Here is a 55,711-nt window from a genome sequence, read left to right as displayed (position 1 = left end):
GACGGAAACCTGACCGTCGTCGACCCGACGCCCACCGGCGAGCCGGTCACCGACGAGGTGCTCGGCCGGATCGCCGCCGACACCCCGCACACCCCGGCCTCCTGGGTGCAGCGCCTGCGGCACGGCCTGCGCGACCGCATCCTCGGTGACCTGTGCGCCCAGGGCGTCGTGCAGGACGTCGACGAGACCGAGTTGGGCTTCATCCACGTGCACCGGTATCCGGTGGTGGACGCCTCCGTCGAGGCGGACACCCGCCAGCGGCTGACCGAGGCGCTGACCGGCGCGGCGGCCCCGGACGAGCGGACCGCCGCGCTGGCCACCCTGGTCGTGGTGCTGCGGATGGAGTCCGCGCTGGGGGTGAGCGGCGAGGAGGCCGCCACCGCCCGCCGGCGGTTGGAGGAGATCGCCACCGGTGCGGGCTTCTCCGGTCAGGTGAGCACCGACGATTCGGTGGTCCGCCCCTCGGTCGGCCTGGTCGTCGCTGCCCTGGCCACGGCTGTCGACGCGGCGCTCGGCAAGCGCGCCTGACCGCCGGGCCGGCCCGCCTCCGCTGTTCCCTTTGCTCTGCTTCAACCCAGGCAACACAAACGGCTGCCTGGTGTTGCCTCCGCTGAAGCAGAGCAAAGGGAACAGGACAGGGTGGTGGGGTCGGTCGCGGTCAGATGCCGAGGGCGGCGGCGATCTCGGCGCGCAACTGCGCGACCGCCGCGCCGGCCCGGGTCCGCGCGGCCGCGACGTCGCCGTCCGGCACCGGCTCCACCACCTCGAGGTACGCCTTGAGCTTCGGCTCGGTGCCGGAGGGGCGGATCACCACCCGGGCCTTCGCGGTACGCAGGATCACCACGTCCGACTCGGGCAGCAGGTCCCGGACGCTGTCCACCGGCTGCCCCAGCAGGGTGGCCGGGGTGGCCGCCCGGATCCGGGTCATCGCGTCGGCGATGATCCGCAGGTCGTCCACCCGGGCGGAGAGCTGGTCGGTGTGGTGTACGCCGAACTCGGCGGCCAGCTCGTCCAGCCGGTCGGTCAACGTACGACCCTGCGCCTTGAGGCCGGCGGCCAGCTCGGCCACGGTCAGCGCGGCGGTGATGCCGTCCTTGTCCCGGACGTGCTCCGGGGCGACGCAGTAGCCGAGGGCCTCCTCGTAGCCGAAGACCAGCGGCGCGCTTCCGCCGCCGGCCCGGACGATCCACTTGAACCCGGTCAGCGTCTCGTCGTAGGGCAGGCCCCGCGCCGCGCACATCGCCCGCAGCAGGGACGACGAGACGATTGTGGTGGCGTAGAGCCCGGTCACCCCGCGCCGCATCAGGTGGTCGGCGAGCAGCACGCCCACCTCGTCGCCGCGCAGCATCCGCCAGCCCCGCCCGTCCTCGCCTTCCCGGACGACCACCGCGCAGCGGTCCGCGTCCGGGTCGTTGGCGATGGCGAGGTCCGCGCCGGTGGCGTCGGCCAGCGCGATCAGCCGGTCCACCGCACCCGGCTCCTCTGGGTTGGGGAACGACACGGTGGGAAACTCCGGGTCGGGTTCGGCCTGGTCGGGCACCACACCGGGGATCGGGAAACCGGCCCGGACGAACGCCGCCGTGAGCACCGCCGCACCCACCCCGTGCAGCGGGGTGTACGCCACCGACAGGTCCCGCGGCCCGTCCGGGTCGATCACGGCGGTGGCCCGCTCGACGTACGCGGCGACGAGGTCGTCGCCGAGCACCTCACCGGGCCGGCCCAGCGGCACCTGGGTCAGCGGGCCGACCGCCCGGATCGCGGCCTCGATGCCGGCGTCGGCCGGCGGCACGATCTGCGCCCCGGCACCCAGCTCGCCGCCCAGCTCCGCGCCGAGGTAGACCTTGTAGCCGTTGTCCTGTGGCGGGTTGTGGCTGGCCGTGACCATGACACCGGCCACCGCGCCGAGCTGACGCACCGCGTACGCCAGCACCGGGGTGGGCAGCGGACGGGGCAGCAGCAGCGCCGGCCGGCCGGCGCCGGTGGCCACCTGGGCGGTGCGCTCGGCGAACTGGCGGGAGCCGTGCCGGGCGTCGTACCCGATCACCAGGGGGCCGGTGCCGCCCTGGGCGGCGAGCCAGCCGACGAGCCCGGCGGCGGCCTGGGTGACCACGGCGAGGTTCATGCCGTTCGGGCCGGCGCGCAGCGGGCCGCGCAGGCCGGCGGTGCCGAAGGTCAGGGGACCGGCGAACCGGTCGGCCAGCTCCGGCGCGCTCGCCGGCAGCCGGTCGAGCACCGCCGTCAGCTCGTCCCGGCTGGCGGGGTCTGGGTCGTCGGCAAGCCAACGTCGGGCTTGCTCGCGAATGTCGTCGATGTCAGTGGTGTCCGCCGCCATGCCCCTTGATAGCACGGCGGCGGATCACCGCTGTCGGTTCCCTCGGCTCAGCCGTCGCCGGTGAGCTGGAACGTGCGCACCATCTCGTCGAAGATCGGCTTGCTCTCGGCGAACTTGGCGTCGTTCGCGGTGAGGTAGAACGAGTACGCCTTGCCGTCCTGCGCCACGCCGCGCCAGATGCCGTGCCGCATGGTGTCGCCCGCGCCGCAGGTGTACTCGAATTCGGCGGCCGGCTTGTCGGCCAGCTTGGTCTCCGTCGAGGCGACCTGCGCGTACGGCTTCACACAGGAGGTGCTCCGGGTCTTGAGGCCGTTCTCGGCGGTCTCGGCCCACCGGGTGGAGCTGCTGGACCACTTCTCGGTGATGATGCGCACCTTGCGGCCGCTGTCGTCCGGGTCGATGTAGTCGGTGTACGAGCCGCCGGTGGCCTTCTTCCAGCCCTTGGGCACCATGACCTGGATGCCGCGGGCCGCGTGCTCCTGCATCTCGACGCCCGAGGAGGCGGGCGCGGACGCGGTGGGCTGCGCCTGCGGGGTGCTCGGGGCGGGATCGTCGCCACTGGAGAGCGCCACGATGCTGATCAGCAGCACCACGGCCAGGCCGCCCGCCGCGGCGAGCTGCACCTTGCGCGGCCAGCCCTTCACCGTGGTGACGAGCTGGCCCCCGGTGGCGCGGACCTTGTCCAGGGCGCCGCCGCCCGAAGCGGTGGACGGTGTCGTCCAGGGCTGGCCGGTGCCCGGCACCGACCACTGGTTGCCGCCGCCGTAGGTGCTGCCGCCGATGCGCTGGGTGGCGTCGGGCGCACCGTAGCCGACCTGCTGCGTGGCGTCGGGCCGGCTGCCGTAGGTGACCCGCTGGGTGGCGTCGGGGTGCGCGCCGGCGTCCACCCGCTGGGTGGCGTCCGCGTTGCCGCCGTAGGTGCGCCCGGCGGCGGGACGGCCCGGGGTGGGCATCGCGCCGGTCGGCGTGTGCAGCGGACCGGCGAGCGCGTCGGCGCTGGTCTCGTCGAGCGCGGCGGCAGCGGTGGCGGCCGCGGTGGCCGGCTGCGGGCGTTCGCCCCGGCGCAGCGCGGCCAGCCGGTCGGTCAGCGACTCGCCCGGGGCGAGCATGGCCCGGCCGCCGATCTGGTTGTCCGGCTTCGGCTCCGGCTGGGCCGGTTGGTGGACGGGCGCCGGGCGCTGCTGCACGGGCACCACGGCGTACGGGTCGGTGACCGAGTGCACTGCGGTGGCGGTGCTGCCCAGCGGGCCGGCGAGCAGCTCGCGCAGCATCCCCCGGGAGGTGTGCACGTCCAGTCGGCGGGCCGGGTCCTTCTCCAGCAGACCCATCAGCACCCGGGTCAGGGGGCCGCTGCGCTGCGGCGGGGCCGGCGGGTCCTCGACGACCGCGTGCATGGTCTCGATCGGGTCGCCCTTGTCGAACGGCGGACGCCCCTCGACGGCCGTGTAGAGGGTCACGCCCAGCGAGAAGAGGTCGCTCGGCGGACCGAACTCCTGGCCCATGGCCCGCTCGGGCGAGATGAAGTGCGGTGAGCCGAGCACCATGCCGGGGGTGGTGAGCTGCACGTCGGTGGGCATCCGGGCGACACCGAAGTCGGTGAGCACGCAGCGCCCGTCGGTGCAGATCAGCACGTTGGCCGGCTTGACGTCGCGGTGCAGCACGCCGATCGCGTGCGCGACCTCCAGCGCGCCGAGCAGCGCGATGCCGATCTTGGCGACCGCGCGGGGCGCGACCGGGCCGTCCTCGATGACCATGTCGGCGAGGCTGCGGGCGTCCAGCAGCTCCATCACGATCCACGGCCGACCGGCCTCGGTGACCACGTCGTACACCTGCACCACGGCGGGGTGCTGGATGGCCGCGGCGGCGCGGGCCTCGCGCAGCGTCCGCTCGTACATGGCGTCACGGTCGCTGGGCGCCAGGCCCGGGGGAAGGACGACCTCCTTCACCGCCACGTCGCGGCGGAGCAGGGTGTCTGTGGCACGCCACACCGTGCCCATACCGCCGTTGCCCACCGCGGACCGCAGCGAGTACCGGTCACCAATTGTGGTGCCGGGCGCTGCTCGTCCGCTGGCGGGACTTACCTGTCCGCCGCTCCACGTCGGGATCTGAGTCACAGAAAAGCCACCGGGGGAAATCGAGGGGGGCTGGGACACAACCCCCCTATCTTGCTGGTTCCGACGCCCGATGCGAAAGCCGACGCGGCGGACGTTTACCGAAGTCCACAGATCGTGCCCAACCGTTCACCTCCCGTCGAGGTGTCGGGACGCACTGTGCGGTATCCCTCACCCGACGATGAGCCGGCGCGTCCTACCATCCGGGGATGAGCGAACGGCGGTCAAGCGAGTCCGGTTTCCCGATCAAGGGCGTCTACACGGCGGCCGACCTTCCGGAGGACCTGGACTCCCGGCTGGGCGGCCCGGGCGAGTTCCCGTACACCCGGGGGGTGTACCCCACGATGTACACCTCCCGTCCGTGGACCATGCGCCAGTACGCCGGTTTCGGCACCGCCACCGAGTCCAACGCGCGTTACCACCAGTTGTTGCGGGCCGGCACCATGGGTCTCTCAGTCGCCTTCGACCTGCCGACCCAGATGGGGTACGACTCCGACGACCCGATCGCGCACGGCGAGGTCGGCAAGGTCGGCGTCGCGATCGACTCCATCGAGGACATGCGGCTGCTCTTCGCCGACATTCCACTGGACAAGGTGTCCACCTCGATGACGATCAACGCCCCCGGCTCGGTGCTGCTGCTGCTCTACCAACTCGTCGCCGAGGAGAACGGGGTGCCGGGCTCGGCGCTCAACGGCACCATCCAGAACGACATCCTCAAGGAGTACATCGCCCGCGGGACGTACATCTTCCCGCCGAAGCCGTCGCTGCGGCTGGTCGCTGACACCTTCGCGTACTGCCGCAAGGAGGTGCCGAAGTGGAACACGATCTCCATCTCCGGCTACCACATGGCCGAGGCCGGCGCGACGCCCGCGCAGGAGATCGCGTTCACCCTGGCCAACGGCGTCGAGTACGTCCGGGCCGCGCTGGCCGCCGGGCTCGCGGTGGACGACTTCGCGCCCCGGCTGTCGTTCTTCTTCGTGGCCCGTACGACGCTGCTGGAGGAGGTGGCGAAGTTCCGCGCCGCCCGTCGGATCTGGGCCCGGCTGATGCATGACGACTTCGGCGCCAAGGATCCGAAGTCGATGATGCTGCGCTTCCACACCCAGACCGCAGGTGTGCAGCTCACCGCCCAGCAGCCGGAGGTGAACCTGGTCCGCGTCGCGGTGCAGGGCCTGGCCGCGGTGCTCGGCGGCACCCAGTCGCTGCACACCAACAGCTTCGACGAGGCGATCGCGCTGCCCACCGAGAAGGCCGCCCGCCTCGCGCTGCGCACCCAGCAGGTGCTGGCGTACGAGACGGACCTGACCGCCACCGTCGACCCGTTCGCCGGCTCGTACGTGGTGGAGGCGATGACCGCCGAGATCGAGGCCGCCGCCGTGGAGTTGATGGAGCGGGTGGCCGACCACGGCTCGGCCGTCGACGCGATCGAGGCCGGGTTCCAGAAGCGGGAGATCGAACAGTCCGCGTACCGGATCGCCCAGGAGATCGACTCCAGCGAGCGGGTGGTGGTGGGGCTCAACCGGTTCACGATCGACGAGGAGGAGCCGTACGAGCCGCTGCGGGTCGACCCGGCGATCGAGGCCGCGCAGGCCGAGAAGCTGGCCCGGCTGCGCGCCGAGCGGGACGCCGACGCGGTGACGCGTGCCCTCGCCGAGCTGCGGGCCGCCGCCGAGGGCTCGGACAACGTGCTCTACCCGATGAAGGAGGCGCTGCGGGCCCGGGCCACGGTGGGCGAGGTCTGCGGGACGCTCCGCGAGGTATGGGGGCTGTACCGGCCCACCGACCGGTTCTGAGGGGAAACGCCCCGGGTGTGTCCGCCCGGGTTTGCGGGTACGCCGACGGGATGCGTGCCGTGTGACGCACACGGTGTGCGGTCGGGCTGGGCGGACCTATGTGAGCGTCCTTGTCCGGCCCGTTGCGGAGCGTGGTCGTCTTATTGTCGGAGTGTCAGTTCATCACCCCGACTAATGCGACAATTCGCGGAGTGGGCCCATGGGCCGCAATGCGATTCGTGGCCACCCGGTCTGGTTACGCGTTGTAGGAGGTGAAGGGGCAGATGACGGCGTTCGAACGCGATCTACCTGCGGTCCCGCACCTCGACGAGCGCCCTCAGCAGGGCATACGTGACGCTACGCGGTCCGATCATCACCGTAACGAGGTTGCGCAGCGTCACCGCCGGAGGTCTAGGCTGTCTGCTGTCCCCGATGATCCATCCATCTCTAGTGATCGAGAATTCGACGTGACGAGTGCGTTGACGCTGCCCACCGGTGGCCAGCTGGCGTCGTCCTGGCCGGAGACGCCACCCGGGTCCCAGCCCCTTCCTCGCGACCTGGACCACCTCCTCGCCCTCCGGGTACCGGGGCTCATCGCCACGCGCCGTCACCTCCACTCGCACCCCGAGTTGTCCGGTACGGAGTTCGAGACGGCGGCCCTGATCGCCCGGGAGCTCTCGCTGGCCGGGCTGCACCCTCGGCTGCTGCCCAAGGGCAACGGCGTGATCTGCGACATCGACGGCCGCCCCGACGGCCCGGTCGTCGCGCTGCGCGCCGACATCGACGCCCTGCCGCTGGACGACATCAAGGACGTGCCGTACCGCTCGACCGTGGAGGGCGTCTGCCACGCCTGCGGCCACGACGTGCACACAACGATCATGCTCGGCGTCGGCATGCTGCTGGCCCAGCTCGCCGACCTCGGCGAGCTGGACGGCCGGGTCCGGCTGATCTTCCAGCCGGCCGAGGAGATCCTGCCCTGCGGCTCGCTGGAGGTCATCGAGGCCGGCGGCCTGGACGACGTCGTGCAGATCTTCGCGCTGCACTGCGACCCGAACCTGCCCGTGGGTCAGGTCGGCCTGCGGGTCGGCCCGATCACGGCGGCCGCCGACAACGTCACAGTCCGGCTCTCCGGGCCGGGCGGGCACACCGCCCGCCCGCACCTGACAGTCGACCTGGTCGACGCCCTCGGCCGGCTGATCACCGAGGTGCCGGCCCTGGTCAGCCGCCGGGTGCCGGCCAACAGCGGGCTGCTGCTGGTGTTCGGCCACGCCTCGGCCGGCACCCGTTACAACGTGATCCCCTCCGAGGCGTCCGCCTCGGGCACGCTGCGCGTCATGGACCGCGACACCTGGGAGCAGGCTCCCAAGATCGTGGCTCAGGTCGTGCGGGACGTGATCGCCCCGACCGGCGCTACCGTCGACCTGGAGTACCTGCGCGGCCGGCCGCCGGTGAGCAACGACGCCCGGGCGATCCAGGTGCTGACCGCCGCCACCGGCGCCGCGCTCGGGCCGGAGGGGATCGCTGAGACACCCCAGAGCATGGGCGGCGAGGACTTCTCCTGGTATCTGGAGTACGTCCCCGGCGCACTCGCCCGCCTCGGCGTGGGCCGTTCCGGGCCCAACGTCGACCTGCACCGCGCGTCCTTCGACGTGGACGAGCGGGCCATCCCGGCCGGCGTACGCGTCATGGTGCAGACCGCGCTGCGGGCACTGGCGGCTGCGCGCTGACCGGAGCGACCAGGGCCGGCGTCTTCCGGCGCCGGCCCAGCACCACCAGCAGGATCGCCAGCGGTACGCCGAACGCCACCAGCCACGGCAGCAGCGCGCCCAGGACGGTGAGCAGGATCGTCATCGAGGTGACGAACGCCTTCCAGCCGCCCTTGAGCCCGACCAGGAAGCCGGTCTCGGCCTTCTCCTCGCTGGTCTTCGCCGCCGGTCCGGCCAGCGACACCGTGATCGTGGACAACGCGGTCAGGTCTGCCAGCCGACGCTTCTTGGCCTCCAGCGAGGCCAGGTCCGCCTCCCGGCGACCCAACTCGTTCTCCAACGACACCAGGTCGGTGATCGAGTTGGCACGGGCGAGCAGCCGTCGTGCGCTGTCCACGCGCGCCCGCTGACTGATGATCCGGGCCTCCAGGTCGACGGTCTCCTCGGTGACGTCCTGGGTGTTGATCTCCCGGCTCTCCTGCCGGCCGAGCTTCGCGACCTCCTCCACGACCCCGGAGAACTTCGCCGCCGGCACTCGCAGCTGCAACTCCGCCACGGCGTCGGCGTCGGCGCTGCGCCGCTGGTCGCCGCCGATGAAACCACCGGCGCGGGTGACCACGGCGCTCACCTCACTAGCGGCGGCGTCCACATTGGCAACCTGCACCCGCATCGATCCGGTGTAGATGATCGCCCGCTGGTCGACCCGCAGGTCCGGAGCGCCGGCCCCGGCCGCCCCCGCCGCGTCCGTGCCGCTGCCCCGGTCGGCCGCCCCGCCCGCCTCGGCCGGCGCCTTGGCCGCCGGAGCTGCCGAGTCCGCCGATCCGCTGTCGTCGGCACCGCACCCCGCCAGGGCCAGCGCCGCCGCAAGTGTGCCCGCCGCCAGTAGTGCGCCACGGCGTCGTCCTGTTCGTCCGTCCATCCCCGCTCCCATCGTCGTCAGCTTCGGTGCGATAGCTCGGACGCGACGCGCCCGCCGACTGGTTCCGGCAGACTGCGCTCAGGACATCACGATTCGATAGTGGAGGAGTCACGATGCGGCTCACCAAGTACGCCCACTCCTGCCTCCGGGTGGAACACGACGGGGGAGTGCTCGTCGTCGACCCCGGGATGTTCAGCGACCCCGCGACGGCGTTGGACGGTGCGGACGCGGTGCTGATCACCCACCAACACCCCGACCACCTCGACCTCGCCGCGGTACGCCTGCAACTGGACCGGCAGCCGTTTCCGATCCACGGGCCCGCCTCGCTCGCCGAGGCCCTGGGGGATGCGGCCGAGGCGTTGCGTCCGGTCAGCCCCGGTGAGTCGTTCACCGCCGCCGGGGTCGCCATCCGCGCGTACGGCGGGCAGCACGCCGTGATCCACCCCGACCTCCCGGTGATCGACAACCTCGGCTACCTGATCAACGACGTGGTCTACCACCCCGGCGACTCCCTCGTCGTACCGGACGAGACACCCGTCGACACGCTGTTCGCGCCGATCCACGCCCCCTGGTCGAAGTTCTCCGAGGTGCTCGACTTCATCCGGGCGGTCGCCCCGCGCCGCGCGTACGCCCTGCACGACGCCCTGCTCAACGACAACGGGCTGGGCGTGCTGAACCGCCAGTACGCGGCGATGTCCGGCACCGAGTACCAGCGCCTGGAGCCCGGTAGCCGGGTGGACGTCTGACGCGATGCCGGGCCCCTCCGCGGAGCTGGTGCAGCAGCTCTACCGCACTCCACCGGACCGTTTCGTGGCCGCCCGGGACGCCGCGGTGGCCGAGGCCCGCCGAGCCGGCGACCCGGCCACCGCCCGGGAGCTGGCCCGGCTGCGTCGTCCCACCGTCGCCGCCTGGCTGGTGAACCTGCTCGCCATCCGACGTCCCGAGCTGGTCGCCGACCTGGTCCAGCTCGCCGATGCCCTGCGGGCCGCCCAGCGGGAGCTGCGCGGGCCCCGACTGCGGGAGCTGTCCGCCCAACGCCGGGCGGTGGTCGGCGCCCTGGTCGCCGAGGTCCGCAAGCTCGCCGCCGCCGAGCCGGAGGCGCCGCCGGCCGGCCGACTGCCACTGGCCGAGGTGGAGGCGACCCTGAACGCGGCGCTCTCCGACGCCGAGGTCGCCGAGCAGGTCCGGAGCGGGCGCCTGCTCCGCTCGGCCACCTACGCCGGCTTCGGTGAGGTGCCCCGACCGCAGCTGCGGCTGGTCACCGGCGACGAGGAACAGGAGCCGGAGGCCAGGCGCCCGGTCCGCCGGCCGGGCGTTCAGCGCGAGGGCCGCGACGCCGCCCCCGACCGGGCCGGGGAGCGGGCCGCGCAGGCCGAGCGCGCGGCCCAGCGGGCGGCTCGGGCCGAGCGGGCCCGACGCCGCCGGGCACTGGACCGCGAGCTGGACCGCGCCCGGGCCGACCAGCAGCGGGCCGAGGACGAGTTGACCGAGGCGACCGGGCAGGAACGCGACGGCGTCGCCGTACTCGACGGGATCGAGACCGAGCTGGCCGAGCTGGAGCGACGGCGGGCGGTCGCCGAGCAGGACCTCAGCCGCGCCAAGCTGGCCCGGCGGGCGGCCGAGCGGGCGCTGACGGTGGCCCGGCGGCGCTCGGGCGAGGTCGAGGCCGCCGTCGAGGCACTGGCGGCCGAAGAGGGGGATGCGGACGCGGGCGGTGGCGCGGCAGACTGACCATCGATGGACGACGACGAGCGGGTGGGCCGTCCGGGGCCAGCCGTCCCCGACCGGAGCGCCGTCGCCGTGCCGCGACCCCCACGGGCGGCGCCTCGATGACGCCGGAGCAGATCGCCGCCGCCAGCAAACCCGTCATCCTCGACCTCGGCGACGGGTTCAGCAGGTGCCCGAGCACGCTGCGCCGGGCCCGGCAGCTCGGCATCTCCGGCTGGGCCTTCTACATCTCCGGCCGGGCCGGCGCACTCGGTGACGTACGGGCGGAGACGGCCGCGGCGGCGATCGGCTTCGTCGCACCCGACGCGGTCGCCGACGGCTGGGACGCCGCCGCCCGGGTCCTGCGGCCGGCCGAGGTGGCCGCCGCGAGCCTCGTCGAGTGCTGCCGATGGGGGACGCAGCAGCTGGCGGTGCAGCCGGGGGCCGAGCGCCTGGCCGGCCTCGTCGAGCGGGCGGTGGCCGCCGCGGACGCCAGCGGCATGCCGCTCTTCGCCGCATGGCGGGCCATGCCGCTGCCGGATCTCTCCCCGGGTGCCCGGAGCGCCGCCGGGCTGCGACTGCTGCGGGAACACTTCACCGGCGCCTATCTGCTGGCGGTGCGCGCGGCCGGGATGACCCCGCTGGAGGCGGTGCTGGCCGGGCCGGAGGGTGAGGCCGGCGCCGTGGCGTGCGGTTGGCCGCCTCCGTACCCGCCGGTGGGGCCCTTGGTGCGTCGGCGGCTCTGGGCGGAGGCGGTGACCAACCGGCTGGCCGCGCCAGCGTTCGCGGCGCTCGGCCCCGCCGACGGCGCCGAGCTGGTGGAGCTGCTGCACCGCACCCGCGCCGGCCTCGCCGGCTGAGCGGCCGCGGCGAAAATAGGCGGCGTCGTCGGCCAGCTGCTGCCAGGATCTTCTGCCGTGACCCCTCCCGCTGGCTGGACCACACGCCGCCCCACCCTCGACGACGTGCCGGCGATCCTCGCGGTGGTGCACGCGGCCGACACCTTCGCCATCGGCCATCCCGACTTCGACGCCGAGGACGTCGAGCAGTCGCTGACGGCCCCCTACTTCGACCCGGCCCGGGACTCCTGGCTGGCGCTCGACCCGGACGGCGCCGTGGTCGCCTGGGCGACGGTGGACAACCCGACCGGGGTCGGACGGGAGTTCGTGGAGATCTACGTCGATCCGGAGCGGGCCGCCACCCTCCGCGCGCCGCTGCTGGCCCGGCAGCTCGACCGGGTCGCCGAGCGCGCCGCCGAGCGGCGACTGCCGGCGCTCACCGTCCGGTGCGCGGTGTTCGCCCCGGAACGCGACTGGGCCCGGGACCTGCGCGCCGCCGGGTTCACCGTGGCCAAGCGGTACGTCCGGATGCGTCGGCCGTTGGCCGACCTGCCGACCGAGCCGTCACCGCCGCCCGGGGTCACGGTGCGGCCGGTCCGCCCGGACGACGAGGCCGAGCTGCGGGAGTTCCACCGGATCCACGACGTCGCGTTCGGCGACACCCCGGATCACGAGCCGCTGTCGTACGAGCGGTGGCGGGCCCGGATCGGTGACGTGACAGCCTGGGACGAGTGGTTCGTCGCCGAGGTCGACGGGGTGCTCGCCGGTGCCCTGCAGTCCTCCGACCAGGCGCTCGACCAGCAGCAGGGCTGGGTGAAGGGTCTGTCGGTGCTGCCCGCGTACCGCCGGCGGGGTGTCGGTGCGGCGCTGCTGCGCCGCGCGTTCGCCAGCTACGCGGCGAAGGGGCGGGAGTCGGCGGGTCTGGGCGTGGACCTCACCAACCCGACCACCCCGCTGTCGCTGTACGAGTCGGTGGGTCTGCGGGAGACCCTGTGGACCGACATGTACGAGCGGGTCGTCCCCGCCGCCGGTGTGTGATTGACGACCCCGGCCGGGCCCGGCGGGCAGTCGGGTCGGCGGCGGTTGCAGACTGGGGGCGTGGGATACGCGCTACGGGGACGCGGTGCCGGTGGGACGGGACCGCAGCTCGGTGACGTAGTCGTCCGGCGCACCCGCCTTCTCGGCGGCGTTCGCGATCTCGGACAGGTACCAGGAGGTCGGCAGGCCACCCTCGTACCCGTCGAACACGTAGATCCACGCGGTCACGTCGCCGTCGAGGGTCGAGACCCGGACGGTCAGCCGCCGGTACGTGCCGGCGGTCACGCCCTCGATCTCGTCGAGCTGGGCGGCGTCGTACGGGTGGATGTCGTAGATCGCCACGAACACCCGGTCGCCGGGGGACTCGACGACGGTGCTCACCGCGCCCTCCCAGCCGATGACGTCCTCCCCGGCGAAGGTCAGCCGCCACCCCTCCAGCCAGCCGGTGCCCACCATGGGCGAGTGCGGGCAGTAGGCCCGCATCCGGGCCGGGTCGAGGTTTGAGCCGTAGGCGGCGTGATGACGCACGGCGATGACGATAGCCCGGCGGGCCGGTGGGGGAGAATACGACTGTGCGTGTCGGACGCGTTCGGGAGAAGAAAGTCACTGTGAGCATCAACGAAGGGCGAACGTGGTGAGCGCGAGGAGTGCAGCGCAGCGGAGCCCCGCAGTCGCGAGCGAAAGGATGGCGCTGTGAGCCGGATCGTGATCATCGGCGGTGGGCCGGCCGGGTACGAGGCGGCGCTGGTCGCCGCCCAACTGGACGCCGATGTCACCGTGGTCGAGGCCGACGGCGCGGGCGGGGCCTGCGTGCTCTCCGACTGCGTACCGTCGAAGACGTTCATCGCCAGTTCCCAGGTGGTCACCGGTTACCGGGACACCGAGGAGTTCGGGGTGCACTCGGACGGCCTCGAGGCGGTCACCGTCGACGCGCAGGCCGTCCACGAGCGGGTCAAGCGCCTGGCGCTGGCGCAGTCGTCCGACATCCACGCCAAACTGCTCAAGGCCGGGGTCACCTTCGTGGCCGGCACCGCCCGGCTCGGCGAGGACGCCCTCGGGCACACCCACCGGGTCATCGTCACCCCCGCCGACGGCGGCGAGGAGTACTCGATCGCCGCGTCCACCGTGCTGGTGGCCACCGGCTCGACACCCCGCCAGTTGCCCACCGCCGTGCCGGACGGCGAGCGCATCCTGACCTGGCGCCAGGTGTACGACCTGCCGGAGCTGCCCGAGCACCTGATCGTGGTCGGCTCCGGCGTGACCGGCGCCGAGTTCGCCAGCGCGTACCTGGCGATGGGGGTCGAGGTCACCCTGGTCTCCAGCCGGGACCGGGTGATGCCGCACGAGGACGCCGACGCGGCGTCGGCGATCGAGCGGGTGTTCCGCAACCGCGGCATGAACATCCTCAACAACTCCCGCGCCGACGCGGTCCGGCGTACCGCCGACGGGGTCGAGGTGGAGCTGTCCGACGGCCGCAAGGTCGCCGGCTCGCACGCGCTGATCGCTGTCGGCTCGATCCCCAACACCGCGGACCTGGGCCTGGCCGAGTACGGCGTGGAGCTGGGCCGGGGCGGCTACGTCACTGTCGACCGGGTCTCCCGGACGAACGTGCCGGGCATCTACGCCGCCGGCGACTGCACTGGGGTGCTGCTGCTGGCGAGCGTGGCCGCCATGCAGGGCCGGATCGCGATGTGGCACGCCCTCGGCGAGGCCGTCCGACCGCTGCGGTTGCGGACCGTCGCGGCGAACGTCTTCACCGACCCGGAGCTGGCCACCGTGGGCGTCTCGCAGGACGAGGTGGACGCGGGCAAGGTGCCGGCCCGGCAGGTGATGCTGCCGCTGTCCGGCAACGCCCGGGCCAAGATGGACGACCTGTCGGACGGCTTCGTGAAACTGTTCTGTCGGCCGGCGAGCGGCCAGGTGGTGGGCGGCGTGGTGGTCGCCCCGAAGGCCAGCGAGCTGATCCTGCCGATCACCATGGCCGTGGAGAACAACCTGACGGTCAACGAGCTGGCGCAGACGATCACCATCTACCCGAGCCTGTCCGGCTCGATCACCGAGGCGGCCCGCCAGCTCATGCTCCACGAGCTGGAGTGATCGCCCCTCCTCGTCGATCATGAAGTTGTGGTGCGCGGTTTACACCACGATGCCCCTTTGGTGAGGCACCACAACTCCATGATGGACGGTCGCGCGGGTCTGGGTCAGCGCGACGATTGCCAGCACTGCCACCTCGCTGAGGATGAGCAGGCGTTCGGCCAGGCCGATCAGCACGCGGTCACCGGGGTAGGCGGACCAGATCATCGCCGCCGCCAGGGCCAGGCTCAGCAGGACGAGGGTGTGTAGCGCCCGGGCGGCCGACGCCAGCTCGGGCCGACGGGCGAGCAGCCAACCGGCCGTGGGCAATGCCAGAAAGGCGACCACCGACGCGTACCGGTGCACGTAGGCCGCGGTGGTCATGGCGGTGCCCGGCTCGTTCGTCGGCACCACGGCGGCCAGCAGCAGCCCGGCCACCCACGCCCCGAGCAGCACCTCCGCCGCTCGGCCGGGCGGCGGGCCGGTGCGGCGCAGCCCGTACATCACCGCCACTGTGGCGAGCGCCAACACCACCATTGCCACGTCGATGACGCCGCCCCGGTCGGAGACGGCGAAGTCGCTGATGGTCAGCGCCCACGGGTTGAGGTCGTCGTTGACTTCCAGGTGGCCGATCACGGTGAGCAGCGCCGCCACGGCGATCCCGCCGAGGGCGACCACACCGGTGTTCCGGGTTCCAGGCATGCCTCAGCCTGTCGCCGCGACCACCCCAGCCGGATCCGGGACGGTCACTGACCTCGCCCCCAAACTGCACCCCTAGAGGCTCTCCGCATCTCGCGCTGCCACTGGCGGGATCGCACCTAGGCGACGTTCAGTTGGATGTTCCCGATCCGGGCGACGACGTCGAGGTGGCCGCCCAGGCCAGTGACGTAGGCACGAAGGGTGTCCAGGCTGGTGTGCTCGCCATTCTCGATCTGGCTGATCCTGGCCTGGGTCAACCCTGCGGCCTCGGCCAGTTGAGCCTGGGTCATCCCCAGGTGCTTGCGGATCTCCGCCAGTTGCGCGCCGCTCACCAAGGCCAACATATGTTCACGCTGCTGAGCCCGGCGGGCGACCCGGTCCGGATGTTCCCAGGACGGATCACGTTCTCGAGCCCTGGCCCGCACGTCCCGCCAGTCCACTCCGTCGGTCATCTCTGTGTGTCCTTCAGCCTCGAGAGGTGCTCCTGGAATCGGTCGTCCGCCAATGGGACCGCCGCCTTGTACCAACTCTGCCACTGGCCTGACTTGTCGCCAGCGACCAGGAAGGCTGCTTCTCGAATCGGATCAAAAGCGAAGATCATGCGGATCTCGGTGGAACCGGCCGAGCCTGGCCTCAACTCCTTCATGTGGTGGAAGATGCTGCCTTTGAGGCGGTCGACCACGGGACGCCCAAGAGCCGGGCCGTGTTCGGCGAGGAGATCGATGGCCTCGCTGACGAGGTCGGCGCTGGCAGGTTCCGTCTCGCAGAGGTGGAGAAACCACTTCTCGACCTCGGGATGAAGTTTGACCTCCCACAGCGCGTCAATATAAGCCCAGCTTATACTCGGCCGGTCTCGCGACGCTCAGTCGATCGGGACTTCGGCGGCGGCGGCGGTGCGGGCGTGGCGGGCGCTGACCACTGTCATCGCCCATCCGGCCGCGGCGAAGCCGGCCGCCGCGGCGGTGGCGATGATGGCCAGCCGCCAGGCCGACTCGGTCAGCGCGGTGCCGCCCAGGTGCCCGACCAGCGCCCCGTAGGTGGCCCAGCCCAGCGCGGCGATCGTCTCGTAGAGCGCGAACAGCCGGTACGGATATCGGCTGCGGCCGGCCGAGAAGCAGGCCGCCATGCGCCCGCCGGGCACGAACCGGCAGAGCAGGATGACAAGTGGGCCGGGTTGGCGTAATCCCTGCGTGACCCGGCTCGCCATCCGGCGGGCGCGGCTGGGTTCGGCGTGCCGGGGCGCCCGCCGGTCCGGTGCGCCACGGCCGAGCAGGTAGCAGGCGAGGTCGCCGGCGAACACGCCGAGCGCGCCGACGGCGATGGTGACCGGCAGGCTGAGGCCGCCGTACACGGTCAGCGCGCCACTGGTGATCATGACGATCTGGGTGGGGATCACCGGTACGAACGCGTCCGCGATCAGCAGGCCGAGCAGCACCAGGTACGCCCACGTCGGCGACGCGACGTCAGTCAGTAGTTCGGGCACGCCTGCCACCTCGCCGGATGCGGCCGATTGAGTGTCTTGAGCCTGACGACGTGTCCGGCGTCACCGTGGACAGCCCCGGCCCGTCGTGACCGTCGACACCACAGGGCCACCCCGTTCCAACGAGGCGAACCACCCTCGGGTGACGGCTCGGCGGCCGTCCCACAGCGGCCCGAGGCGGTCGGCGGATCGGCGTCCCTCGGCGTACCGTGGGCGGCGCGGCCCAGCACGTCGGGTCCCCCGTTCCTGACGATTCGGGTCGCCCAGGGCCGCCGGCGGGTCCCGCGCCGGCGGCCCGCCTCCTCTCCCACCGTCGCAAATCCGGGTGCGTCCCCGACCGCCCGAGGGATACCGTCGCCGCATGCGCAGCGCGGTAGTGATGACGACGACGCCGGGTGTTCCCGGCGTGCCGCTCTGACGTAACCACGTCGACCAGGCCCCGGGGCGATCCGCCCCCGAGGGCCGCGCGGCGTTCGGTGTCCAGGTCGCCTCCGGGTCGTCCCCGATCCAGGAGCCCGACATGATCGACCACCGCAAGCTCGGCCGTGAGCTGGAGCTGTTCGTCTCCGATCCGCTGGCCGGCGCCGGCCTGCCCATCTGGCTGCCGGCCGGCGCCGCCGCCCGGCACGCCGTCGAGGAGTACGTCCGGGACCTGGAGCGCCGCTCCGGCCACCAGCACGTCTACTCGCCGCCGCTGGGCAAGCGCGAACTCTTCGAACTCTCCGGCCATCTCGGCTACTTCGCCGACGACATGTTCCCGCCGATGCGGCTCAGCGCCGACGACGAGTTCGTGCTCCGCCCGGCGCTCTGCCCGCACCACGCGCTGGTGTTCCGCGCCCGGGGCCGCTCCTACCGGGAGCTGCCGCTGCGGATCGCGGAGCTGGGCGGGATGTACCGCTCGGAGCGCTCCGGCGTGCTCGGCGGGCTGTCCCGGGTCCGTGCCATCTCGCTCAACGACGCGCACACCTTCTGCGCCCCGGACCAGGTCGGCGCGGAGGTCGCCGAGATCCTCCGGCTGATGCGCGCCGCGCACGGCGCGCTCGGCGTCCGTCCGGCGGGGTTCCGGCTGTCGCTGCGCGGGCCCGGCGGGAAGTACGTCGGCGACGACGCCCAGTGGGCCCGCGCCGAGGACCTGCTCCGCGGCGCGCTGGCCGGGGTGGAGTACGTCGAGGCCCCCGGGGAGGCCGCCTTCTACGGCCCGAAGATCGACGTTCAGATCGTCGACGCGGCAGGCCGCGAGTCGACCATCTCCACCATCCAGGTGGACTTCGACAAACCCGAGAAGTTCGATCTGTCGTACACCGGTTCCGACGGCAGTCGGCGGCGGCCGGTCATGCTGCACCGCAGCCTGGTCGGCAGCATGGAGCGGCTGTTCGCGTACCTCATCGAGGTGCACGAGGGCGCGTTCCCGGCCTGGTACGCGCCCGTCCAGTTGGTGTTGCTGCCGGTGGACGAGGGGCAGGCCGACGCGGCTGCGGAACTGGCCCGGGCGGCAGTCGACGGCGGCCTGCGGGTCGAGGTCGACACCGCCGGCTCGCTGGGCGCCCGGGTCCGGGACGCGGCCCGCCGCCGCGTCCCGTACCTCGGGGTGCTGGGCGCCCGGGAGGCGGCCGACGGCGCACTCGCCCTGCGTTTGCGCGACGGCCGCGCCCTGGCCCCGATGCCCGCCGCCGCCGCGCTCGCCCTGATCGGCCGGCAGGTCGCCGCGCGCGCCGCCGACCTGCTCCCGGCGGACTGATCCGCCCACCGGGCTGAGGTGGACCGTCGATCGTGTGGCGCGCACGGCGGTCCGCCTCAGACCGACGCCGGCTGGGCCCCGGCGGGCGCGGCTGGTTCCTCGTCGACCACGGCCCCGGTGAACTGCGAGCGGTAGAGCCGGTGGTACGCGCCGTGGGCGGCGAGCAACTGCTCGTGGGTGCCCTGCTCGACGATCCGGCCGTTCTCCATCATCAGGATCAGGTCGGCGTCGCGGATGGTGGAGAGCCGGTGCGCGATGACGAAGCTGGTCCGGTCCGAGCGCAGCGCCGCCATCGCCCGTTGGAGCAGCACCTCGGTACGGGTGTCCACCGAGCTGGTCGCCTCGTCCAGGATCAGCAGGGACGGTTCGGCGAGGAACGCCCGGGCGATGGTGATGAGCTGCTTCTCGCCGGCGCTGACGTTGCTGCCCTCCTCGTCGATGACCGTGTCGTAGCCGTCCGGGAGGCTGCGCACGAACCGGTCCACGAAGGTGGCGCGGGCTGCGGCGACGATCTCCTCCTCGGTCGCGTCCGGCCGGCCGTACGCGATGTTGTCGCGGATGGTGCCGCCGAAGAGCCAGGTGTCCTGGAGCACCATGCCGATCCGTCCGCGCAGGTCGTCGCGGCGCATCGTGGTGATGTCCACCCCGTCGAGGGTGATCCGGCCGGCGTCCAGCTCGTAGAACCGCATCACCAGGTTGACCAGGGTGGTCTTGCCGGCACCTGTCGGGCCGACGATGGCCACTGTGTGCCCGGGCTCGGCGACCAGCGACAGGTCGTCGATCAGTGGCTTGTCCGGTTCGTAGCGGAACGAGACGTGCTCGAACTCGACCCGACCGTGCGGGTCGGTGACCCGGGCCGGCGCGACCGGGTCGGGGGTCTGCTCGTCGGCGTCGAGCACCGCGAAGACCCGCTCGGCCGACGCCACCCCGGACTGGAGCAGGTTCGCCATCGAGGCGAGCTGGGTCAGCGGTTGGGTGAACTGGCGGGAGTACTGGATGAACGCCTGCACGTCGCCGAGGCTCATCGTCCCCGAGGCCACCCGCAGTCCGCCGACCACGGCGATGGCCACGTAGCTCAGGTTCCCGATGAACATCATCGACGGCATGATGATCCCGGAGATGAACTGGGCGCCGAAGCTGGCCCGGAACAGCTCCTCGTTCTTCGCGTGGAACTCGGCCTCCACCTCACGCTGCCGGCCGAAGACCTTCACCAGCTCGTGACCGGTGTACGCCTCTTCGATCTGGCCGTTCAGCTCGCCGGTGTGCTTCCACTGGGCGATGAACTGCTGCTGCGAGCGCTTGGCGATGCGCTGGGTGACCAGCACCGACAGCGGGACGGCCACCAGAGCCACCAGGGCCAGCAGCGGGGAGATCCAGAACATCACGGCCAGCACGCCGATGACGGTCAGCAGCGAGGTGAGCAGCTGGCTCAAGGTCTGCTGGAGGCTCGTCGAGATGTTGTCGATGTCGTTGGTCACCCGGCTGAGCAGCTCACCACGAGGCTGGCGGTCGAAGTAGGGCAGCGGCAGCCGGTTGAGCTTCTCCTCCACCTCGGCGCGCAGCCGCAGGACGGTGCGCTGGACCACCCCGTTGAGCAGCCAGCCCTGCCACCACGACAGCACGCTCGCCGCCAGGTAGAGGCCGAGCACCAGCAGCAGCACCCGGCCCAGGGCGTCGAAGTCGATGCCCACCCCGGGCACCACGTCCATCCGGGCCAGCATGTCGGCGAAGCTGTCGTTACCGCTGGCCCGCGCCGCCGCGACGGCCTGTTCGGTGGTCGTGCCCGACTCCAGCCGCCGACCGATCACCCCACTGAAGATCAGGTCGGTGGCGTGGCCGAGGATCTTCGGCCCGGCCACGCTGAACCCGACGCTCACCACGGCGAGGGTGATGATCGCGGTCAGGTGCAGCCGGTGCGGGCGCAGCCGACCGAGCAGCCGTCGGGCCGACGGCCCGAAGTTCATCGACTTCTCGGCGGGCATCCCCGCGCTCATCCAGGGCGGCCCGCCGCCCGGCCGTCCGGCCGGCAGCCGCTTCGGCGTCGCCGCGCCGCCGCCGGGTTGCTGCGTGTCACCGCCCGGCTTCTGACTGGGTACGGTCGCGGTCCGCGACTCGTCGGCCTCGCTCATGCCGCCACCTCCGCCGTCTGCTGGGAAGCCACGATCTCGGCGTACGTCGGGCAGGTCTCCAACAACTCCGCGTGTCGTCCCACTCCGACGACCCCTCCGTTCTCGAGCACGATGATCTGGTCGGCGTCGACGATCGTGGACACCCGCTGGGCCACGATCACCACCGCCGACTGTGCGGTGACCGGGCGCAGTGCCGCCCGCAGCCGCGCGTCGGTGCCGAGGTCGAGCGCCGAGAACGAGTCGTCGAAGAGGTAGATCTCCGGCTGCCGGACCAGGGCACGGGCGATGGCGAGGCGTTGCCGCTGCCCACCCGAGACGGTGCTGCCGCCCTGGGCGATCGGCGCGTCCAGGCCGCCCGGCATCTGGGCCACGAAGTCGCGGGCCTGCGCGATCTCCAGCGCCGCCCACAGTTCCTCGTCGGTGGCGTCCGGGTTGCCGTAGCGCAGGTTGCTGGCGACCGTGCCGGTGAACAGGTACGGCCGCTGCGGCACCAGGCCGATGCGTCGCCACAGCTCGTCCGGTTCCAGCTCGCGGACGTCCACCCCGTCGACAAGTACCGCGCCGCCGGTGACGTCGACCAGGCGGGGTACGAGCGACAGCAGTGTCGTCTTGCCCGCGCCGGTGCTGCCGATGATCGCGGTGGTGGTGCCCGCGGTGGCCTTGAAGGAGATGTCGCGCAGCACCGGCTCGACCGCGCCCGGGTACTGGAAGCGCACCCCGCGCAGCTCCAGCTCGGCCCGGCTGGGCAGCTCGGTGACCGGCTCGGCGGCGGGGACCACCGAGGAGTCGGTGTCCAGCACCTCGACGATCCGCTCGGCGCAGACCGCGGCCCGGGGCACCATCATCAGCATGAAGGTGGCCATCATCACGGCCATCAGGATCTGCATCAGGTACTGCAGGAACGCGGTGAGCGCGCCGATCTCGATCGCGCCCGAGTCGACCCGCTGCGCGCCGAACCAGAGCACCGCCACGCTGGACACGTTCAGCACCAGCATGACCACCGGGAAGATCAACGCCAACAGCCGTCCGGTACGCAGGGCGGTGGCGGTCAGGTCGGCGTTGGCGACACCGAAGCGGTCCGTCTCGTACGGCTCGCGGACGAAGGCGCGGACCACCCGGATGCCGGTGATCTGCTCGCGCAGCACCCGGTTGACCGTGTCGATCCGGGTCTGCATGAGCCGGAAGCCCGGCACCATCCGCCGGATGATGGCACTCAGCGCGACGGCCAGCACCGGCACGCTGACCAGCATCAGCCAGGAGAGCCCGATGTCCTCGCGCAGCGCCATGAAGACGCCGCCGACGCTCATGATCGGCGCGGCGACCAGCATGGTGCAGCTCATCAGCACGAGCATCTGCACCTGTTGCACGTCGTTGGTGTTGCGGGTGATCAGCGACGGTGCGCCGAACCGGGCCACCTCACGGGCGGAGAAGAGGTTGACGTGCGCGAACAGCCGGGCGCGGACGTCCCGCCCGAAGCCCATCGCGGTCCGGGCGCCGAGGTAGACGGCGGCGATCGAGCAGACGATCTGGACCAGGCTGACCAGCAGCATCCAGCCGCCGGTGTGCACGATGTAGTCGGTGTCGCCCCGGGCCACGCCCTTGTCGATGATGTCGGCGTTGAGGCTGGGCAGGTAGAGCGAGGCCATGGTGCCCACGAACTGGAGCAGCACCACCGCCAGCAGCGGTCTGGAGTACGAGCGCAGTTGACCGCGCAGCAGTCTGATCAGCACGACGGTTCCTTCGCGTCGGTGGGTCGTCCGGTCATCCGCGGGTCGTCCCCGCTGCCGATGACCTCGAGCAGGAACTCCCTGATCACCTGGGCTTTCGCCGGGTCGGCGTCGACCGAGGTGAGCGGGCTTCCGGAGTGCATGAGGGCGCCGAGCGCGGCCACCCGCTCCCGCCCGGCGGGGGTGATGGCGAGTCGGATGCTGCGCCGGTCGCTGTCGTCGCGCTGCCGCTCGACCAGACCGTCGCGTTCGAGTGTGTCGACGATGCCGGTCAGGGTCGCCGGGCGGACGAATCCCTTCTCGGCGACCTGGCGGTGGGGCAGCTCGCCGTGTCGGGCGAGCGTCATCAGGGTGATCATGCCGGCCTGGGTGAGGCCGTGCTCCTCGGCGAGATAGCGGTTCCACCGTTGCCCGACGAGGTGCCCGGCCACCACCAGCAGCCGCCCGAGCGGCACATCCTGGAGGGTGACGAGTTCCACGGGGGTACATTAGCTCCCTGATAGTCAGGGGCCAAACGAAATAGCCGCAGCCGTGGCGACGAACACGAGTTGCAGCACGGTGCGTTGCCCGAGCGGGGTGACCGGGCGCCCGGCGAGGGTCATTTTCCGGCGTGCGGCCGAGACGTTGGCCGGGAACATCGCGAGCATGAGCAGGCCGAGCCCGGCCGCGGCCAGCCGGGCCGTCGCCGGGATCAGCAGCCCGGCGGCGCCGACCAGCTCCAGTACGCCGGTGACGGTGACCAGCAGGTCCGGCCGGGGCAGGCCGGGCGGGACCATCGCGATCAGGCCGGCCCGGCGCTGGCCGACGAAGTGGGCGAGGCCGGTCACGAGGAACAGCAGCGCCAGCCCGACCCGCAGCGCGGGATGCCAGCCGTCGAGTGCGTCGACGCCGGCCAGGCCGGCCAGTCGGGCCAGGGCGGTGCCGACCACAAGGGCGATCAGGGGTGCCATCGAAATCCTCCTCGGCATCATCTTGTCGATGACAAGATTGCGTACGGGGTGGCATCTTGTCAATGGCAAGATAAGATCCGGGAATGACCGGGACGCGCGGCTACCATCACGGCGACCTTCGTCGCGCCCTGCTCGCCGCCGCCGTCGAGGCGATCGACGAGGCGAGCCCGACGGCCCTGAGCCTGCGCGACCTCGCCCGGCGGGCCGGTGTCTCGCACGCCGCGCCGGCACACCACTTCGGCGACAAGGCCGGCCTGCTCACCGCACTGGCCGCCGAGGGTTTCGACCTGCTGGCCGAGGCGCTGGAGGCCGCCGACGACCTGTTGGCGGCCGGCGTCGCGTACGTCGACTTCGCCGTCCGGCACCGCGCGCACTTCGAGGTGATGTTCCGGCCCGAGCTGTACCGGACCGACGACGCGGAACTGATCGCCGCCCGGGGCCGCTCCGGCGCCGCGCTCCGCTCGGGAGTGGCGCGACTGTCCTCAGACGACGCGTCCGCCGACACCGACCGGGACGCGCTCGCCGCCTGGTCCATCGCGCACGGCTTCGCCACGCTCTGGCTGGCCGGTGCCCTGCCGGACCGGGTCGGCACCGATCCCCACGACGCGGCCCGTACGGTGCTGCGTCGCCTGTTCGACTGACCGTCGAAAGCCCTTTCGGGTCAGCTCTGCGGGCTGCCCGCCGGCCGGTCGGCAGGGGCGGTGGCGACGTACTCCCGCATGACCTCGGTGACGGCCCGCAGGAATGCGGTCGTCGCCGCCGCCTCGTCCGGGGTCAACCGGCTCACCACCTGGTCCACGCCGATGAGCATCGGTCGCAGTGCCGCCAGGACCTCGTCGTACGCCTGCTCGGTCACTTCCAGCGCGAGGCGCCGCCGGTCGTGCGGGTGCGGGGCGCGGCGTACGTGGCCGGCCTGCACCAGGCGGTCCACCAGAGTGGTGGCCGATGCGGAACGGATGCCGAGCCGGTGGCCCAGCTCGACCGGGCCGAGCGGCTCGGAGCTGGAGATCAGGTGGTCGATCGCCGCCGCGTCGGTGGTGCCGATCCCCAGCCGACGGGCCAGAGCGCCCCGGGTGTCGCCGGCCACGCGCAACAGCTCCCGCAGCGCACGGGCCGTCTCGCTGGTCGGGGTTGACGGGGGCCGCGCCATGGGTAAAAGCTAGCAGCCCGGGTAGCTAGAAAATCTAGCTACCAGAAGGAGAGAGTCAATGGCCGAGAACGGGCGCGGACGCTGGTGGGGGCTGTTCGCGATCAGCCTGGGCGTCGCGATGATCATCGTGGATGCCACGATCGTGAACGTCGCCGTCCCGCAGATCATCCGGGACCTCGACATCACCTCGACGGACGCGCAGTGGGTCCAGGAGGCGTACACCCTGGTCTTCGCGGCGCTGTTGCTCGTCGCCGGTCGCTTCGCCGACCGGTCCGGACGCCGCCGGATGTTCGTGACCGGGGTGGTCGTCTTCGTGGCAGCCAGCGTCCTGGCCGCCCTGGCCGGCTCCGGCGAAACCCTGATCGCCTCCCGGGTGCTCCAGGGCGTCGGCGGCGCGATGATGCTGCCCACCTCGCTCTCGCTGCTGAACGCCAACTTCACCGGACGGGACCGGGGTATCGCCTTCGCCGTCTGGGGCTCCACCATCGGCGGTGCGGCGGCCCTCGGCCCGCTGCTGGGCGGCTGGCTGACCACCGAGTACTCGTGGCGCTGGGCCTTCGGCATCAACGTCCCCGTCGGCGTGGCAGTCGTCGCGGTGACCCTCGCGCTGGTCGCCGAGTCCCGCGACGACCGCGCCGAGCGGGGCATCGACATCATCGGCGCGCTGCTCTCCGTGCTCGGCATGACAGGCGTCGTCTTCGCCCTCATCGAGGGTCGCACCTACGGCTGGTGGCAGCGGGAGAAGCCGTTCAGCCTCTTCGGGCTGGACTGGAACGTCACCCTCTCGCCCGTACCGGTGGCCGGTCTGCTCGGCCTCGCGGCGCTCGCCGTCTTCCTCGGTCACCAGCTCCGCCGCAACCGCGTCGGCCGGCCCGCCCTGCTCGACCTGTCGCTGTTCGGGATCGGGTCGTTCCGCAACGGCGTGCTCGCCGCCGCCATCGTCAGCCTCGGCGAATTCGGGCTGCTCTTCGCGCTGCCGCTGTGGTACCAGAACGTGCTCGGCTACAGCGCGTTCGACACCGGTCTGGCGTTGCTGCCACTCGCCGTGGGCAGCTTCCTCGCCAGCGGCATCGGCGCCCCGCTGACCCAACGCCTCGGCGCCGCCCGGGTCGTCCAGCTCGGCGTCGCCGCCGAACTGGTCGGGGTCGCCGGGTTGGGCTTCGTCGTCGCACCCGACACCCGCTGGTGGGCTCCGCTGGGCTTCCTCTTCGTCTACGGCATCGGCGTCGGAATGGCCACCGCCCAACTGACCGGGGTGTCGCTCTCCGAGGTGCCGGTGCAGCGCAGCGGGCAGGGCTCCGGCGTGCAGAGCACCGCCCGGCAGGTCGGCTCGGCGCTCGGCATCGCCGTACTGGGCACCGTCCTGTTCGCCAGCCTCGGCGGCATCCTCGGCGACCGGTTGGCCGACCAGCCGGGCCTCGACGCCGGGCAGCGGGACGAGGTGGTCACGGCCGTCAAGGAGAGCGCCGGAGCGGCTATCGGGGGCCTGGCGGAAGACCCGCGTACCGCCCCGATCGCCCGGGAGGCCCGCATCGCCTTCTCCGACGCGACCCGGTACGCGGCCTTCGCCGCCGCCGGCTTCCTCCTGATCGGCCTGGTGGCCTGCGCCCGGCTGCCCCGCACCCGCCCCGAGCCGTCCGCCCCGAGCGGCGCTGCTACCAGCTCGTCGGCAGCGGCATCCCCTCGGTGAAGCCGGCGGCGCTCTGCACGCCGACGATCGCGCGCTCGTGGAACTGCGTCAGGTCCCGTGCTCCGGCGTAGGTGAAGGCGCTACGGACCCCGGCGATGATCTCGTCGATCAGGTCCTCGACGCCGGGCCGGGTCGGGTCCAGATACATCCGCGCCGAGGAGATGCCCTCCTCGAACACCGCCTTGCGGGCCCGGTCGTACGGGCTGTCGTCGGCGGTACGCGCGCTGACCGCTCGCGCCGAGGCCATCCCGAAGCTCTCCTTGTACCGCCGACCGTCCGGCTCGGTGTAGAGGTCACCGGGAGACTCGTAGGTGCCGGCGAACCAGGAGCCGATCATCACGTTCGACGCGCCGGCGGCGAGCGCGAGCGCCACGTCGCGCGGGTGCCGCACGCCGCCGTCGGCCCAGACGTGCCGGCCCAGCTCGCGGGCCGCCGTCGAGCAGTCGAGCACGGCGGAGAACTGCGGTCGGCCCACGCCGGTCATCATGCGGGTGGTGCACATCGCGCCCGGCCCGACACCTACCTTGATGATGTCCGCGCCGGCCTCGACCAGGTCGCGTACCCCCTCGGCGGTGACGACGTTGCCGGCCGCCACCGGAACGCCCGGGTCCAGCTTGCGGACCGCCCGCAACGCCGAGATCATCCGCTCCTGGTGGCCGTGCGCGGTGTCCACGACAAGCGTGTCCACGCCTGCCTCTAGCAGCGCGGCGGCCTTGCCGGTGACGTCGCCGTTGATCCCGACCGCCGCGGCGATGCGCAGCCGCCCCCGGTCGTCCACGGCCGGCGTGTAGAGGGTGGCCCGCAGCGCGCCCTGCCGGGTCAGCACGCCGACCAGCCGACCGTCGGCGTCCACCACCGGGGCGAGCCGGCGCCGGCCGGCGGAGAGCAGGTCGAAGCCGGTACGCGGGTCCGCGTCCGCCGGGACGGTGTGCAGCTCGGTGGACATGACGTGCCGCAGCTGGGCGAACCGGTCCACGCCCGTGGTGTCCGCCTCGGTGACCACGCCCACCGGCCGACCGGCCTCGTCGACAACGATCACCGCGCCGTGCGACCGCTTCGGCAGGAGGTGGATGGCGTCCCCGACGGTCTCGGTGGGGCCCAGGGTGATGGGTGTGTCGTAGACCAGGTGTCGCTGCTTGACCCAGGCGACGACGTTCGCGACGACCTCGATCGGGATGTCCTGCGGGATCACGGCGATCGCGCCCCGCCGAGCCACCGTCTCGGCCATCCGCCGCCCGGCGACCGCCGTCATGTTCGAGACCACCAGCGGGATGGTGGTGCCGGTGCCGTCACCGGTGGACAGGTCGACGTCCAGCCGGGAGCCGAGGTCGGAGCGGGCCGGCGCCATGAAGACGTCGGTATAGGTCAGGTCGTGCGCGGGAACCGCGCCGTGAAGGAAGCGCACCTGAACATCATTCCTGCTCGCGCCCACTCCTGCCGCCGCTGGTGGCTCAAACCACCCCCACCCCCCGGTCCTGTGCGGCGGGTCACCGGCCGGCACGTGCGCCGGAGCCGCCGTTGGGTGGTGGGGTCCGTCACGAGGTGGGCGGTTCCGGCGGATCGGATCGGTCGCGGGTGGCTGTCTCGTAGGCCGAGCGAAGCTCGTCGACCGCTCGCCGGGCGTGCGGATCGGGCCGGGGGACACCGAGGTGCACCTCGCGTAGGTCGTCCATCAGGCGGGTGATCAGTTCAGGGCCGCCGTCGCGGAGCAGTTCGGCGCGCACCCGGAGGCGACGTTCGCCACCACGGTGGGCCAGCCCCCACGAGCCGAACGCTGCCATGATCGGCAGTGTCTGAATGCCCGCCTCGGTGAGCGAGTAGGCCGCCCGTTGCCCCCGTCGGGCGTCCTCGCGGGTGAGCAGGCCCGCGTCGACGAGGCGCCGCAGGCGGCTGCTGAGAATGTTCGGCGCGATGCCCTCCTCGCTGCCGGCGAGCAGCTCGCGGAAGTGCCGCCGGTTGCCGAACATGATGTCCCGAAGCACGAGCATCACCCACGGATCGCCCAGAACCTCCACCGCCTGATTGATCGGGCAACCCGAGCGTGGCACCGAATCCATCACGCCCTCCCCGGCAAGTGATTGCACTCTGCTATCACTTCATCCTAGGGTAGGTCGAAGCAGTTGCATATCGCTATCACTGAGGGAGGGCCCATGTCGGGGCGGTTCGTGTACTGGATGAACGTGTCCGCCGATCTGTTGATCGAGCGGGCGCCTGGCGAGCAGGGCGGTGGAGAGTGGCTGCGCATCGGGGAGTCACTGCACCAGGAGTTCAACACGCGGGCCCGGGCGCTGTCGCTCCTGGTCCAGGGGCGCACGATCTACGAGACGATGGAGGGCTTCTGGCCGGCGGCGCGCGACGACGAGTCGTTGCCCGGCTACCTACGCGAGTACGGCGAGATCTGGACGTCGAAGCCCAAGGTGCTGGTCTCCCGCACGCGTACCAGCGCCGACCACAACACCGAGATCATCGGTGGCGACGATGCCGTCGGCGAGCTCGCGGAGCTGCGGCGACGGACCGACGGTGACATCGGCGTCGGCGGCGCCACACTGGCCACGGCGCTGCTGCGGGCCGGGCTCCTCGACGAGCTGCTGCTCTTCACGCACCCGGTCATCCTCGGCGCCGGCCGCCCGCTGTTCGACAGCCTCGACGAGCCGCTGCAGCTGGACCTGATCGAGCAGGCGCGCTTCGACGAGGGCGTCACCCTCCACCGGTACGCCGTCCGGAACGCGCGCACGCCGCTGCCGCCGACCGCGTAACCGACCCACACCGCCGGGGTCGGCCGCGGCTGCTCCACCCGCAGCAGAGATCTCGCGCTCGCCCCTCAGGCGATGGTGCAGATGGCGGCGCCGGCGGTGATGACGGCACCGACCTCGGCGGTGAGCCCGCTGACCGTACCCGCCTTGTGGGCGTGCAACGGCTGCTCCATCTTCATCGCCTCGAGCACCACCACCAGGTCGCCCTCGGCCACCGTGTCCCCCTCGGCCACCGCGATCTTGACGATGGTGCCCTGCATGGGGGAGGTGAGCGCGTCGCCGCCGACCGGGGCGCCCGCCTTGGCTCCGCCCCCGCGCCGGGCCGGCTTGCGGGAGGCGGGTGCCGCGGTGGTCGTACTCCCGCCGAAGCCGGCGGGGAGGCTGACCTCGATGCGCTTGCCGGCGACCTCGACCACGACGGTGTCGCGTTCTTCCGGCGCCTCGACGGCGCCGGCGGCGGCGACGAACGGCGGCACGGTGTTGTGGAACTCGGTCTCGATCCACCGGGTGTGCACGGTGAACGGTTCGGCGGTGAACGCCTCGTCCCGCACGACCAGGCGGTGGAACGGCAGCGCGGTGGCCATCCCGTCGACGACCATCTCGTCCAGCGCGCGGCGGGCGCGTTCCAACGCCTCGGTCCGCGTCTCACCGGTGATGATCACCTTGGCCAGCAGTGAGTCGAAGTTGCCGCCGATCACGTCGCCGGCCGAGATGCCGGTGTCCACCCGGACGCCCGGGCCGGTGGGCAGGCGCAGCGTGGTGACGGTGCCCGGCGCGGGCAGGAAGTTACGGCCCGGGTCCTCGCCGTTGATCCGGAACTCGATGGCGTGCCCGCGCGGCGTCGGGTCCTCGGTGATCCGCAGCTTCTCGCCGTCGGCGATCCGGAACTGCTCGCGGACCAGGTCGATGCCGGCGGTCTCCTCGGTGACCGGGTGCTCGACCTGGAGCCGGGTGTTGACCTCCAGGAAGGAGATCGTGCCGTCCTTGCCGACCAGGTATTCCACAGTGCCGGCGCCGTGGTAGCCGGCCTCCCGGCAGATCGCCTTGGCGCTGTCGTGGATCTGGGCGCGCTGGGCGTCGGTGAGGAACGGCGCGGGGGCCTCCTCGACGAGCTTCTGGTGCCGGCGCTGCAACGAGCAGTCCCGGGTGCCCACCACGATCACGTTGCCGTGCTGGTCGGCGAGGACCTGCGCCTCGACGTGCCGGGGCTGGTCCAGGTAGCGCTCGACGAAGCACTCGCCCCGGCCGAACGCCGCGACCGCCTCGCGGGTGGCCGACTCGAAGAGCTGGGGGATCTCCTCCATGGTCCGGGCGACCTTGAGGCCGCGCCCACCACCGCCGAAGGCGGCCTTGATGGCGACCGGCAGCCCGTGGTCGACGGCGAACGCCATCACCTCGTCGGGGCTGCCCACCGGGTCCGGGGTGCCGGGGACCAGCGGAGCGCCGGCGCGCTGGGCGATGTGCCGGGCGGTCACCTTGTCGCCCAGGTCGCGGATCGCCTGCGGGGTGGGGCCGATCCAGGTCAGCCCGGCGTCGATGACCGCCTGGGCGAAGTCGGCGTTCTCGGACAGGAACCCATAACCGGGGTGTACGGCGTCGGCGCCGGCCCGGGCGGCGACGTCGAGCAGCTTGTCGATGCGCAGGTACGTCTCGGTCGCGCTGTCCCCGCCGAGCGCGTACGCCTCGTCCGCGAGGGTGGAGTGCAGGGCGTCGCGGTCGGAGTCCGCGTACACGGCGACGCTGCCCAGGCCGGCGTCACGGCAGGCGCGGATGGCCCGGACGGCGATCTCGCCGCGGTTGGCGATGAGTACCTTGCGCACCTCGTGGCTCCTCCCGGCAGGTTACTGACCGGGAGTGTATCGGCCACCCGTGCCGACCCTAACGATCGCTCAGTGTGGGGTGCGGCACTGAAGTTAGTCAAACTTGGCTATTACGCTTGTGTGGTGTCTGCGACTCGAATGATGATTCTCGGTCTGGTGCGGTGGATGCAGCCCGTGCACGGCTACGACGTGCGCCGTGAGCTGCTGAGCTGGAGCGCCGACAAGTGGGCGAACGTGCAGCCCGGCTCGATCTACCACGCGCTGCGCAAGCTCACCGAGGAAGGCCTGCTCCGTGCCGTCGCCACCGAGCAGGTCGGCGCCCGTCCGGCCCGGACCACCTACGAGGTGACTCCCAAGGGCGAGGACGAGTTCGAGACGCTGCTGCGCAACTCCTGGTGGAACCTCACGGAGCCGTCCGACCCCTTCGCGGTGGCCTTCTCCTTCCTGCCCGCCATGCCGCGCGCCGAGGCCGCCGCGGCCCTGCGCAACCGGGCCAATCTGCTGCGCGCCGGCGTCGAGTCGATGCGCGCCTCCCTGGAGTCGGACTGGGTGCGTAACCGCAAGCCGGCGCACGTGGGTTGGATGTTCGAGCTGTGGGCGGCGCGGGCGGAGGCGGAGATGGGGTGGTGCGACCGGATCGCGGAACGGATCGACTCGGGAGTGTCGTACCTGCCTGCTGAGCTGGAGAACGCCGAGGGTTGGTCGGGGTGGAAGGACCGCCAGGAGTCGCGGCCTCCGACTGCCACGGAATAATCAACGTTGACTAGAAGAGTTATATCGCGTTAGCCTGCTGGCGGCACAGCGGGGGAGTGCGCCGTCCGGCGTCGTCCCACTCGACGGCCGGCGCGACCGGCCCGACCGACCAGGAGCACAAATGATCGAGACCAGGGGGCTGCGGAAGTCGTTCCGCTCCCGCGCGGGTCGAGAGACGAAGACGGTTGACGCCGTGCGGGGCGTCAACCTTCAGGTCGCCGAGGGTGAGATCTTCGGCTTCCTCGGCCCCAACGGCGCCGGCAAGACCACCACGCTGCGGATGCTCGCCACGCTCATCGAGCCCGACGGCGGCGAGGCCACCATCGCCGGAGCCGACCTGCGCAAGGATCCGGCCGAGGTTCGCCGCCGGATCGGGTACGTCCCGCAGGGCGGCAGCACGTGGGACGAGTCCACAGCCCGTGAGGAGCTGGTCCTGCACGCCCGGATGTACGGCATCGGCAAGGCCGACGCGCAGCAGCGGGCCGCCCGCGCGCTGGCCGCCTTCCAGCTCACCGAGTACGCCGACCGCAAGTGCAAGACCTACTCCGGAGGCCAGCGCCGGCGGGTCGAGATCGCGCTCGGCATCATCCACGAGCCGAAGATCGTCTTCCTGGACGAGCCGACCACCGGCCTCGACCCGCAGAGCCGCGCCCACATGTGGGACGAGATCCGGCGACTGCGCAACGACGGCATGACGGTCTTCATCACCACGCACTACCTGGACGAGGCCGACGCGCTCTGCGACCGCATCGCGATCATGGACAACGGCGAGGTCGTCGCCGAGGGCACCCCGGCCGAGCTCAAGCGGGAGATCTCCGGCGACGTCGTGCTCGTCGGCCTCGACCTGGCCGCCACCCCGCAGGCCGCCCAGGCGCTCGACGGCGAGGCGTACGTCAACAAGCTGGAGACCGCCGACGAGGGCGGCCTGCGCCTCTACGTCGACGAGGGCGCCACCGCCATTCCCCAGGTGCTGCGCCGACTCGACCACGCCGGGCTGGAGCTGCGCTCGATCGAGCTGCACCGGCCCAGCCTGGACGACGTCTTCCTGACCAAGACCGGCCGCTCGCTGCGCGAGTCCTGACCACCGGAGAGACGACTCATGAAATTCGCCCGCGACACGTGGCTGATCTTCCAGCGGCAGATCCAGCTCCTGCTGCGCAACCCGGTCTGGGTCTTCGTCGGCGTGTTCCAGCCGGTGATGTACCTGCTGCTCTTCGCCCCGCTGCTCAAGCCGGCCCTGAACGCGCCCACCCAGGCCGCCGCCTACAAGATCTTCGTGCCGGGTCTGCTGGTGCTGCTGGCCATCTTCGGCGGCCTGTTCCAGGGCTTCGGCCTGATCGCCGAGCTGCGCGCCGGCGTCATCGAACGGTCCCGGGTCACCCCGATCAGCCGGCTCGCCCTGCTGCTCGGCCGCTCGCTGCGCGACGTGGTCTCGCTCATCGTGCAGGCGGTCATCATCACCCTGCTGGCGCTCCTGTTCGACCTGCGGGTGTTCATCGGTGACCTGCTGCTGGCGTACCTCATGCTCGCCCTCATCGCGCTCATGACCTCGGCCGTCTCGTACGGCGTCGCACTCAAGGTCAAGAGCGAGGACGCGCTGGCCCCACTGATGAACACCGTGGCGCAGCCGGTGCTGCTGCTCTCCGGCATCCTGCTGCCGCTGACCTTCGCACCGGGCTGGCTGCAGGGCATCGCCGACTGGAACCCTTTCTCCTGGGCGGTCGACGGCACCCGCGCGCTCTTCGCCGGCGACCTGGGCAGCGACAAGGTCTGGCAGGGCCTCACCATCACGGCGGTCCTCGCCGCGCTGGGAGTCTTCTGGGCCGCCCGCCAGTTCGCCCGCAGCGTCCGCTGACGCTCGCCCCTGGGCCGGCCTGACCCCGGGCCCGGCTTGATCGACTCGGGTTCCTGAAAGTTGGGGTGTCCTACCGCCGAGGATGCCGCGATTTCCAGGAACCCGAGTGGATCAGAGCGCGGCGGTCAGCGGACCCGGGCGAGGGTGAGGCCGTCCGCGATCGGCAGCATCACCGGGTCGACCCGTACGTCGGCGAGCACCTCGTCGTTGAACGCGGCGATCGCCCGGTCGTTGGCGTCCCGCGGGGCGAGCACCCGCCCGCCGCGCAGCACGTTGTCCACGGCGATCACCCCGCCCGGCCGCATCCGGGGCACCAGCTCGGCCCAGTAGACCGGGTACCCGGTCTTGTCCGCGTCGATGAACGCGAAGTCCAGGTGACGCTCGTGCGGCAACTCCCGCAGCGTCTCGCCGGCCGGGCCGATCCGCAGGTCGATGCGGTCCTGCACGCCGGCGCGGGCCCAGTACCGCCGGGCGATGCCGGTGAACTCCTCGGAAATGTCGAAGCAGGTCAGCTGCCCGCCCTCGGGCAACCCCCTTGCGATGGCCAGCGCCGACAGGCCGGTGAACGTGCCAACCTCGACGGCCTGCCGTACGTCCAGCAGCCGGGTCAGGAACGTCAGGAACGCGGCCTGCTCCGGTGCCACCTGCATGGAGGCGTGCTCGGGCAGCAGCGACCGGGTCTCCTCGGCGAGATCCTGGATGATCTCGTCCGGTGGGGCGCCGTGCGCGACCAGGTACGCGTGCAACTCGTCGGTGAGCGGGATCGACTTCGTGGTCATGACCGGACGTTACCGATCGGCTCGACCGATTGGCCGCCCGGCGCGACAGTTGTCCACAGGTCCGTGATCTGCAGCCCCAGTTCGGCGAGGAGCCGACGCAGCAGCGGCATCGACAATCCGACCACGGTCCCCGGGTCGCCCTCGATCCGTTCCACGAACGGCCCGCCCAACCCGTCGATCGTGAACGCGCCCGCCACCGCCAGCGGCTCGCCGGTGGCGACGTACGCGGCGATCTCGTCGTCGCTGATGTCCGCAAAATGGACTGTCGTCGAGGCAACCGCCTCCGCACGCCGCCCACTGACGCCGTCGATCAGGCAGTGCCCACTGTGCAGGACACCGCTGCGCCCCCTCATCCGCAGCCAACGCTGGGTGGCGTCGGCCGGATCCGCCGGCTTGCCGAGAATCTCCGAGTCGAACTCGAGCACCGAATCGCAGCCGATGATCAGGGTCCGCTGACCGGTGCCTGCGGTGCTGCTGCCTGCGTTCGTGCTGGTGCCTGCGTTCGTGCTGGTGCCTGTGTTCGTGCGGGTTGGCTCGGCTGCCGTTGCGGCCGGGCTCAGTCGGGCCAGGACTGCCTCCGCCTTGAGCCGAGCCAACTCCAGACACAGTTCCTCGGCCCGATCGGTCACCACCAGGGACTCGTCCACCCCGCTGACCAGCACCTCCGGCTCGATGCCAGCGGCCTGGAGAGACTTACGACGGGCGGGGCTGGCCGAGGCGAGCACGAGGCGGAGCGGCAGAGAATCAGACACCAGCCCGACGTTACCGGCTCACCACCCACCACCGGTCCACCCGCCCCCGCGTGGCCCCCAACGCCGTGCTCCTCACGCCACGGCCCCGCGCTTCATGCCCACGCGGCCTGGCGCTTCATGTCCACGCGGCCTGGCGCTTCATGTCCACGCGGCCTGGCGCTCTTGATCCACTCCACATCGCCGATATCGGCCTTTCAACCAGCCACGAAAGACCCACATCGCCGATATAAAGTCGATCAGCCCTTCGGCCCCTCCATGATCGACTCGACTTCATGGATATCGGGGTATCCCGCCGCCCGGACACCCCGATATCAAGGATCCCGAGTCGATCAACGCGCTCCGGCCGATCAGCGACTGATTCTGGGCGGCGGATCATCACCACGCCGCCGACGTCGCACCACCAGCGCCCATCCGACGCCAGCGGCCACGATCACGGCGAGAGTGGCGAGACCGCGAGCTGTCGCGCCATCATCGCCCTCACCGGGCCGAGCGTCGGCCGTCGTGGTCGGGCCAGCGCCGGCCGGAGCGCTCACCGACTCAAACCCCAGCGGGGGTACGTCTGCCGTCAGCGCTGCCACAAGATCGATCACGCCGTACCCGTACTCGTCGTCCCGGCCCGGCGGACCCTTGTCGATGGCTGTGGCCGTAAGCCGATGGGCCACCTCCTGCGCCGGCAGGTAGGGGTACTTCGACCTGATCAACGCCGCCGCCCCAGCCACAATCGCCGTCGCGTCAGAGGTGCCTGTGCCTTTGCGGTACTTGCCGTTAATGCTCGTGCTGTAAATGTCAACCGCCGGCGCAACCACGTCAATCTCGGGGCCCGTAACGGAGATATCGGCATGATTCCCATTCCGATCTACCCCCCCCACCGCGATAACTGCATTCTCTGATGCTGGGTAACCGACTTTGGTGTCCTCCGGTTTGTTGCCGGCGGCAGCAACCAGAACGATATTCGCGGCGAGTGCTGCTTTGATGGATCGCTGCAACGGAATGCCAGCACCGCCGACCGACGGTATGCAGATCACATCAGCGCCTTGGCGAACAGCATAATCAATGCCGGCGGCCAAGGCGTCAGCCTCCCCTTGGCCGTTGGTGGGAGTATCGCGGATCGGGAGTATTTTTGCATCGGGAGCTAGCCCCAAGGCGCCAAGATTGCCTCCTTGCCCATGGGCCGCGATCAACCCCGCCATACCGGTGCCGTGACTATTCTGGTCATTCTGACCATCGCCGTTGCCGTCGGAGACCATATCGATCCCACGAAGCAGGTTGTTCCGCAAATCGGGGTGCGGTTGAACGCCTGTATCTGGAACTGCGACGATTACCCCGCGGCCGCGTGTGATCTCTTGGGCATCAGAGGTTTTCAGATATTTTAGGTGCCATTGATCCGTGCGGACCCGTTCGACCTCACTGGGTTCGCTTGTCGGCTGGCGAGAGTTGCTCTTCGCGGGTAAGGCTATTGGTGCTATTAGCGACAGAAGGGCGGCCAATGCTGCCAGGCTCTGTCGGCTGGATTGACTCACCGATCGAGGCCGATGGCCGGTCCTGGGTCAGATGGGCCAGGCTCCTCCGGCGGGCGAACAATAGGGTTGACGCCATGGTCGGTCTTCCACGGATGGTCGGGATCCCAAGCGTGCCTATCTTCTTCATATCCGTTCCTCCCGGGACGGCCAGGAGGGTAGCTTGGTCCGTAATTGCCGCCCGTACCAGGGGCGCCACCGATAGGCGAGAAGCCGTGTCCTCCGGCTGCACTACGGCCACTGCCCGGACGCGAGCCGGCACTGCCGGTCGGCGTGGTGCCAGCACCGCCACCGCCTATTACGCCGCCGATCGGATTAACCTTCCGCGTTGGATTGCCACCGGAGGCAGGCGAGCCGAGTCCGGAGCTAGGCATGCCGCCGATGAGGCCGTTAGTTGGTGCCGCTCGGGCCGACGGGGCCGTCGGGATGTGGGACAAACCCTTGGTTGCTCCGCTGGCGGTCCGCCCGATAGCGTCGGTTTGCCCTTGCGGCGGCACCTGCGGCCTAACGAGCGAGGTGGGTGGTGTTTGAGCTGTCGGCCCGAAGCCCGTCGCCGCTATGTTCGGTGTAACTCCCGGTAACCCTGCGTTGGCGAGTGGTGGTGCTGGTGCAACGCCCGCGCCGGCACTGCCAAGTATCGGTCCCACGGTAGATGCCTGAACGGGATGCGAGCTGCCGGCTGGATTTAACAAGGGGCGGCGAACGGCTGTGTCGGGGGTGATTGGCACTGGAACGATCGGCGGAATCGTCGGTCCGGTGCTGGCATCGTAAGCATCTGTGCTGGCGGGGTCTCGCCTTAACCTCGGGGGCGGCGGCGGGGGTTTTTGGAGGGTGGCTTGGGCTTGTTGGAGTTCGCCGCTGAGGTTGAACATCATGGCCCGTGCCTGCACGTTCAGCCGTTCCAGCTCGCCGTCCGTCACCGGTGACTCGACAACCCGGTTACCCATGATCGCTTTGGGGTCCGCGGCTGTGGCGTCGTACGCCTGCTTCTGCTGGAGCTTGGCCGCGTACTCCTCGTGGATCTTGCGGAGCTCGGCGCGGGTGGTGCCGATGGCCTGGGTGGCGGCGGACAGCGCGGTGTAGTTGGCGGCGGCGGCGTCGTGGGTGTGCCGCACCTTGGCGATCAGGTCGTCGAGTTGGGCGAGGTACGTGCCGGAGGCGGCGCTGGTTTCCGGGGGCCAGGCTTCGGCGAGCCCGCGCCGGTACTCCTGGAGTCGGCCGAGGTGGATCTGGGCGAGGTCGCAGACCTTGCGCCAGCCGGCGACCTGTTTCCAGTGGTTGGTGGTGTCGTGGTCCTGGAGGCACGCCCACATGCTGTTGACGTCCATCAGGTGCCAGTCGGTCTGGCCGGAGGTGCGGCCGCCACCTCGTTCGATCATGGCAGGACCACCGGCCTCTGGCTCTCGGGGCCGGTGGGGTCGGTCAGCGTCGGCGTCCGGCCGCCGGGCAGGACGGTGCCGGGGTCGGCGAGGGCCCGCTGGACGTCCACGGCGCGGGCGGCGGAGAAGGCGTCGCTGTCGGCGTACTGGGTGGCGACCCGGTCGGCGACGGCGGCGAGGTGGCCTGTTGCGCCCCGGACGGCGTACACCATGTCGGCGGTGGCCTGCTGCGTCTCGTGGTGGGCGTGCAGGAAGGTGACCAGCTCGATGAACGCGTCGCAGGGGTTGGGCACCTTCGCGGACATGTCGTCGGCGATGTACGACAGGTGGGGTGCGTAGTTGCGTTCGACGTCGGCGGCGAGCCGGTCGGCGAACTCGCGGAGCTGGCGGATGTCGGCCTCGATGCCGCCGTAGCTGTGCAGCCAGGGCGCCGGCTGGTCCTCTTCGGGGATCATCGATCCTCCCTATCCGTCACGGCACCGTTTCCCTGAGTGAGGTTAACGGCTGCACGCCATCCTGGCAGCCCCCACCGGGGCGACCCGGGTCAGCGAGAAAGGCGAGGAAGGCCGGAGGCACGCCAGGTGTCGGGGCGGGCCGGGCGACCGCTGCGGGCCCACGCGGACGTGGCAACCGGCGCGGGGGTGGCGGCCGGGCGGGACCGCACGATCACCGCGCCGACCAGAGCGGCCAACTCCTCGGCGGTGGGCACGCCGCGAACGACCCGGAACAGCGGCTCTTCGGCAGACATGCCGCCAGGGTACGCGGCTCGAAGTCATCCGACGCGAACAGTGGCGTGCCGGCGGTGTGAGCGTCGGCGGCTCCGGGTACCGTCTCACCGATGTCGAACGCGCTTCCCCAACTCGTCGCTGACCGATACCGGCTTCTGTCGCCGCTCGGCCAGGGCGGCATGGGTCGGGTGTGGAAGGCGCGCGACGAGGTGTTGCACCGCGACGTCGCCATCAAGGAGTTGGTGCCGCCGCCCGGCCTCACCGACGAGGAACGCCGCGAGATGCGGGAGCGGTCGCTGCGCGAGGCGCGGGCCATCGCCCGGCTCAACCACGTCAACGTGGTACGCATCTTCGACGTTCTGCGCACCGATGGCGACCCGTGGATCGTCATGGAGTACGTGGCGTCGAAGTCTCTGCAGGACACCCTCGCCGAGGACGGGCCGGTGTCGGTGGCCCGCACGATCGAGATCGGCCTGGGCGTGCTGGGCGCGCTGAACGCCGCCCACAAGGCGGGCGTCATGCACCGCGACGTCAAGCCGGGCAACGTGCTGCTGGGCGACGACGGCCGGGTCGTGTTGACCGATTTCGGTCTCGCCACGATCCCCGGCGACCCGAACGTCACCCGCACCGGCATGGTGCTCGGTTCGCCCGCGTACATTTCGCCGGAGCGGGCCCGGGAGGGCACCGCCGGGCCGGAGGCCGACCTGTGGTCGCTGGGCGCGACGCTCTACGCGGCGGTGGAGGGCAAGTCGCCGTACGCGCGGCCGTCCGCGATCGCCACGCTTGCCGCGCTGGCCACCGAGCCGATGCCGCCGCCGAAGAACGCCGGCCCGCTCAAGGCGGTGCTCACCGGGCTGCTGCAGAAGGACCCGAACGAGCGGATCACCGCGGAGGTGGCCGAGCGGCTGCTGCGCCGCGCCGGAGGCAAGCGGGCGCGGGGGATCTCACTGCTCGATGGCGTACGCCGGCCGGGGCCGAACGGTCCACGGGAGCCGCGCCCGCCGCTCGTGCCGGCGCCGCGCCCCGCCGAGGAGAGCGCCGCCCGCCCGGTGTCGCCGCCTGCACCGCGTACCCCGCCGCCGGTCGCCGCGGCCGCGGCCGGGCCGGCAGTCGTCGACGCCTCGCCGACGGAGGTCGTGCCCGCGGGCGCGGACGCCGAGCCGACGGCCACGGTGCCGGCCGAGCCGACCGCGACGATCGACCGCCCGACCACGGCCGAGGCCGAGCCGGCCGTGACGGCGGCCGCCGACGACGGTGAAACGGACGCCGACGACGAGCCGACGGCCGTCGACGGGCCGCCGGTGGCGCCGGTGGCGCCGGAGCAGCGCAAACCTTCGGCCCCGACGTCGGTGATGCCCCCGGTGAGCCCGGCCGGGCGCGCGGCGGTGCCGGCGTTCGACGGTACGAAGCCGAACAACACCCGCCGGAACGTGCTGATCGGGGCGCTGGTGGCCCTGCTGCTGGTCGGCCTCGTGGTGATCGTGCCGATGCTGACCAACGGCGACGACAACGAGAGCCCGCAGGCCGACGCGACGAGCGGGGCGGCCGCGACGTCGGCCCCGGCGCAGTCCTCCGCTCCGGCAGCGCCTCCGCCCACCACCGGCGCACCGACGCCCTCGGCCACGCCGTCGGCCGACCCGAACGCGCTGCCCGCTGGCTGGAAGCTGCACAAGGACCCGGCCGGCTTCACGCTGCCGATCCCTGACGGCTGGATACGCAGCCAGCCCGATGGCAACACGGTCGTCTTCGACCAGGCCAACGGACCGGGTGAGTTGCTGGTGCAGTGGACTCCCAACCCGAAGAAGGACGCGGTCAAGGACTGGGAGAGCCTTGAGAGCGGTCGCAAGAACCTCGTCAACGACTACAAGTTGATCGGCATCAGGCGGTGCACGTTCTGGAAGACCTGCGGCGACTGGGAGTGGCTGGAGACCCGGGACGGGACTCGGATCCACGTCCGTAACCGGGGTTTCGTGACGGCCAGCAACCGTGGCTACGCGCTGCGGTGGGAGATCGCGGAGAAGGACTGGCAGGCCAACCTGCCGAACTTCGACCGGATCGCCAAGGGCTTCGTGCCCGACCGTCAGGACTGAAACTCATTCGCATGACCTTGCGTCGTCCGGGGTAATTGACCTTCGACGACGGAAGGAGGTACGACATGGGTTACCGACGGAGGGACGCCAAGCCCCGACTGGCACTGTGGATGCTCGTCGCGTTCGGCGACGCGGTGCTGCTGCTGGTCGCCGCGGGGGTTCCGGCGTTCATCGCACTGCTCAGTGTCGTGACCGTGGCCGTCTGCGGGGTGGGCGCCTGGCGGCTGAGCCGGCGGGGAGCGCTTGCTCCCGAGGAGGCTCGGGCGCAGGCCCTGAGCGAGACCCAGATGCCGGCCCTGAGCCGACGGCGGGCCTGACCCGTACGCGGTGGCGTGGCGGCAGCCGGACCGATTGTCGACCGTGAGGTGACCGTCGATCCCGCTGCCGCCAACCGCCCGATCAGGTGTTGTTGGCCAGTGCGATCAGTCGGCTCCGGTCACCGTTCCAGTAGTTGCGGTCCACGTTGCCGCTGATCCCGGAGACGGCGCCGCTGCTGGTGTACTGCCAGAAGCTCCACACCGGCGCACCGGCCGGCAGGGCACCCGGCGTGCTCGCCCAGCGGGCAAGCCAGAGCGGGTGGTTGGCCCACGGGCCGGTCCAGCTGCCCGTGCACTGGTTCCACCAGCTGGCGGTGGTGTAGATGACCGCGTACCGGCCGGTGCGGGACCGGTAGGTGTTCAGGAAGTCCTGCACCCAGTTGCGCATCCCCGTGGTGCTGAGCCCGTAGCAGTAACCGCCAGCGTACGGATTGCCCTCGATGTCCAGCGCCGCCGGTAGGGTGCGGCTGTCCGCCGACCACGCGCCACCGTTGGACGCCAGGTAGTTGGCCTGGGTCGAGCCAGCGGAGATGTTGGGCCGGGCGAAGTGGTACGCCCCGCGGATCACCCCGGCGTTGTAGGCGTTGACGTAGTTCGCGTTGAAGCGCGGGTCCTTGTAGCTGGTGCCCTCGGTCGCCTTGATGAAGGCGAACTCGATGCCCGCGTTGCGGACGCTGGTCCAGTTGATGCTGCCTTGGTAGTTGGACACGTCGACGCCTGCGGTGGTGGCTGCCGCCGCCGGGCCGGCGGTCGCGACCACTGTCGCCGCGGCGGCGGCGAGGACTGTGAGGCCGGCCGCGAGCGCGCGGCGCAGCGATGATCGGGTACGGGCCATGAGTGCCTCCAGGGACGCCGGTCTATTGACGCCCATCTTTGGAGGTAAGTGCCCTTGATCGCAATAGCTGTAGAGAAAACTTTCATCGACGACTGTCGGTGGCTCCCGGGGATTGCCGTGCGGAAGCGATCAGCGCAGGGTGGCCGGGTCGAGCTGCCAACGGAACGGCTCGACGATGCTCAACGTTTCACCGGCCTTGGCGACCTGATCCTCGACGTAGTGCTCGCCGTCGAGCCGGTAGAGCCGCAGCGAGTGACCATTGCCGTCCTGCTCGACCAGCAGGTACCAGGGGATTCGCGCGATCGCGTAGAGCTGCATCTTGACCAGGCGGTCAGCAGCAGCGTTGCCCGGCGAGACGATCTCGCCGACGAGGGTCACCCGCTCGGCGTCCAGAAAGGCGCCGTCGTCGTCGATGTCGGTCACGGCGAGATCCGGAATGACGACCCGGTCGACGCCGAGCCGGACGTTGATCGCCTCATAGACCAACAGACCGCCAGGATCAGCTGCTGCCTCGATGCTGTTCGCCAGTCGGCGTGACACCCGCTGGTGCCATCGGCTCGGGGCAGGGCTCACGATCAGGCTCCCGTCGAGCAGCTCGATGCGGTCCGGGGTCTCACCCAGGGCGAAATAGTCGGCCTCGGTCCAGAGCCCGACGTGGTGTCCCAGGGGTTCCGCGCTCATCGGCCCTCACCTCCCGCTTCACTCGCCACCCGATCAGTCTCACAGGATACGAGCCGGTGCCTCGGCAGCGACACGGAACGCCGCCGGTAGGCTCGCGCCCCATGATGTCGATCGACGGACTGGGCGAGATGTGGGACACGCTGTTCGGCGCGCAGCCGGACCCGCCCCCGTTGCTGGTGTTGATCACCGCGGCCGTCGCGCTGGTGGTGGTGTCCACCCGGCTGCCCTGGCGGATCGCCCGCAACGCCATCACCATCGCCCACGAGGGCGGGCACGCGCTCGTCGCTCTGCTCACCGGTCGTAAGCTGCGTGGCATCCGGCTGCACTCGGACACGTCCGGGCTGACGCTCTCCGCCGGTCGGCCCACCGGACCGGGCATGATCCTGACCCTGCTCGCCGGGTACGTCGCCCCGCCGCTGATCGGGTTGGCCGGCGCGTGGCTGCTTGGGGGTAACCGGATCACCCTGCTGCTCTGGGTCGCGGTGGTGCTGCTGCTCGCCATGCTCGTCATGATCCGAAACGCGTTCGGTGTGGTGTCGCTGCTGGTCACCGGGGCGCTGGTGTTCGCCGTCTCCTGGTACGCGACGCCGCAGGTGCAGGCCGCTTTCGCGTACACCGGGGTGTGGTTCCTGCTGCTGGGCGGGGTGCGGCCGGTGGTGGAGCTGCAACGGCTGCGCTCGCGCGGCCGGATGCCCGCCTCCGACGCCGACCAACTCGCCGGACTCACCCCGTTCCCGGCGTTCTTCTGGGTCACGGTCTTCGCCCTGGTCAACCTGGCCGCCCTGGTCGCCGGCGCCCTGCTGCTAGCTGGCCCCATCCTCACCGACGCCGGCCTAACCCTCTAATCCCCGGCCGGGGTGCCGCGGGGCGGCGGGCAGAATGAGGCCATGCGATACGTGATCATCGGGGCGGGCGCGGTCGGCGGGACCATCGGCGTACGACTGGCGCAGGCCGACCGGGACGTGACAGTCGTGGCGCGCGGCGGGCACCTGGACGCGATCCGGGAGCGCGGCCTGACGCTGCGCCAGCCCGACGGTGACGTGACCGCCCGGCTCGCCGCCGTCGACGGCCCGGACGACCGGCCGCTGCCGGCCGACACGGTGCTGGTGCTCACCGTCAAGTCGCAGGATACCGAGGCCGCGCTGGCGACGTGGGTGGACGCGCCGGTCGCCGGTGGTGGCACGGCCGGCGAGCGGCTGCCGCTGGTCACCGCGCAGAACGGGGTGGCCAACGAGCGGGCCGCCCTGCGGCTCTTCGCCGACGTGCACCCGGTCTGCGTCTGGCTGCCCGCCACCCACCTCGACCCGGGCGTGGTGGTGGCCAACGGGCACCCGCACCCCGGGATGCTCCACATCGGCCGGTACCCGGTCGGCGCCGACGACACCGACCGGGCGATCGCCGCCGACCTGACCGCCGCCGGCTTCGTCGCGCCGGTGCGAACGGACGTGCTGCGCTGGAAGTACGGCAAGCTGCTCAACAACCTCGGCAACGGCCTCCAGGCGTTGCTCGGGCAGGACATCCCCGACGCGTTGGCCGAGCGGGTACGCGCCGAGGGCGTCGCCGCGCTCGCCGCCGCGCGCATCCCGCACACCTCCCCGGACGAGGAGAAGGCCGAACGCGGCGACCTGGTGCAGCAGCGCCCGGTCGACGGCGCGGGCCGCACCGGTGGGTCCACCTGGCAGAGCCTCGCCCGGGGCGCCGGCTCGACCGAGGTCGACCACCTCAACGGAGAGGTCGCGCTGCTCGGCCGGCTGCACGGCGTGCCGACGCCGGCCAACGTGGCAGTGCAGCGGGCGGTACGGCGGGCCACCCGGGAGCGGATCGCGGCCGGCGCGTTCCCGCTCGCCGAGCTGGAGAAGATGATCGCCTGACCGGGGCAACCGACGGCCGTGTCCGGCGCGTGTTCCCTGCGACCGACACGGGGAGGTAGCGGGTGCCGGACGTCGACGGGTTCGACGAGTTCTACCGGGGGAGCCGACAACGGCTGCTCGGTTTCGTCTACGCCCTCACCGGCGACCGGGTCGAGGCCCAGGACGCGGTGCAGGAGGCGTACATCCGGGCGTGGCAGCGCTGGTCGACGATCAGCGGGTACGACGACCCGGAGGCGTGGGTGCGGGTGGTGGCCAGCCGCATTGCGGTCAGCCGCTGGCGCAGCCTGCGCAGTCGCGCCCGCGCGTATCTGCGTCACGGCGCCACCGAAACCGTTCCCGGGCCGGGCACCGACACGGTCGAGGTGGTCGCCGCGCTGCGTCGACTGCCCGAGGAGCAGCGCACCGCCATCGCCCTGTACTACCTGATGGGTATGCCGGTCGCCGAGGTGGCTCGGGAGACCGCCGCCCCGGTGGGCACGGTCAAGGCCCGCCTCTCCCGGGGGCGTACCGCGCTCGCCGGTCTGCTCGCCGTCTCTGATCTGGAGGAGGCCACCGATGCGTGACGACGCGGCATTCGTCGAACGGATCCACCGGGACCTGCGTGACGTCAGGTGGCCGGAGCCGCAGGAGATCCGGGCGACGGCCCGCAGGCGTCGGCGTCGCACCGTCGCGTTTGCGGCGGTCGCGGTGCTCGCGGCGGTGACCGGCCCGGCGTACGCCCTGACGGCCCGGCCGGAGGCTCCGCCCGCTGCCACCATGCCTGCGCTGCCGCAGAGCCCCGTCCGGGCGGACATCCCCCTTGACTCCCTGCTGGCCGTCACCGAGGTGCCGGTGAAGAACGCCGTGCAGCTCGGCGACGCCGGCCTCGGTGAGGTCGTCAGGTTGGATCCGACGTTGCAGAGGTGCGGCGACGACCGGGGCGTGTCGGCGATCCCCGCGTACTCCCGTTACTCGCGGTCGCAGACGCTGCTGTCGCGGAGCAAGGACGGCATTGCAGCGGTACGCGTCGAACTCAGCCAGGACGTCTACCGGCTCGATCCGCTGGTGAGCGCGCGACTCTTCACTCACCTGAGGGCGCTGCTCGACGCCTGCCCCGAGTGGCGTTTCGCCGAATCCGTCGAGGCGGCGGGCGAGACGACGCCGAACGAGAGCAAGCACGCCTGGGAGACGGCGGCGAGCAACTTCGCCGGTGACGAGTCGATTCTGGTGCGGCACGTGCCGTTCGCCCCCCGTGGCCCGGCCTCCGGAAGGACCCTCGAGCGCTCCAGCCCGGTCGGGATGACAGTCGTGGTCCGGGTCGGCGACCTGGTCACTGTCCTGGAGCCCAGTCCGGACCTGGGCCTGGGCGACGCGGATCTCGAGGCGCTGGGCCGCACGGCCGCCCGGCGACTGTGCCCCGCTGCCAACCCGGCCTGCTGACCCTTCTTGATCCGCGCAACATCAGGGATGTTGTTGCCTCCCGAGGCCGGGAAGCAGCACTTTCCCCGAAGTTGCGCGGATCACGCGAGCAGGGCCCGCGCGGATCACGCGAGCAGGGCCGCGCGGATCACAGCGGGATGTTGCCGTGCTTCTTCGGCGGCAGGGTCTCGCGCTTCGTGCGCAGGACGCGCAGCGCCCGGACGATCTGGGTGCGGGTCTCGTGCGGCGGGATCACCGAGTCGACGTACCCGCGCTCGGCGGCCACGTACGGGTTGGCCAGGGTGTCCTCGTACTCGGCGATCTTCTCGGCCCGCACCGCCGCCGGGTCCTCGGCGCCGGCCAGCTCCGAGCGGTAGAGGATGTTCACCGCGCCCTGCGCGCCCATCACGGCGATCTGCGCGGTCGGCCAGGCGAAGTTCAGGTCCGCGCCGAGGTGCTTGGAACCCATCACGTCGTACGCGCCGCCGTACGCCTTACGGGTGATCACGGTGACCTTCGGGACTGTCGCCTCGGCGTACGCGTAGATGAGCTTGGCGCCCCGGCGGATGATGCCGTCCCACTCCTGGCCGGTGCCGGGCAGGAAGCCGGGCACGTCCACGAAGGTCAGCACCGGGATGTTGAACGCGTCGCAGGTGCGCACGAACCGGGCGGCCTTCTCCGAGGCGGCGATGTCCAGGGTGCCGGCGAAGTGCATCGGCTGGTTGGCGACCACGCCGACCGGGCGGCCCTCCACCCGGCCGTAGCCGACCACGATGTTCTGAGCGTAGAGCGGCTGGACCTCCAGGAACTCCCCGTCGTCCAGGACGTGCTCGATGACGGTGTGGATGTCGTACGGCTGGTTCGCCGAGTCCGGGACGAGCGTGTCCAGCTCGCGGTCCTCGTCGGTGATCGTCAGGTCGGCGGGGGCCTCGAAGACGACCGGCTCGTCGAGGTTGTTCGACGGCAGGTACGACAGCAGGGCCTTGACGTAGTCGACCGCGTCGTCCTCGTCGGTGGCGAGGTAGTGCGCGTTGCCGCTGCGGGTGTTGTGCGTGCGGGCCCCGCCCAACTCCTCCATGCCGACGTCCTCGCCGGTCACCGTCTTGATCACGTCGGGGCCGGTGATGAACATGTGCGAGGTCTGGTCGACCATCACGGTGAAGTCGGTGACGGCCGGGGAGTAGACCGCGCCGCCGGCGCAGGGCCCCATCACCAGCGAGATCTGCGGGATGACCCCGGACGCGCGGACGTTGCGGAAGAAGATCTCCCCGTACAGGCCGAGCGACACCACGCCCTCCTGGATGCGGGCGCCGCCGGAGTCGTTGATGCCCACGACCGGGCAGCCGATCTTCATGGCCAGGTCCATCACCTTGACGATCTTCTCGCCGAAGACCTCGCCGAGTGAGCCGCCGAAGACCGTGAAGTCCTGGGCGAAGACGCACACCTGCCGGCCGTCCACCGTGCCGTAGCCGGTCACCACGCCATCGCCGTACGGGCGGTTGCGCTCCAGACCGAAGGCCGTGGACCGGTGCCGGGCCAGCTCGTCCAGCTCGACGAAGGAGCCCTCGTCGAGCAGCATCTCGATCCGCTCGCGGGCGGTCTTCTTGCCCCGCGCGTGCTGCTTCTCGACCGCACGCGCCGACCCGGCGTGCACCGCCTCGTCGACCCGGCGCTCCAGGTCCGCCAGCTTGCCCGCGGTGCTGTGGATGTTGGTCCCGGTCTCGGTAGTCACCCAGGGAATATAACGATGGTTCAGGTCGGTGCTGCTGTGCAGTACGCCTCAGTACCTCCCGCGGTCACCGCCGTAGGCTGACGGGATGCCGGGTTCCCCGTACACCGATCTGGACCGACCGCCGCTGTCGGCGGCCCGGCTGCGGCGCGCGCTGGTTGCGCCGAACGGGCCGTGGGCCCGCCTGGAGTTGCACGCCGAGACCGGCTCCACCAACGCGGACGTGGCCGAGGCCGCCGCGGCGGGCGAGCCGGAGGGCCTGGTGGTGGTCGCGGAACGGCAGACCGCCGGCCGTGGTCGGCGCGGCCGGGTCTGGCAGTCGCCGCCGCGCGCCGGAATCGCCACCAGCGTGCTGCTGCGGCCCGGCGAGGCCGTGCCGGACCGCGGCTGGGTCGCGGTGCCGTCCACGGCGTACGGGTGGCTGCCGCTGCTCGCCGGCGTCGCGTTGGTCGAGGCGGTGGCCCGGTTGGCCGAGTTGGAGGCCACCCTCAAGTGGCCCAACGACCTGCTCATCGGCGACGCCAAGTGCGCCGGGGTGCTGGCCGAGGCGGTGCCGGGGCGCTCCTCGGCCCAACCGCCGGCCATCGTCCTCGGCGTCGGCCTCAACGTGACCCTGCGCGCCGACGAGTTGCCGGTGAACCCGACCGGGTTGCCGGCCACCTCGCTGCAACTGGCCGGTGCGGCGGCCACCGACCGGGATCCGCTGCTGCGGGCTCTGCTGCGGGCTCTGGCCGACTGGTACGACCGCTGGCGTTCCGCCGACGGGGACGCCGTGGCCAGTGGCCTGCGCGACGCCTACGTGGCGGCCTGCGCGACGATCGGCCGCGAGGTGCGCGTCCTGCTTCCCAGCGGCGACGACCTGACCGGCACCGCCACCGGCATCGACAACGACGGCCAGCTCCAACTGACCACCCCCACCGGAACCCGCGTCGTATCCGCCGGAGACGTCCTCCACCTCCGCTAGCCCGGCCCCCCCCGGGGCCCCCGCCCCCGCCCCGCGATCTTGCAGTTTCTGTCGGGGCGAAACAGGCAGAGGCCGCGTAACGGCGACCGAAAGTGCAAGATCGCGGAAGGTGGGGTGGGGCCGCGTGGCGGATGTTGTGGTGGGGCTTGGGGGGTTTACCGTCTGCGCGTCGAGTAAATGGCGTTGGAGGTTGTCGTGGCGTTTCCCGAAGACGTGCTCACGAAGGACGAGCACGTCGTGCTGCACCTGCACCCGCACTGGAAGGCGCTGATCCGGCCGATCGTGGTGCTGGTGCTGGCCATCGCCGCGGTGGTGGTCGGCGTGCTCCTGCTGCCCGAGAGCAGCGGTGGTTCGATCGCGCTGGCCGTGATCGGGGTGATCGCCCTGGTCGCGGTTCTCTGGCTCGGTCTGTGGCCGTTCCTGGTCTGGCGTACCACCCACTACCTGTTCACCAACGAGCGCGTGCTGTTGCAGCAGGGCGTCTTCTCCCGGGACCGGCGGGACCTTCCGCTCACCCGGATCAACGACCACTCGATGAACCAGCACTTCTTCGAGCGGCTGCTCGGCTGCGGCACCCTCACCATCGAGTCGGCGGGCGAGCGCGGCCAGTCGGTGCTCGCCGACGTGCCGGGTGTCAGCCGGGTGCAGACCACCCTCTACGAGCTGGTCGAGGCGCAGCACGACAAGCACTCGCTGGGCGACGGGGAGATGCGCGACATCCTCGCCGACATGCGCGAGGGCAAGCCGCTGCGCGACACCACGAGCTGATCCCGTTCAGCGCTGACCGTCCCGGCCCGAGCGTCGGGGCGGGACGGTCAGGCGTGCTGTTCGGCCACGGGCCCCGCGGCCGCCGACGGCCGCCCAGCCTCGGACGGCCCGGCCTCCGCCGGTCCGGCCCCGGCTGGCCCGCCATCCGCGGATCCGGCCTCAGCTGGGGATCCGGCCTCGGCTGGGGATCCGGCCTCGGCTGGGGATCCGGCCTCGGCTGGCCCGGTTTCCGCCGGTCCGGACTCGGCTGGTCCGCTTTTCTGCGGGCCGCTCTCGGCGGGTGTGGCCTCGGGGTCCGTCTCGACCGGGCGTAGCGCGAACCAGCCACGGAAGCGGGTCCGCAGCACCTCCTGCTCGGGCCGGTTGTCCGGGCCGAGGCGGAGCATGGTGCCGGTGAGGATGACGGTGCCGAGCCCGGGACGGGCGGCCGACGGGCGGGCGCCCATCACGTCGACCCGGACGGCGAGACGGTCCCCGGCGCGTACCGGGGCGAGCCACCGCAACTCCTCCAGACCGGGGGAGGCGTCCGCCGCCGCGCGGGACAGCAGGTGATCGACGTACGCCCGCATGAACAGGCTGACCGTGTAGAAGCCGCTGGCGATCACTCCGCCGTGCCGACTGGCCTCGGCGAGCTGCGGGTCGACGTGGTACCACTGCGGGTCGAAGCGGCGGGCGAAGGCCAGCATCTCGTCGCCGTCCACGGTCACGGTCCCGAGGTCCACGGTGAGCCCCGGGACGAGATCCTCGAAGAACAGCGCGGCGGGCGCCCCGGTGCCGGAGCGGATGGCGGGAGGCGTCACCGGCGGGGCGCGCGACGGGTGCCGGCGTGCAGCTCCGCGGCGAGTTCCGCGTCCAGATCGGCGGGGAGGCCGGCGGTCAACGGTGTGGGCCGTTGCTGGGCGGGAGCGGCGCCGGTCGGGCCGGGTGTCGGGTCGGGGCGGTCACTGGACTGCGCCTCTTCCAACTCGGAGACGGATTCGGCCAGCTCGGCGACCGGGTCCATCTCGGCCATGGTGTCCCACTCGTCGCGCGGGATGTCGTGCCAGGTGGGCTCGGCCTTGGTCTCGTCCTCGGTCGGCGAGACGGGCTGGAAGACGAAGGTCCGGTACGACCAGAAGCGGAACAGCGTGGCCAGCAGCACACCGGCGGTCTTGGCCACGTTCAGCCCCAGCAGGCCGTGCACGCCGAGCCCGTACTTGGCCGCGGCAACGGCGCCCAGTTCGATGAGCAGGCCGGCCCCGTTGAACAGGAAGAACAGGACGTACTCCCGACGAAGCGCCGATTTCGGGCGATCCCGGTACGTCCAGTGGCGATTCATCAGATACGACGTGATCGTCGCGACGACGGTCGCGATTACGGTCGCCTTCAACTGACCGTTGACGAAAACGGTAAGTGCAAGGACATTGAACACCGCGTAATTGATGACGGTGTTGATGCCGCCGACGATGCCGAACTTGAGCGCCTCGTTGATGAACTTCTGCCAACGCTCAGGCAGCAGACGGACAAGACGCATGCGAAACACCTTAGGGCAGTCGGTGAAGCCGGCGATCACCGGCCGGACGAGGTGGGCGGCAGGTCACGCACCGTGGTCTCGGTCGTGCTCCACCTGCGGAACGATCGGAGTTCCCGCTTCGACGAAGACGAACCGCCGGTAGGACCAGAATCGGAACAGCGTCCCGAGGCCCGTGCCGACGATGAAGCTGGCGATGTTGTCGGCGAGCTGTGTCTGGAACACGGCCGGCCAGATGCTGCCGAGCCCGTACCGGCTGATCGCGAGGCAGGCCACCGCGATGCCGAGGCCGACGGCGTTGAAGAAGAAGAACAGCGCGTACTCCCGCGCAGGGTTGCTGCGCTGGCGGTGCCGCCAGGTCCAGAACCGGTTGCCGAGGAAGGCGAAGGTCGCCGCGATCACTGTCGAGATCGTCTTCGCCGTCACCTGCTCCATGCCGCGCGCGGTGGTCAGGTAGTTGAAGAGCGCGAAGTCGATGAGGAAGGCGATCCCGCCCACGGTGGCGAACTTGCTCAGCTCGCGCACGAGGTGACCGAAACGGTCGAGCAGTCCGCGGACCAGACCCGGTCGGGTCTGCCGGGGACCCGGTTGTTCCCCGGTCATCGTGGCGGCCACGGGGCGAGCCTACCGGCTGTCGGCCAGTCGGCGGGGTAGCAACGGCGACCGGACATCGTCGCTCGTGCCGGCCCTTTCACCCGGTACGTACCAGGTGGACGCAGCGTGACCAAGGGGGAGGACTGACGCGCCCCGGAACGGGAATCCCCGCACCGGTCGGCCGGGCGGGTTGGCGGCCCGACCGCAAAGCGCGTCGACCGGGGTGCACGACAAGATTTGCGTGAAACTGCGCAGGAAAGCGGGTATCAGATCGTGATGCCGCAGCGTCGCCGTACCTTGTGCAGTTCTTCACAACCAGTCCCACTGACTAGGAAGGCTGCCCGGTTTACGCTGAGGCCAATCCCAGGTTTCCACGAAGGCGGCGCATGGCGTCGCTGAGACTCGTGCATCCCATAGATCGGTCAGCGTCGACCACAAGGAGATGTGTCATGGTTGCTCCGGCTGTAGTGCGGGGTATCGATCAGGCCCCGACGTCCCATCCGAAACTGCTTGCCTGGGTCCGTGAGGTCGCAGAACTGACCACCCCCGACCGGGTCGTGTGGGTGGACGGGTCGGACGAGGAGTGGCGTCGCCTCACCGATGAGTTGGTCGAGGCCGGCACCCTCATCCGCCTGAACCCCGAGAAGAAGCCGAACTCGTTCTACGCGCGCACCGACCCGACGGACGTCGCCCGGGTCGAGGAGCGCACCTACATCTGCTCTGTCGACGAGGCGGACGCCGGCCCCACCAACAACTGGATGGCGCCGGCCGAGATGAAGCGGACGATGACCGAGTTGTACCGCGGCTCGATGCGCGGTCGCACCATGTACGTCATCCCGTTCGTGATGGGACCGGTCGAGGCCGAGAGCCCGATGTTCGGCGTCGAGATCACCGACAGCCCGTACGTGGTCGCGTCCATGCGCATCATGACCCGGATGGGCGCGAAGGTCCTCGACGCGATGGGGGACGACGCGGACTTCGTGCACGCGTTGCACTCGATCGGCGCCCCGCTCGCCCCCGGTCAGCAGGACGTCGCGTGGCCGTGCAACGAGACCAAGTACATCTCGCACTTCCCGGAGACCCGGGAGATCTGGTCGTACGGCTCCGGGTACGGCGGCAACTCGCTGCTCGGCAAGAAGTGCTACTCGCTGCGGATCGCCAGCGTGATGGGCCGGGACGAGGGCTGGCTCGCCGAGCACATGCTCATCCTCAAGATCACCTCGCCGGAGGGCAAGGTCCACCACATCGCAGGCGCCTTCCCGTCCGCGTGCGGCAAGACCAACCTGGCCATGGTGGAGCCGACCATTCCGGGGTGGAAGGTCGAGACGATCGGCGACGACATCGCCTGGATGCGGTTCGGCCCGGACGGCCGGCTCTACGCGGTCAACCCGGAGTACGGCCTCTTCGGCGTCGCGCCCGGCACCGACTGGAAGACCAACGCCAACGCCATGCGGACGCTGGACCGGGGCAACTCCGTCTTCACCAACGTCGGCCTCACCGACGACGGTGACGTCTGGTGGGAGGGCATGGGTGAGCCCCCGGCGCACCTGATCGACTGGAAGGGCAACGACTGGACGCCGGAGAGCGACAGCCTCTCCTCGCACGCGAACAGCCGGTTCTGCACCCCGATCACCCAGTGCCCGATCCTCGCCGACGAGTACTTCGACCCGAACGGCGTGCCGATCGACGCGATCCTCTTCGGTGGCCGCCGCCGGGACACCATCCCACTGGTGACCGAGGCCCGCGACTGGGTGCACGGCGTCTACATGGGCGCGACCCTCTCCTCGGAGACCACCGCCGCCGCGTCCGGAGCGGTTGGCGTGGTCCGTCGGGACCCGATGGCGATGCTGCCGTTCATCGGCTACCACGCCGGTGACTACTTCCGGCACTGGATCGAGATGGGCAAGGGCGCCGACGGCGACGAGGCCAAGCTGCCGAAGATCTACTACGTGAACTGGTTCCGCAAGGACGCGGACGGCTCGTTCCTGTGGCCGGGCTTCGGGGAGAACTCCCGGGTGCTCAAGTGGGTCGTCGAGCGGATCGAGGGCACCGCCGACGCGGTCGAGACCCCCGTGGGCATGGTGCCGACCGCCGACGCGCTCGACGTCGAGGGCCTGGACATGACCCCGGAGGACGTCCGGATCGCGCTGAAGGTCGACCCGGACGAGTGGCGCAACGAGCTGCCCCTGATCACCGAGTGGTTCGAGAAGTTCGGTGACAAGCTGCCCGGCGTGCTCTGGGCCGAGTTGGACGCGCTGCGCGCCCGCCTGGACGCCGTACAACCGCAGCGCTAGGTGTGAACATCGCCCGCCGCGGGCAACAACGGATCCCATGAGGACGGCCGCCGAGACCGAGGTCCGGCGGCCGTCCGCCGTCCGGGTGCTCACCTTCCTGCTCGCGACGACGGCGGCGGCGACCGTCGTGGTCGAGCTGCTCAACTGGTGGTACGCCCCGGAGCAGGGCTTCGGCCTGGCCGTGCGCACCGGTTGGGCGATGCTGCGCTCGTTCGGTTTCCTGCTGCTGATCGGGCACGTCCGCCGGGGCCGCACGGTGGCCCGTCCGTTCGGGCTGATCCTCGCGGTCACCACGATCTTCGCCGTCGGCCGGCTGATCGTGCCCCGGCAGGGCGTGCCGCCGCTGCCCGGGCTGCTCGGCTTCGCCCTGCTCACCGCGCTCTGTGTGGCTGTGGTGTGGATGCTCTACCGCTCGTCGGCGCTCGCTGGGCATCTCGTCCGACACCGGCCCCGGCTGGTCATCGACCGGGCCGGCATCTCCTGGCGCGAAATCCCGCCGCGTCGGCCGCAGGCCAGCGGTTGGCTGCTGACCAGCCGGGTCGCGGCGTTCACCTACAGCCCGCTGATGCTGGTGCCGGCGCTGGTGGCCGGAGGCGCGATCCTGGACGATCGTCTGTCCGCCGTACCGGCCGTGCTGTTCTGGTTCGGCGCCGGCATCGCGGCCAGCTACGCGGTGCTGTTCTGCACCGCGTTCCTGATGCGTGGCAAGGACTGGGCGCGGGGCCTGCTGGTCGTCGTCACGCTGGCCGTGCTGGCCGTGGACCTGCCACTGTGCTGGTGGCTGCTGGGCGTGGACGGCCTGATCCGCGACGGCGCCCCGCTGCTCGCCGCCGCCGCGCTGGCCCTGTACGGCCTGCGCCGGGCCTCCCGCGCCCCAGACGCCGCCGCCCCGGTCTAGAAAGCCCCGCCGGGTTGCCCCCGTTCGCGCGCTGCGCGAACTGACGGGCTCGGTGGATGTTGTGAGGGTTGGCCCTGGGTGTGGGCTGGTTCTGGGGTGGGTGGGGTTGGCGGGTGTTGACGGGTTGGCCTGGTGTGGGGCTGGCCTGTGGCTGGCGGTGTCGGCGGGTGTTGTCGGTTGGCCCTGGGTGTGGGGCTCGGCGTGGCTGGCGGGGTTTGCGGGGTCGGTAGGTGCAGTCGAGCTGCACCGGGTGTGGGGCTGGCCCGGCCCTGCGGCTGGCGGTGTTGGCGGGTGCTGTCGAGCTGCACCGGATGTGGGCCGGCGCTCCGCTGCCCCTGCAGGGCGCTCCGGCAGTGGGGGGAACTGGCGCCTGGGTGGGCCGCGGCCGCGGCTCCCGGCCATGATCAACTCGAGATCGCCGATATCGGGGTGACCGGGCGCCCTGGACACCCCGATATCGGCGATCCCGAGTCGATCAATGCCTGACGTCGAGCCATCGGAGACACTCCGCCCCACCAGCGGGGCAGCTCGACAGGGAACGCAGCAGGCGGCCACGGTGCCGCTCCGGGTCCGCGGATCCACGGTCCACGGCTTCGCAGGTCAATGGGTCCGCGCCTGCACGGGTCCGCGCATCCGCGCATCCGCGCATCCGCGCATCCGCGCATCCGCGCATCCGCGCATCCGCGCGGACGGGTCCGCGCGCCGACGGGTCCGCGCGCCGACGGGTCCGCGCGCCCGCGGGTCCGCGCCGCGCCTCCGCAGGTCCGAGCCTCCGCTTTAGGGCCGCTGCCTCGTCGTCGCCGGTTGCGGGCCGCCGGTTGCGGGCCGGCGGTTGATGGCCGCGCGAGGTGGCCGCCGGTCCAGGGTTTGTGGGGTCGAGGGGGCTTGGGGGGTGTTCGGCTGCGGGGTCGTTCGGCTTCGGGGTGGCCCGACCGTGCGGCGGCCGTGCGGCGCCGTGCGGCAGCGGCGCGGGCGGGCCGCCAGGGGGCAGGATGGCGGGTGATGTCGGTCACCGTGGCCGGTGTCGATGGCCCAGGTGATCGCCGGGCGGGACGGGTACGAGCCGCTTCGCCCCGGTCGGAGGGAGGCGCACGGTGAGCGACGAGTTCGACGTGGTGGTGGTGGGGGCGGGGCCGGCCGGGGCGGCTGCGGCGCTGACGGCGCGCAGGGCGGGCGCCAGTGTGTTGCTGTTGGACCGGGCGGACTTCCCTCGGGACAAGGCCTGCGGCGACGGGATCGCCGCGCACTCGGTGGACGTGCTCGCCGAGCTGGGCGTGACCGAGGCGGTGGCCGGCTACGCCGCGCTGCCCGCGCTGCGGATGGTCTCGCCGGGCGGCCAGGCGGTCGCTCGGGCGCTGCCCCGGCC

The 55,711-nt window shown here is 71.4% G+C and carries 53 protein-coding genes and 1 pseudogene (2 of these 54 only partly in view); 26 read left to right on the top strand and 28 right to left on the bottom strand.

Features of this window, described 5'->3' with window-relative positions:
- Positions 1–528 carry the 3' portion of a GPP34 family phosphoprotein gene (locus tag AB0B39_RS02900; RefSeq protein ID WP_234587336.1) on the top strand. 150 nt of this gene lie to the left of the window's left edge, so 528 of the gene's 678 nt are visible here — the last part of the coding sequence; the start codon falls outside the window, past its left edge; it ends in the stop codon at positions 526–528.
- Positions 529–658: 130 nt separating this feature from the next.
- On the opposite strand, the gene AB0B39_RS02895 is transcribed toward AB0B39_RS02900, so the two are convergent.
- Positions 659–2,332 (bottom strand): phospho-sugar mutase, encoded by a 1,674-nt coding sequence (locus AB0B39_RS02895; RefSeq protein WP_357573328.1) that lies wholly within the window; start codon positions 2,330–2,332, stop codon positions 659–661.
- A gap of 47 nt (positions 2,333–2,379) precedes the next feature.
- Positions 2,380–4,446, bottom strand: a complete 2,067-nt coding sequence (locus AB0B39_RS02890) for a serine/threonine-protein kinase (protein ID WP_357573327.1) — start codon at positions 4,444–4,446, stop codon at positions 2,380–2,382.
- Positions 4,447–4,652: 206 nt separating this feature from the next.
- Here AB0B39_RS02890 and AB0B39_RS02885 point away from each other — a divergent pair, with 206 nt between their 5' ends.
- Both AB0B39_RS02885 and AB0B39_RS02880 read left to right on the top strand, forming a co-directional pair.
- A complete protein-coding gene (locus AB0B39_RS02885; RefSeq protein ID WP_234587342.1) occupies positions 4,653–6,236 on the top strand; it encodes a methylmalonyl-CoA mutase family protein in 1,584 nt (527 codons plus the stop codon).
- 446 nt (positions 6,237–6,682) lie between these two features.
- The gene (locus AB0B39_RS02880; protein ID WP_357493564.1) at positions 6,683–7,942 is read left to right on the top strand and encodes an amidohydrolase; all 1,260 of its coding nucleotides are present in this window, start codon (positions 6,683–6,685) and stop codon (positions 7,940–7,942) included.
- Here AB0B39_RS02880 and AB0B39_RS02875 read toward each other — a convergent pair.
- Positions 7,899–8,861, bottom strand: a complete 963-nt coding sequence (locus AB0B39_RS02875; RefSeq protein WP_357494259.1) for a DUF4349 domain-containing protein — start codon at positions 8,859–8,861, stop codon at positions 7,899–7,901. The two genes, AB0B39_RS02880 and AB0B39_RS02875, sit on opposite strands and share 44 nt — an antisense overlap.
- A 92-nt stretch (positions 8,862–8,953) precedes the next feature.
- On the opposite strand from AB0B39_RS02875, the gene AB0B39_RS02870 reads away from it, so the two are divergent.
- From AB0B39_RS02870 to AB0B39_RS02855, 4 genes are all read left to right on the top strand, one after another.
- Positions 8,954–9,586, top strand: coding sequence for an MBL fold metallo-hydrolase (locus tag AB0B39_RS02870; protein WP_357493566.1), 633 nt, complete (start codon positions 8,954–8,956; stop codon positions 9,584–9,586).
- 4 nt (positions 9,587–9,590) lie between these two features.
- A complete protein-coding gene (locus AB0B39_RS02865) occupies positions 9,591–10,571 on the top strand; it encodes a hypothetical protein (RefSeq protein ID WP_357493568.1) in 981 nt (326 codons plus the stop codon).
- A gap of 98 nt (positions 10,572–10,669) precedes the next feature.
- Positions 10,670–11,407, top strand: coding sequence for a hypothetical protein (locus tag AB0B39_RS02860; RefSeq protein WP_357573326.1), 738 nt, complete (start codon positions 10,670–10,672; stop codon positions 11,405–11,407).
- A gap of 57 nt (positions 11,408–11,464) precedes the next feature.
- Complete coding sequence (locus AB0B39_RS02855) at positions 11,465–12,424, top strand: GNAT family N-acetyltransferase (protein ID WP_357573325.1); 960 nt, start codon at positions 11,465–11,467, stop codon at positions 12,422–12,424.
- A gap of 72 nt (positions 12,425–12,496) precedes the next feature.
- Here AB0B39_RS02855 and AB0B39_RS02850 read toward each other — a convergent pair whose 3' ends face one another.
- Positions 12,497–12,952, bottom strand: a complete 456-nt coding sequence (locus AB0B39_RS02850) for a gamma-glutamylcyclotransferase (protein WP_234587356.1) — start codon at positions 12,950–12,952, stop codon at positions 12,497–12,499.
- A 165-nt stretch (positions 12,953–13,117) separates the two neighbouring features.
- Between AB0B39_RS02850 and AB0B39_RS02845 the strand changes: the two genes are divergently transcribed.
- The gene (locus tag AB0B39_RS02845; RefSeq protein WP_234587359.1) at positions 13,118–14,521 is read left to right on the top strand and encodes an NAD(P)H-quinone dehydrogenase; all 1,404 of its coding nucleotides are present in this window, start codon (positions 13,118–13,120) and stop codon (positions 14,519–14,521) included.
- A 39-nt stretch (positions 14,522–14,560) separates the two neighbouring features.
- Here AB0B39_RS02845 and AB0B39_RS02840 read toward each other — a convergent pair whose 3' ends face one another.
- The 4 genes from AB0B39_RS02840 to AB0B39_RS02825 form a co-directional block, all read right to left on the bottom strand.
- Positions 14,561–15,199 (bottom strand): DUF998 domain-containing protein, encoded by a 639-nt coding sequence (locus AB0B39_RS02840; RefSeq protein ID WP_357493575.1) that lies wholly within the window; start codon positions 15,197–15,199, stop codon positions 14,561–14,563.
- A gap of 116 nt (positions 15,200–15,315) precedes the next feature.
- Positions 15,316–15,648: a helix-turn-helix transcriptional regulator gene (locus AB0B39_RS02835; RefSeq protein ID WP_357493577.1), complete on the bottom strand. Its 333-nt coding sequence runs from the start codon at positions 15,646–15,648 to the stop codon at positions 15,316–15,318.
- Entirely contained in the window at positions 15,645–16,013 is a 369-nt protein-coding gene (locus tag AB0B39_RS02830; protein ID WP_357573767.1) for a type II toxin-antitoxin system RelE/ParE family toxin, read from the bottom strand. The genes AB0B39_RS02835 and AB0B39_RS02830 overlap by 4 nt, the downstream gene beginning before the upstream one ends.
- A gap of 45 nt (positions 16,014–16,058) precedes the next feature.
- On the bottom strand, positions 16,059–16,679 hold the full coding sequence (locus AB0B39_RS02825; protein WP_357493579.1) for a DedA family protein: 621 nt from the start codon (positions 16,677–16,679) through the stop codon (positions 16,059–16,061).
- 517 nt (positions 16,680–17,196) lie between these two features.
- Between AB0B39_RS02825 and thrS the strand changes: the two genes are divergently transcribed.
- Positions 17,197–18,414 carry a threonine--tRNA ligase gene (thrS, locus tag AB0B39_RS02820; protein WP_357493581.1) on the top strand — a complete coding sequence of 406 codons (1,218 nt, stop codon included), beginning with the start codon at positions 17,197–17,199 and terminating at the stop codon, positions 18,412–18,414.
- A 56-nt stretch (positions 18,415–18,470) separates the two neighbouring features.
- Here thrS and AB0B39_RS02815 read toward each other — a convergent pair whose 3' ends face one another.
- The 4 genes from AB0B39_RS02815 to AB0B39_RS02800 form a co-directional block, all read right to left on the bottom strand.
- On the bottom strand, positions 18,471–20,396 hold the full coding sequence (locus AB0B39_RS02815; RefSeq protein ID WP_357494263.1) for an ABC transporter ATP-binding protein: 1,926 nt from the start codon (positions 20,394–20,396) through the stop codon (positions 18,471–18,473).
- A 143-nt stretch (positions 20,397–20,539) separates the two neighbouring features.
- Positions 20,540–22,273, bottom strand: coding sequence for an ABC transporter ATP-binding protein (locus AB0B39_RS02810; protein ID WP_357493583.1), 1,734 nt, complete (start codon positions 22,271–22,273; stop codon positions 20,540–20,542).
- The gene (locus tag AB0B39_RS02805; RefSeq protein ID WP_234587371.1) at positions 22,267–22,749 is read right to left on the bottom strand and encodes a MarR family transcriptional regulator; all 483 of its coding nucleotides are present in this window, start codon (positions 22,747–22,749) and stop codon (positions 22,267–22,269) included. Before AB0B39_RS02805 ends, AB0B39_RS02810 begins: the two co-directional genes overlap by 7 nt.
- Positions 22,750–22,773: 24 nt before the next feature.
- On the bottom strand, positions 22,774–23,220 hold the full coding sequence (locus tag AB0B39_RS02800; RefSeq protein ID WP_357493585.1) for a DoxX family membrane protein: 447 nt from the start codon (positions 23,218–23,220) through the stop codon (positions 22,774–22,776).
- An 83-nt stretch (positions 23,221–23,303) separates the two neighbouring features.
- On the opposite strand from AB0B39_RS02800, the gene AB0B39_RS02795 reads away from it, so the two are divergent.
- Positions 23,304–23,861, top strand: a complete 558-nt coding sequence (locus tag AB0B39_RS02795; RefSeq protein WP_357493587.1) for a TetR/AcrR family transcriptional regulator — start codon at positions 23,304–23,306, stop codon at positions 23,859–23,861.
- A gap of 20 nt (positions 23,862–23,881) precedes the next feature.
- On the opposite strand, the gene AB0B39_RS02790 is transcribed toward AB0B39_RS02795, so the two are convergent.
- Complete coding sequence (locus AB0B39_RS02790) at positions 23,882–24,370, bottom strand: MarR family transcriptional regulator (protein WP_357493588.1); 489 nt, start codon at positions 24,368–24,370, stop codon at positions 23,882–23,884.
- Between the two features lie 58 nt (positions 24,371–24,428).
- Here AB0B39_RS02790 and AB0B39_RS02785 point away from each other — a divergent pair, with 58 nt between their 5' ends.
- Complete coding sequence (locus AB0B39_RS02785) at positions 24,429–26,060, top strand: MFS transporter (protein ID WP_357493590.1); 1,632 nt, start codon at positions 24,429–24,431, stop codon at positions 26,058–26,060.
- Here AB0B39_RS02785 and AB0B39_RS02780 read toward each other — a convergent pair.
- Together AB0B39_RS02780 and AB0B39_RS02775 are read right to left on the bottom strand one after the other, a co-directional pair.
- Positions 26,026–27,465 carry a GuaB1 family IMP dehydrogenase-related protein gene (locus AB0B39_RS02780; protein WP_357493591.1) on the bottom strand — a complete coding sequence of 480 codons (1,440 nt, stop codon included), beginning with the start codon at positions 27,463–27,465 and terminating at the stop codon, positions 26,026–26,028. The genes AB0B39_RS02785 and AB0B39_RS02780 overlap by 35 nt on opposite strands.
- 130 nt (positions 27,466–27,595) lie before the next feature.
- Entirely contained in the window at positions 27,596–28,117 is a 522-nt protein-coding gene (locus AB0B39_RS02775; protein WP_357573324.1) for a helix-turn-helix domain-containing protein, read from the bottom strand.
- A gap of 93 nt (positions 28,118–28,210) precedes the next feature.
- Here AB0B39_RS02775 and AB0B39_RS02770 point away from each other — a divergent pair, with 93 nt between their 5' ends.
- Positions 28,211–28,816 (top strand): dihydrofolate reductase family protein, encoded by a 606-nt coding sequence (locus AB0B39_RS02770; protein WP_357573323.1) that lies wholly within the window; start codon positions 28,211–28,213, stop codon positions 28,814–28,816.
- A gap of 65 nt (positions 28,817–28,881) precedes the next feature.
- Here AB0B39_RS02770 and AB0B39_RS02765 read toward each other — a convergent pair whose 3' ends face one another.
- Positions 28,882–30,633 (bottom strand): biotin carboxylase N-terminal domain-containing protein, encoded by a 1,752-nt coding sequence (locus tag AB0B39_RS02765; RefSeq protein WP_357573322.1) that lies wholly within the window; start codon positions 30,631–30,633, stop codon positions 28,882–28,884.
- 138 nt (positions 30,634–30,771) lie between these two features.
- Between AB0B39_RS02765 and AB0B39_RS02760 the strand changes: the two genes are divergently transcribed.
- From AB0B39_RS02760 to AB0B39_RS02750, 3 genes are all read left to right on the top strand, one after another.
- Complete coding sequence (locus AB0B39_RS02760) at positions 30,772–31,386, top strand: PadR family transcriptional regulator (RefSeq protein WP_357494265.1); 615 nt, start codon at positions 30,772–30,774, stop codon at positions 31,384–31,386.
- 121 nt (positions 31,387–31,507) lie between these two features.
- Positions 31,508–32,467, top strand: a complete 960-nt coding sequence (locus AB0B39_RS02755; RefSeq protein WP_234587392.1) for an ATP-binding cassette domain-containing protein — start codon at positions 31,508–31,510, stop codon at positions 32,465–32,467.
- An 18-nt stretch (positions 32,468–32,485) separates the two neighbouring features.
- Entirely contained in the window at positions 32,486–33,241 is a 756-nt protein-coding gene (locus tag AB0B39_RS02750) for an ABC transporter permease (protein ID WP_007455563.1), read from the top strand.
- A gap of 125 nt (positions 33,242–33,366) precedes the next feature.
- Here AB0B39_RS02750 and AB0B39_RS02745 read toward each other — a convergent pair whose 3' ends face one another.
- From AB0B39_RS02745 to AB0B39_RS02720, 6 genes are all read right to left on the bottom strand, one after another.
- Positions 33,367–34,020 (bottom strand): O-methyltransferase, encoded by a 654-nt coding sequence (locus AB0B39_RS02745; RefSeq protein WP_234587394.1) that lies wholly within the window; start codon positions 34,018–34,020, stop codon positions 33,367–33,369.
- A complete protein-coding gene (locus tag AB0B39_RS02740; RefSeq protein ID WP_357573321.1) occupies positions 34,017–34,772 on the bottom strand; it encodes a Maf family protein in 756 nt (251 codons plus the stop codon). Before AB0B39_RS02740 ends, AB0B39_RS02745 begins: the two co-directional genes overlap by 4 nt.
- 347 nt (positions 34,773–35,119) lie before the next feature.
- A complete protein-coding gene (locus AB0B39_RS02735) occupies positions 35,120–36,268 on the bottom strand; it encodes a S8 family serine peptidase (RefSeq protein ID WP_357573766.1) in 1,149 nt (382 codons plus the stop codon).
- 20 nt (positions 36,269–36,288) lie between these two features.
- Positions 36,289–37,668, bottom strand: a complete 1,380-nt coding sequence (locus AB0B39_RS02730) for a hypothetical protein (protein ID WP_357573320.1) — start codon at positions 37,666–37,668, stop codon at positions 36,289–36,291.
- Entirely contained in the window at positions 37,665–38,123 is a 459-nt protein-coding gene (locus AB0B39_RS02725) for a hypothetical protein (RefSeq protein ID WP_357493602.1), read from the bottom strand. Before AB0B39_RS02725 ends, AB0B39_RS02730 begins: the two co-directional genes overlap by 4 nt.
- A gap of 89 nt (positions 38,124–38,212) precedes the next feature.
- Positions 38,213–38,416, bottom strand: a complete 204-nt coding sequence (locus tag AB0B39_RS02720) for an acyl-CoA carboxylase subunit epsilon (protein WP_357493604.1) — start codon at positions 38,414–38,416, stop codon at positions 38,213–38,215.
- Between the two features lie 90 nt (positions 38,417–38,506).
- Here AB0B39_RS02720 and AB0B39_RS02715 point away from each other — a divergent pair, with 90 nt between their 5' ends.
- Both AB0B39_RS02715 and AB0B39_RS02710 read left to right on the top strand, forming a co-directional pair.
- Positions 38,507–40,486 (top strand): protein kinase, encoded by a 1,980-nt coding sequence (locus tag AB0B39_RS02715; RefSeq protein ID WP_357573319.1) that lies wholly within the window; start codon positions 38,507–38,509, stop codon positions 40,484–40,486.
- Positions 40,487–40,551: 65 nt separating this feature from the next.
- On the top strand, positions 40,552–40,803 hold the full coding sequence (locus AB0B39_RS02710; protein ID WP_234589102.1) for a hypothetical protein: 252 nt from the start codon (positions 40,552–40,554) through the stop codon (positions 40,801–40,803).
- An 82-nt stretch (positions 40,804–40,885) separates the two neighbouring features.
- Here AB0B39_RS02710 and AB0B39_RS02705 read toward each other — a convergent pair whose 3' ends face one another.
- On the bottom strand, positions 40,886–41,638 hold the full coding sequence (locus tag AB0B39_RS02705) for a GH25 family lysozyme (protein ID WP_357493608.1): 753 nt from the start codon (positions 41,636–41,638) through the stop codon (positions 40,886–40,888).
- A gap of 129 nt (positions 41,639–41,767) precedes the next feature.
- Complete coding sequence (locus AB0B39_RS02700; RefSeq protein WP_357573318.1) at positions 41,768–42,319, bottom strand: Uma2 family endonuclease; 552 nt, start codon at positions 42,317–42,319, stop codon at positions 41,768–41,770.
- A gap of 101 nt (positions 42,320–42,420) precedes the next feature.
- Here AB0B39_RS02700 and AB0B39_RS02695 point away from each other — a divergent pair, with 101 nt between their 5' ends.
- The 4 genes from AB0B39_RS02695 to AB0B39_RS02680 all read left to right on the top strand — a co-directional run bounded on the left by AB0B39_RS02695 (position 42,421) and on the right by AB0B39_RS02680 (position 45,609).
- Positions 42,421–43,164: a M50 family metallopeptidase gene (locus AB0B39_RS02695; protein ID WP_357573317.1), complete on the top strand. Its 744-nt coding sequence runs from the start codon at positions 42,421–42,423 to the stop codon at positions 43,162–43,164.
- A 42-nt stretch (positions 43,165–43,206) separates the two neighbouring features.
- Positions 43,207–44,190, top strand: a complete 984-nt coding sequence (locus AB0B39_RS02690) for a 2-dehydropantoate 2-reductase N-terminal domain-containing protein (RefSeq protein WP_357573316.1) — start codon at positions 43,207–43,209, stop codon at positions 44,188–44,190.
- Between the two features lie 62 nt (positions 44,191–44,252).
- Positions 44,253–44,753, top strand: a complete 501-nt coding sequence (locus AB0B39_RS02685) for a SigE family RNA polymerase sigma factor (protein ID WP_266248870.1) — start codon at positions 44,253–44,255, stop codon at positions 44,751–44,753.
- Positions 44,746–45,609, top strand: a complete 864-nt coding sequence (locus AB0B39_RS02680; RefSeq protein WP_357573315.1) for a hypothetical protein — start codon at positions 44,746–44,748, stop codon at positions 45,607–45,609. The genes AB0B39_RS02685 and AB0B39_RS02680 overlap by 8 nt, the downstream gene beginning before the upstream one ends.
- 127 nt (positions 45,610–45,736) lie before the next feature.
- Here AB0B39_RS02680 and AB0B39_RS02675 read toward each other — a convergent pair whose 3' ends face one another.
- Positions 45,737–47,320, bottom strand: a complete 1,584-nt coding sequence (locus AB0B39_RS02675; protein WP_234589112.1) for an acyl-CoA carboxylase subunit beta — start codon at positions 47,318–47,320, stop codon at positions 45,737–45,739.
- 85 nt (positions 47,321–47,405) lie between these two features.
- Between AB0B39_RS02675 and AB0B39_RS02670 the strand changes: the two genes are divergently transcribed.
- Entirely contained in the window at positions 47,406–48,281 is an 876-nt protein-coding gene (locus AB0B39_RS02670) for a biotin--[acetyl-CoA-carboxylase] ligase (protein WP_357573314.1), read from the top strand.
- A 195-nt stretch (positions 48,282–48,476) separates the two neighbouring features.
- Complete coding sequence (locus tag AB0B39_RS02665) at positions 48,477–49,049, top strand: PH domain-containing protein (protein ID WP_234589114.1); 573 nt, start codon at positions 48,477–48,479, stop codon at positions 49,047–49,049.
- A gap of 47 nt (positions 49,050–49,096) precedes the next feature.
- Here the strand turns inward: AB0B39_RS02665 and AB0B39_RS02660 are convergent, their stop codons facing one another.
- From AB0B39_RS02660 to AB0B39_RS02650, 3 genes and pseudogenes are all read right to left on the bottom strand, one after another.
- Positions 49,097–49,849, bottom strand: a complete 753-nt coding sequence (locus AB0B39_RS02660; RefSeq protein WP_357573313.1) for a MaoC/PaaZ C-terminal domain-containing protein — start codon at positions 49,847–49,849, stop codon at positions 49,097–49,099.
- On the bottom strand, positions 49,846–50,562 hold the full coding sequence (locus tag AB0B39_RS02655; protein WP_357494269.1) for a GtrA family protein: 717 nt from the start codon (positions 50,560–50,562) through the stop codon (positions 49,846–49,848). Before AB0B39_RS02655 ends, AB0B39_RS02660 begins: the two co-directional genes overlap by 4 nt.
- A 63-nt stretch (positions 50,563–50,625) precedes the next feature.
- Positions 50,626–51,466, bottom strand: a pseudogene (locus AB0B39_RS02650) (GtrA family protein).
- A 136-nt stretch (positions 51,467–51,602) separates the two neighbouring features.
- Between AB0B39_RS02650 and AB0B39_RS02645 the strand changes: the two are divergent.
- From AB0B39_RS02645 to AB0B39_RS02635, 3 genes are all read left to right on the top strand, one after another.
- Positions 51,603–53,447, top strand: coding sequence for a phosphoenolpyruvate carboxykinase (GTP) (locus AB0B39_RS02645; protein WP_234589116.1), 1,845 nt, complete (start codon positions 51,603–51,605; stop codon positions 53,445–53,447).
- A 37-nt stretch (positions 53,448–53,484) separates the two neighbouring features.
- A complete protein-coding gene (locus tag AB0B39_RS02640; protein WP_357573312.1) occupies positions 53,485–54,345 on the top strand; it encodes a hypothetical protein in 861 nt (286 codons plus the stop codon).
- 1,094 nt (positions 54,346–55,439) lie between these two features.
- Positions 55,440–55,711 carry the beginning of a geranylgeranyl reductase family protein gene (locus AB0B39_RS02635; RefSeq protein WP_357573311.1) on the top strand. Its footprint extends 871 nt past the window's final position, so 272 of the gene's 1,143 nt are visible here — the first part of the coding sequence; it begins with the start codon at positions 55,440–55,442; its stop codon lies beyond the right edge, outside the window.

It is taken from the genome of Micromonospora sp. NPDC049114 (assembly GCF_040648635.1).
Classification (GTDB): domain Bacteria; phylum Actinomycetota; class Actinomycetes; order Mycobacteriales; family Micromonosporaceae; genus Micromonospora.
Note: the sequence above shows the minus strand (reverse complement) of the source record. Positions and strands in the feature narration are given on the sequence as shown.

Excerpts from the sequence above, each read along its gene's own strand:
- AB0B39_RS02895 (WP_357573328.1), bottom strand. The coding sequence starts at position 2,332 with ATGGCGGCGGACACCACTGACATCGACGACATTCGCGAGCAAGCCCGA.
- AB0B39_RS02885 (WP_234587342.1), top strand. The coding sequence starts at position 4,653 with ATGAGCGAACGGCGGTCAAGCGAGTCCGGTTTCCCGATCAAGGGCGTC.
- AB0B39_RS02870 (WP_357493566.1), top strand. The coding sequence starts at position 8,954 with ATGCGGCTCACCAAGTACGCCCACTCCTGCCTCCGGGTGGAACACGAC.
- AB0B39_RS02865 (WP_357493568.1), top strand. The coding sequence starts at position 9,591 with ATGCCGGGCCCCTCCGCGGAGCTGGTGCAGCAGCTCTACCGCACTCCA.
- AB0B39_RS02860 (WP_357573326.1), top strand. The coding sequence starts at position 10,670 with ATGACGCCGGAGCAGATCGCCGCCGCCAGCAAACCCGTCATCCTCGAC.
- AB0B39_RS02840 (WP_357493575.1), bottom strand. The coding sequence starts at position 15,199 with ATGCCTGGAACCCGGAACACCGGTGTGGTCGCCCTCGGCGGGATCGCC.
- AB0B39_RS02835 (WP_357493577.1), bottom strand. The coding sequence starts at position 15,648 with ATGACCGACGGAGTGGACTGGCGGGACGTGCGGGCCAGGGCTCGAGAA.
- thrS (WP_357493581.1), top strand. The coding sequence starts at position 17,197 with ATGATCGACCACCGCAAGCTCGGCCGTGAGCTGGAGCTGTTCGTCTCC.
- AB0B39_RS02815 (WP_357494263.1), bottom strand. The coding sequence starts at position 20,396 with ATGCCCGCCGAGAAGTCGATGAACTTCGGGCCGTCGGCCCGACGGCTG.
- AB0B39_RS02800 (WP_357493585.1), bottom strand. The coding sequence starts at position 23,220 with ATGGCACCCCTGATCGCCCTTGTGGTCGGCACCGCCCTGGCCCGACTG.
- AB0B39_RS02795 (WP_357493587.1), top strand. The coding sequence starts at position 23,304 with ATGACCGGGACGCGCGGCTACCATCACGGCGACCTTCGTCGCGCCCTG.
- AB0B39_RS02790 (WP_357493588.1), bottom strand. The coding sequence starts at position 24,370 with ATGGCGCGGCCCCCGTCAACCCCGACCAGCGAGACGGCCCGTGCGCTG.
- AB0B39_RS02785 (WP_357493590.1), top strand. The coding sequence starts at position 24,429 with ATGGCCGAGAACGGGCGCGGACGCTGGTGGGGGCTGTTCGCGATCAGC.
- AB0B39_RS02775 (WP_357573324.1), bottom strand. The coding sequence starts at position 28,117 with ATGGATTCGGTGCCACGCTCGGGTTGCCCGATCAATCAGGCGGTGGAG.
- AB0B39_RS02770 (WP_357573323.1), top strand. The coding sequence starts at position 28,211 with ATGTCGGGGCGGTTCGTGTACTGGATGAACGTGTCCGCCGATCTGTTG.
- AB0B39_RS02760 (WP_357494265.1), top strand. The coding sequence starts at position 30,772 with ATGATGATTCTCGGTCTGGTGCGGTGGATGCAGCCCGTGCACGGCTAC.
- AB0B39_RS02755 (WP_234587392.1), top strand. The coding sequence starts at position 31,508 with ATGATCGAGACCAGGGGGCTGCGGAAGTCGTTCCGCTCCCGCGCGGGT.
- AB0B39_RS02750 (WP_007455563.1), top strand. The coding sequence starts at position 32,486 with ATGAAATTCGCCCGCGACACGTGGCTGATCTTCCAGCGGCAGATCCAG.
- AB0B39_RS02745 (WP_234587394.1), bottom strand. The coding sequence starts at position 34,020 with ATGACCACGAAGTCGATCCCGCTCACCGACGAGTTGCACGCGTACCTG.
- AB0B39_RS02730 (WP_357573320.1), bottom strand. The coding sequence starts at position 37,668 with ATGATCGAACGAGGTGGCGGCCGCACCTCCGGCCAGACCGACTGGCAC.
- AB0B39_RS02725 (WP_357493602.1), bottom strand. The coding sequence starts at position 38,123 with ATGATCCCCGAAGAGGACCAGCCGGCGCCCTGGCTGCACAGCTACGGC.
- AB0B39_RS02720 (WP_357493604.1), bottom strand. The coding sequence starts at position 38,416 with ATGTCTGCCGAAGAGCCGCTGTTCCGGGTCGTTCGCGGCGTGCCCACC.
- AB0B39_RS02715 (WP_357573319.1), top strand. The coding sequence starts at position 38,507 with ATGTCGAACGCGCTTCCCCAACTCGTCGCTGACCGATACCGGCTTCTG.
- AB0B39_RS02710 (WP_234589102.1), top strand. The coding sequence starts at position 40,552 with ATGGGTTACCGACGGAGGGACGCCAAGCCCCGACTGGCACTGTGGATG.
- AB0B39_RS02705 (WP_357493608.1), bottom strand. The coding sequence starts at position 41,638 with ATGGCCCGTACCCGATCATCGCTGCGCCGCGCGCTCGCGGCCGGCCTC.
- AB0B39_RS02700 (WP_357573318.1), bottom strand. The coding sequence starts at position 42,319 with ATGAGCGCGGAACCCCTGGGACACCACGTCGGGCTCTGGACCGAGGCC.
- AB0B39_RS02695 (WP_357573317.1), top strand. The coding sequence starts at position 42,421 with ATGATGTCGATCGACGGACTGGGCGAGATGTGGGACACGCTGTTCGGC.
- AB0B39_RS02690 (WP_357573316.1), top strand. The coding sequence starts at position 43,207 with ATGCGATACGTGATCATCGGGGCGGGCGCGGTCGGCGGGACCATCGGC.
- AB0B39_RS02680 (WP_357573315.1), top strand. The coding sequence starts at position 44,746 with ATGCGTGACGACGCGGCATTCGTCGAACGGATCCACCGGGACCTGCGT.
- AB0B39_RS02670 (WP_357573314.1), top strand. The coding sequence starts at position 47,406 with ATGCCGGGTTCCCCGTACACCGATCTGGACCGACCGCCGCTGTCGGCG.
- AB0B39_RS02655 (WP_357494269.1), bottom strand. The coding sequence starts at position 50,562 with ATGCGTCTTGTCCGTCTGCTGCCTGAGCGTTGGCAGAAGTTCATCAAC.
- AB0B39_RS02645 (WP_234589116.1), top strand. The coding sequence starts at position 51,603 with ATGGTTGCTCCGGCTGTAGTGCGGGGTATCGATCAGGCCCCGACGTCC.
- AB0B39_RS02640 (WP_357573312.1), top strand. The coding sequence starts at position 53,485 with ATGAGGACGGCCGCCGAGACCGAGGTCCGGCGGCCGTCCGCCGTCCGG.